The 57,671-nt window shown below is 49.3% G+C and carries 51 protein-coding genes and 2 tRNA genes (2 of these 53 cut by a window edge); 37 read left to right on the top strand and 16 right to left on the bottom strand.

What is annotated here, in order from left to right; all coding sequences use genetic code 11:
- Positions 1–344, top strand: the 3' end of a protein-coding gene (locus K300_RS0113115; RefSeq protein ID WP_022852133.1) for a RelA/SpoT family protein. The gene continues 1,810 nt to the left of window position 1, outside the view; the window shows 344 of its 2,154 coding nt (coding positions 1,811–2,154); the start codon falls outside the window, past its left edge; it ends in the stop codon at positions 342–344.
- A gap of 167 nt (positions 345–511) precedes the next feature.
- On the opposite strand, the gene rpmB is transcribed toward K300_RS0113115, so the two are convergent.
- Positions 512–700: a 50S ribosomal protein L28 gene (gene rpmB, locus K300_RS0113110; RefSeq protein WP_022852132.1), complete on the bottom strand. Its 189-nt coding sequence runs from the start codon at positions 698–700 to the stop codon at positions 512–514.
- Positions 701–813: 113 nt separating this feature from the next.
- Between rpmB and K300_RS0113105 the strand changes: the two genes are divergently transcribed.
- The 4 genes from K300_RS0113105 to K300_RS0113090 all read left to right on the top strand — a co-directional run bounded on the left by K300_RS0113105 (position 814) and on the right by K300_RS0113090 (position 3,259).
- Positions 814–1,020, top strand: coding sequence for a DUF1858 domain-containing protein (locus tag K300_RS0113105; RefSeq protein WP_022852131.1), 207 nt, complete (start codon positions 814–816; stop codon positions 1,018–1,020).
- A gap of 124 nt (positions 1,021–1,144) precedes the next feature.
- Positions 1,145–1,750: a tRNA (guanosine(46)-N7)-methyltransferase TrmB gene (gene trmB / locus K300_RS0113100; protein WP_238320674.1), complete on the top strand. Its 606-nt coding sequence runs from the start codon at positions 1,145–1,147 to the stop codon at positions 1,748–1,750.
- A 25-nt stretch (positions 1,751–1,775) separates the two neighbouring features.
- Complete coding sequence (locus K300_RS0113095; RefSeq protein ID WP_022852129.1) at positions 1,776–3,005, top strand: NfeD family protein; 1,230 nt, start codon at positions 1,776–1,778, stop codon at positions 3,003–3,005.
- Positions 3,002–3,259, top strand: coding sequence for an HP0495 family protein (locus K300_RS0113090; RefSeq protein WP_022852128.1), 258 nt, complete (start codon positions 3,002–3,004; stop codon positions 3,257–3,259). The genes K300_RS0113095 and K300_RS0113090 overlap by 4 nt, the downstream gene beginning before the upstream one ends.
- Positions 3,260–3,315: 56 nt before the next feature.
- Here K300_RS0113090 and K300_RS0113085 read toward each other — a convergent pair whose 3' ends face one another.
- Entirely contained in the window at positions 3,316–4,407 is a 1,092-nt protein-coding gene (locus K300_RS0113085; protein WP_022852127.1) for an oxidoreductase, read from the bottom strand.
- A 116-nt stretch (positions 4,408–4,523) separates the two neighbouring features.
- Here K300_RS0113085 and K300_RS0113080 point away from each other — a divergent pair, with 116 nt between their 5' ends.
- Positions 4,524–4,910 (top strand): winged helix-turn-helix transcriptional regulator, encoded by a 387-nt coding sequence (locus tag K300_RS0113080; protein WP_022852126.1) that lies wholly within the window; start codon positions 4,524–4,526, stop codon positions 4,908–4,910.
- Here K300_RS0113080 and K300_RS0113075 read toward each other — a convergent pair.
- A complete protein-coding gene (locus K300_RS0113075; protein WP_081647009.1) occupies positions 4,872–5,783 on the bottom strand; it encodes an AEC family transporter in 912 nt (303 codons plus the stop codon). The two genes, K300_RS0113080 and K300_RS0113075, sit on opposite strands and share 39 nt — an antisense overlap.
- Before the next feature lie 316 nt (positions 5,784–6,099).
- Between K300_RS0113075 and K300_RS0113070 the strand changes: the two genes are divergently transcribed.
- Positions 6,100–7,752: a methyl-accepting chemotaxis protein gene (locus tag K300_RS0113070; RefSeq protein ID WP_162139904.1), complete on the top strand. Its 1,653-nt coding sequence runs from the start codon at positions 6,100–6,102 to the stop codon at positions 7,750–7,752.
- Here the strand turns inward: K300_RS0113070 and K300_RS0113065 are convergent.
- Genes K300_RS0113065 through K300_RS15735 form a run of 4 tightly spaced genes read right to left on the bottom strand, consistent with a single transcriptional unit; the run spans position 7,732 to position 10,980 of the window.
- Positions 7,732–8,307, bottom strand: a complete 576-nt coding sequence (locus K300_RS0113065) for a D-glycero-alpha-D-manno-heptose-1,7-bisphosphate 7-phosphatase (protein WP_022852123.1) — start codon at positions 8,305–8,307, stop codon at positions 7,732–7,734. The two genes, K300_RS0113070 and K300_RS0113065, sit on opposite strands and share 21 nt — an antisense overlap.
- Positions 8,276–9,157 (bottom strand): lysophospholipid acyltransferase family protein, encoded by an 882-nt coding sequence (locus tag K300_RS0113060; RefSeq protein ID WP_022852122.1) that lies wholly within the window; start codon positions 9,155–9,157, stop codon positions 8,276–8,278. The genes K300_RS0113065 and K300_RS0113060 overlap by 32 nt, the downstream gene beginning before the upstream one ends.
- Positions 9,138–10,280, bottom strand: a complete 1,143-nt coding sequence (locus tag K300_RS0113055) for a 3-deoxy-D-manno-octulosonic acid transferase (RefSeq protein WP_051135333.1) — start codon at positions 10,278–10,280, stop codon at positions 9,138–9,140. The genes K300_RS0113060 and K300_RS0113055 overlap by 20 nt, the downstream gene beginning before the upstream one ends.
- Before the next feature lie 55 nt (positions 10,281–10,335).
- Positions 10,336–10,980 (bottom strand): lysophospholipid acyltransferase family protein, encoded by a 645-nt coding sequence (locus K300_RS15735; protein ID WP_022852120.1) that lies wholly within the window; start codon positions 10,978–10,980, stop codon positions 10,336–10,338.
- A gap of 183 nt (positions 10,981–11,163) precedes the next feature.
- Here K300_RS15735 and hslV point away from each other — a divergent pair, with 183 nt between their 5' ends.
- From hslV to K300_RS16635, 5 genes are all read left to right on the top strand, one after another.
- A complete protein-coding gene (gene hslV, locus K300_RS0113045; RefSeq protein WP_022852119.1) occupies positions 11,164–11,697 on the top strand; it encodes an ATP-dependent protease subunit HslV in 534 nt (177 codons plus the stop codon).
- A gap of 14 nt (positions 11,698–11,711) precedes the next feature.
- The gene (gene hslU / locus K300_RS0113040) at positions 11,712–13,049 is read left to right on the top strand and encodes an ATP-dependent protease ATPase subunit HslU (protein ID WP_022852118.1); all 1,338 of its coding nucleotides are present in this window, start codon (positions 11,712–11,714) and stop codon (positions 13,047–13,049) included.
- Between the two features lie 19 nt (positions 13,050–13,068).
- Positions 13,069–14,682, top strand: coding sequence for a hypothetical protein (locus tag K300_RS0113035; protein WP_022852117.1), 1,614 nt, complete (start codon positions 13,069–13,071; stop codon positions 14,680–14,682).
- Between the two features lie 333 nt (positions 14,683–15,015).
- Complete coding sequence (locus K300_RS0113030) at positions 15,016–16,212, top strand: hypothetical protein (RefSeq protein ID WP_022852116.1); 1,197 nt, start codon at positions 15,016–15,018, stop codon at positions 16,210–16,212.
- Positions 16,213–16,596: 384 nt separating this feature from the next.
- Positions 16,597–17,457, top strand: a complete 861-nt coding sequence (locus K300_RS16635; protein ID WP_022852115.1) for a DUF2202 domain-containing protein — start codon at positions 16,597–16,599, stop codon at positions 17,455–17,457.
- Between the two features lie 82 nt (positions 17,458–17,539).
- Here the strand turns inward: K300_RS16635 and K300_RS15725 are convergent, their stop codons facing one another.
- The gene (locus tag K300_RS15725; protein ID WP_022852114.1) at positions 17,540–18,376 is read right to left on the bottom strand and encodes a DUF4405 domain-containing protein; all 837 of its coding nucleotides are present in this window, start codon (positions 18,374–18,376) and stop codon (positions 17,540–17,542) included.
- 370 nt (positions 18,377–18,746) lie between these two features.
- On the opposite strand from K300_RS15725, the gene K300_RS0113015 reads away from it, so the two are divergent.
- The 11 genes from K300_RS0113015 to K300_RS0112965 all read left to right on the top strand — a co-directional run bounded on the left by K300_RS0113015 (position 18,747) and on the right by K300_RS0112965 (position 29,071).
- Entirely contained in the window at positions 18,747–19,250 is a 504-nt protein-coding gene (locus K300_RS0113015; protein WP_022852113.1) for a YfiR family protein, read from the top strand.
- Positions 19,247–21,490, top strand: coding sequence for an ATP-binding protein (locus K300_RS15720; RefSeq protein ID WP_022852112.1), 2,244 nt, complete (start codon positions 19,247–19,249; stop codon positions 21,488–21,490). The genes K300_RS0113015 and K300_RS15720 overlap by 4 nt, the downstream gene beginning before the upstream one ends.
- A 32-nt stretch (positions 21,491–21,522) precedes the next feature.
- Complete coding sequence (locus K300_RS15715; protein WP_022852111.1) at positions 21,523–22,086, top strand: response regulator; 564 nt, start codon at positions 21,523–21,525, stop codon at positions 22,084–22,086.
- Positions 22,087–22,378: 292 nt separating this feature from the next.
- Positions 22,379–22,990 carry a TetR/AcrR family transcriptional regulator gene (locus K300_RS16440; RefSeq protein WP_022852110.1) on the top strand — a complete coding sequence of 204 codons (612 nt, stop codon included), beginning with the start codon at positions 22,379–22,381 and terminating at the stop codon, positions 22,988–22,990.
- Positions 22,991–25,402: an efflux RND transporter permease subunit gene (locus tag K300_RS0112995; protein ID WP_022852109.1), complete on the top strand. Its 2,412-nt coding sequence runs from the start codon at positions 22,991–22,993 to the stop codon at positions 25,400–25,402.
- Entirely contained in the window at positions 25,399–26,196 is a 798-nt protein-coding gene (locus K300_RS0112990) for an outer membrane lipoprotein-sorting protein (protein ID WP_022852108.1), read from the top strand. Before K300_RS0112995 ends, K300_RS0112990 begins: the two co-directional genes overlap by 4 nt.
- Complete coding sequence (locus K300_RS0112985; RefSeq protein ID WP_155827625.1) at positions 26,193–27,557, top strand: DUF1302 family protein; 1,365 nt, start codon at positions 26,193–26,195, stop codon at positions 27,555–27,557. Before K300_RS0112990 ends, K300_RS0112985 begins: the two co-directional genes overlap by 4 nt.
- Complete coding sequence (locus K300_RS0112980; RefSeq protein WP_022852106.1) at positions 27,557–28,213, top strand: RluA family pseudouridine synthase; 657 nt, start codon at positions 27,557–27,559, stop codon at positions 28,211–28,213. Before K300_RS0112985 ends, K300_RS0112980 begins: the two co-directional genes overlap by 1 nt.
- A gap of 41 nt (positions 28,214–28,254) precedes the next feature.
- Positions 28,255–28,343 (top strand) — tRNA-Ser (locus tag K300_RS0112975).
- A gap of 18 nt (positions 28,344–28,361) precedes the next feature.
- Positions 28,362–28,453, top strand: a tRNA-Ser gene (locus K300_RS0112970).
- 39 nt (positions 28,454–28,492) lie between these two features.
- Positions 28,493–29,071: a hypothetical protein gene (locus K300_RS0112965; RefSeq protein ID WP_022852105.1), complete on the top strand. Its 579-nt coding sequence runs from the start codon at positions 28,493–28,495 to the stop codon at positions 29,069–29,071.
- 155 nt (positions 29,072–29,226) lie between these two features.
- Here K300_RS0112965 and K300_RS0112960 read toward each other — a convergent pair whose 3' ends face one another.
- Together K300_RS0112960 and K300_RS0112955 are read right to left on the bottom strand one after the other, a co-directional pair.
- Positions 29,227–29,808 (bottom strand): FumA C-terminus/TtdB family hydratase beta subunit, encoded by a 582-nt coding sequence (locus K300_RS0112960; RefSeq protein ID WP_022852104.1) that lies wholly within the window; start codon positions 29,806–29,808, stop codon positions 29,227–29,229.
- Positions 29,801–30,667 carry a fumarate hydratase gene (locus K300_RS0112955; protein ID WP_022852103.1) on the bottom strand — a complete coding sequence of 289 codons (867 nt, stop codon included), beginning with the start codon at positions 30,665–30,667 and terminating at the stop codon, positions 29,801–29,803. The genes K300_RS0112960 and K300_RS0112955 overlap by 8 nt, the downstream gene beginning before the upstream one ends.
- A 226-nt stretch (positions 30,668–30,893) precedes the next feature.
- Between K300_RS0112955 and fumC the strand changes: the two genes are divergently transcribed.
- Positions 30,894–32,285, top strand: a complete 1,392-nt coding sequence (fumC, locus tag K300_RS0112950; RefSeq protein WP_022852102.1) for a class II fumarate hydratase — start codon at positions 30,894–30,896, stop codon at positions 32,283–32,285.
- 233 nt (positions 32,286–32,518) lie between these two features.
- Here the strand turns inward: fumC and K300_RS0112945 are convergent, their stop codons facing one another.
- The 3 genes from K300_RS0112945 to K300_RS15705 all read right to left on the bottom strand — a co-directional run bounded on the left by K300_RS0112945 (position 32,519) and on the right by K300_RS15705 (position 35,642).
- Positions 32,519–32,878 (bottom strand): response regulator, encoded by a 360-nt coding sequence (locus K300_RS0112945; RefSeq protein WP_022852101.1) that lies wholly within the window; start codon positions 32,876–32,878, stop codon positions 32,519–32,521.
- 117 nt (positions 32,879–32,995) lie between these two features.
- Complete coding sequence (locus K300_RS0112940; RefSeq protein WP_022852100.1) at positions 32,996–35,191, bottom strand: S8 family serine peptidase; 2,196 nt, start codon at positions 35,189–35,191, stop codon at positions 32,996–32,998.
- 58 nt (positions 35,192–35,249) lie between these two features.
- Positions 35,250–35,642: a helix-turn-helix domain-containing protein gene (locus K300_RS15705; RefSeq protein WP_022852099.1), complete on the bottom strand. Its 393-nt coding sequence runs from the start codon at positions 35,640–35,642 to the stop codon at positions 35,250–35,252.
- 104 nt (positions 35,643–35,746) lie between these two features.
- Between K300_RS15705 and K300_RS0112930 the strand changes: the two genes are divergently transcribed.
- The 12 genes from K300_RS0112930 (at position 35,747) to K300_RS0112875 (ending at position 49,898) form a co-directional block, all read left to right on the top strand.
- Positions 35,747–36,004, top strand: coding sequence for a helix-turn-helix domain-containing protein (locus K300_RS0112930; RefSeq protein ID WP_022852098.1), 258 nt, complete (start codon positions 35,747–35,749; stop codon positions 36,002–36,004).
- An 88-nt stretch (positions 36,005–36,092) separates the two neighbouring features.
- Entirely contained in the window at positions 36,093–36,371 is a 279-nt protein-coding gene (locus K300_RS0112925) for a helix-turn-helix domain-containing protein (RefSeq protein ID WP_026836456.1), read from the top strand.
- A gap of 370 nt (positions 36,372–36,741) precedes the next feature.
- Positions 36,742–39,297, top strand: coding sequence for a bifunctional aconitate hydratase 2/2-methylisocitrate dehydratase (acnB, locus tag K300_RS0112920; RefSeq protein ID WP_022852097.1), 2,556 nt, complete (start codon positions 36,742–36,744; stop codon positions 39,295–39,297).
- Positions 39,298–39,860: 563 nt separating this feature from the next.
- Positions 39,861–42,092, top strand: coding sequence for an NADP-dependent isocitrate dehydrogenase (locus tag K300_RS0112915; RefSeq protein ID WP_022852096.1), 2,232 nt, complete (start codon positions 39,861–39,863; stop codon positions 42,090–42,092).
- Positions 42,093–42,178: 86 nt separating this feature from the next.
- Positions 42,179–43,153 (top strand): malate dehydrogenase, encoded by a 975-nt coding sequence (gene mdh / locus K300_RS0112910; RefSeq protein ID WP_022852095.1) that lies wholly within the window; start codon positions 42,179–42,181, stop codon positions 43,151–43,153.
- A gap of 115 nt (positions 43,154–43,268) precedes the next feature.
- Positions 43,269–44,465: an ADP-forming succinate--CoA ligase subunit beta gene (gene sucC, locus K300_RS0112905; protein ID WP_022852094.1), complete on the top strand. Its 1,197-nt coding sequence runs from the start codon at positions 43,269–43,271 to the stop codon at positions 44,463–44,465.
- 4 nt (positions 44,466–44,469) lie between these two features.
- Entirely contained in the window at positions 44,470–45,351 is an 882-nt protein-coding gene (gene sucD / locus K300_RS0112900; RefSeq protein ID WP_022852093.1) for a succinate--CoA ligase subunit alpha, read from the top strand.
- A 68-nt stretch (positions 45,352–45,419) separates the two neighbouring features.
- On the top strand, positions 45,420–45,620 hold the full coding sequence (locus K300_RS0112895) for a 4Fe-4S dicluster domain-containing protein (RefSeq protein WP_022852092.1): 201 nt from the start codon (positions 45,420–45,422) through the stop codon (positions 45,618–45,620).
- 9 nt (positions 45,621–45,629) lie between these two features.
- On the top strand, positions 45,630–46,766 hold the full coding sequence (locus K300_RS0112890; RefSeq protein ID WP_022852091.1) for a 2-oxoacid:acceptor oxidoreductase subunit alpha: 1,137 nt from the start codon (positions 45,630–45,632) through the stop codon (positions 46,764–46,766).
- Positions 46,766–47,572 (top strand): 2-oxoacid:ferredoxin oxidoreductase subunit beta, encoded by an 807-nt coding sequence (locus K300_RS0112885; RefSeq protein ID WP_022852090.1) that lies wholly within the window; start codon positions 46,766–46,768, stop codon positions 47,570–47,572. Before K300_RS0112890 ends, K300_RS0112885 begins: the two co-directional genes overlap by 1 nt.
- 8 nt (positions 47,573–47,580) lie before the next feature.
- Positions 47,581–48,123 (top strand): 2-oxoacid:acceptor oxidoreductase family protein, encoded by a 543-nt coding sequence (locus K300_RS0112880; protein WP_022852089.1) that lies wholly within the window; start codon positions 47,581–47,583, stop codon positions 48,121–48,123.
- A gap of 167 nt (positions 48,124–48,290) precedes the next feature.
- On the top strand, positions 48,291–49,898 hold the full coding sequence (locus K300_RS0112875) for a PAS domain-containing sensor histidine kinase (protein WP_022852088.1): 1,608 nt from the start codon (positions 48,291–48,293) through the stop codon (positions 49,896–49,898).
- Here K300_RS0112875 and K300_RS16435 read toward each other — a convergent pair.
- The gene (locus tag K300_RS16435) at positions 49,895–50,977 is read right to left on the bottom strand and encodes a Fic family protein (protein WP_022852087.1); all 1,083 of its coding nucleotides are present in this window, start codon (positions 50,975–50,977) and stop codon (positions 49,895–49,897) included. The genes K300_RS0112875 and K300_RS16435 overlap by 4 nt on opposite strands.
- A gap of 365 nt (positions 50,978–51,342) precedes the next feature.
- Here K300_RS16435 and K300_RS15695 point away from each other — a divergent pair, with 365 nt between their 5' ends.
- Positions 51,343–53,142 carry a DEAD/DEAH box helicase gene (locus tag K300_RS15695; RefSeq protein ID WP_022852086.1) on the top strand — a complete coding sequence of 600 codons (1,800 nt, stop codon included), beginning with the start codon at positions 51,343–51,345 and terminating at the stop codon, positions 53,140–53,142.
- Here K300_RS15695 and K300_RS0112860 read toward each other — a convergent pair.
- Together K300_RS0112860 and K300_RS0112855 are read right to left on the bottom strand one after the other, a co-directional pair.
- On the bottom strand, positions 53,132–56,479 hold the full coding sequence (locus K300_RS0112860) for an AAA family ATPase (RefSeq protein WP_022852085.1): 3,348 nt from the start codon (positions 56,477–56,479) through the stop codon (positions 53,132–53,134). The two genes, K300_RS15695 and K300_RS0112860, sit on opposite strands and share 11 nt — an antisense overlap.
- 97 nt (positions 56,480–56,576) lie before the next feature.
- Positions 56,577–57,671, bottom strand: partial view of a methyl-accepting chemotaxis protein gene (locus tag K300_RS0112855; protein ID WP_022852084.1) — the 3' portion only. It continues 873 nt past the right edge of the window; only the last 1,095 of its 1,968 coding nucleotides appear in the window; its start codon lies off the right edge, out of view — the gene reads right to left on this strand; the stop codon is at positions 56,577–56,579.

Genomic DNA, 57,671 nt, shown 5'->3' with positions numbered 1-57,671 from the left:
GGCACGACTGCCCGAACATAATAAGCGGTTCCATCAACGATGAGCGGCTGACCCCTGTGGAATGGAGCAGGGAGAAGATATTCCGTATGCCTGTAAGCCTTAAAACAGTTATAGCGGATAAGCCCGGCATGCTCTTTGAGATTGCCAACGTTATGCGTGATATGGGTATAAATATATCTAACATGCAGTCCAGCAGGCTGGATGACGGCTTTGCAAAGCAGGATTTTATCATAGAGGTAAAGGACAAGAAGGAGCTCAAGACTGTTGTGAGCAAGCTGCACAGCCTTGAAGGGGTGCAGAAGGTCTCCACAAGCCAGTACGAGATGGCTAAGAATCCTTCATAGGGAAACGGCCTGAGGCACAACGGGATTAACATAACCCCGTATGTGCCTATTTGTTTTAAACCTTAGATATTAAATGGAAAAAAACCAGGTCGGGCCTGCCGTTTTATTCAGCGAAGAAAGCCGGAATAAAGCTGTACCGGCAGGCGATTGCTGATGGTTGGCGGGTGTTAGGCTTTCTCTACTTTGCCGGCTTTAAGGCACTTGGTGCAGACCTTCTTTCTCACAACGGAGCCGTCCTGAACGATTCTCATCCTGTGCACGTTAGGGTAGAATACCCTTCTGGATACGTTGTGTGCGTGGCTGACTGTATGTCCAAACATGGGGCCTTTGCCGCATATGTCGCATCTTTTCGCCATTGCTGTGTCCTCCTTGCAGTCTCTCAATACTCTTGATCTAAAGAGCTTGAAATGCTACCATAAGCCATATGGGCGATCAAGAGTTTTTTTCCCAATACGAAGGAGTATTAGATATGGAGATCACTAAAAAAACTATAATTGCAGATGTGCTTAGACATAACCCGAAGACCTCTGAGGTTTTCGAAAAATACAATATGGGATGCGTAAGCTGCATGGGTGTGGCAAACGAGAGTATCGAGAAGGGCTGCCTTATGCACGGGCTCGATGTTGAAGAGGTGCTTGCGGATCTTAAAAATTTCCTGAACTCTTCAAATTCCTGAAAAAAGAGGTTATAGTCCCATCCTGCAATCGGATTAATAATGTTTGGAGGAAGGAGCTATTAAACGTATAGAACTTGATTTTCAGGACAATTTATTTATCTACTCGGAAGATCTGCGTCCTCAGGTGGAACGTTTTCAGAAGTACAGCCACGGCGGCGGTTTCGAGGATTACGAAAGGCTTAAACCCTCGGATTTCTTCGGGAACGATGCCCCCTTTAATGTTGAGATAGGTATAGGCAACGGCGAGTTCATCGCAGGGTATGCGGAAAAAAACCCGGACCAGAACTACCTCGGCTTCGAGGTTATGAAGCGGATCTTCAACCGTGCCGTTAAGCGTGCGGGTAAGCTCGAGCAGAGCAACGTCCGGCTCATCCATTTCGATGCAACGTTCTTCGTTACCATCCTTGAGGATGAATGCGTTGATAACTTCTATGTTAATTTCCCCGATCCCTGGCCCAAGAAAAGGCACAAGAAGCGCAGGCTCCTGAAAACGGAGTTCATAGAACTGCTCACATCCAAGCTTAAGCCCGGCGGGAGCCTCTATATGGCCACCGATCAGGCGGACTATGCCCAGGAGATCATGGAGAATCTTAAACCCTTGGACTCCCTTGAGACAGCCTTTGACACCGTTTGTGTGAACGAACTGGTGGATTATCTTCCCACAAAGTATTATCGTAAGTTTGCAGACGAAAACGGCGTATTCTTCTTCCGCATGGTGAAGAAGGGCTGAGTATACGGCTCGAAGGGGGCGGCATATGAGAGTTCTGCTTGCACTTATTTTCCTGTTAACAGTATCAACCGCCTATGCCGGAGATATTTATGTTGTGCGCATCGACGGCGTTATCAGCAGTTTCACATCGAAATACATAGAGGAATCCCTGGAGAAGGCTCAGGCCGAAGACGGGGTTCTGGTTATGAAGCTGGACACCCCCGGAGGGCTACTCTCCGCCACACGGGATATCGTCTCGACACTCCTAGAAAGTAAGACCCTCACCGTCACCCATGTTTCACCTCAGGGCTCAAGGGCGGGTTCTGCGGGGAGCTTTATAACCCTCGCCTCCCACTACGCCGTCATGGCAGAGGGATCAAATATCGGCGCCGCCCATCCTGTTAACATCACCGGTGAAGATATAAAGGGTGATATGCGGGAGAAGATTGAGAACGACACCATAGCCTTCATGCGCTCCATCGCAGAGAAGAGGGGGCGAAACCCCGATATTGCGATCCAGATGGTGAAAAACTCCCTGAGCCTCACATCTATGGAGGCTCTAGAGGCGAACGTAATCGATGCTGTGCTTAACACGGACGATGAGCTCGCCGGCAAGCTTAAGGAGGAGTTCGGCGTTACGGGGAACGTGGTGTACCTTGAACCCACAACCCTCCAGAAGGCGGCATTCTTCCTCAGCGATCCTAACATCCTCCTTATCCTGCTCTTTATAGGCATCCTCGCCATCGTGCTTGAGTTCAAGATGCCCGGAACCTTTGTCTTCGCCGCAGTGGGGATCTGCGCCATTGTTATGTTCCTCATGGGGATAAACATAATCCCTGTGAACTGGCTTGGTGTTATCCTCCTTCTCGGTGGTGTCGGGTTGATGGCTGCGGAGGTGTTCATACCCAGTTTCGGTCTGTTGACCCTATCCTCCATTGTGTCCATAGGCTTCGGAATGTACCTTATGTTCGATCGTGAGGGGAATATGGGCGTTCAGGTAAGCTGGGTTACCATAGTTGGCGTGCTCACTGTTTTCACCACCCTTGCCCTTGTTCTCGGCAGGCTTATCGTTAAGGACTTTCTGCGAAAGCCCGCAACCGGTCTTGAAAGTATAGTTGGCAAACAGGGGCGAATTATGAGCTGGGAGAACGGCGAGGGGAAGATATACGTCCATGGCGAGATATGGACTGCAGAATCGAAGGATGGATTTGAGAAGGACGACACCGCAGAGGTGGTCAGTATAGAAGGAATGAGACTTGGAGTAAGGAAGGTATGAGCGACGCATTTAAAGAGAATATCGATTACCCCGCAGAGTACAGCTACAAGATGGTGGGGGATGACACCAAAAAGTTCAGAGACAGCGTAAAGGCCGTATTCATGATGAAGAAGGTTAAGGATATGAGCGAACGCCCCAGCAGCAAGGGGAACTATGTGAGCATAACAGTAACCGTTGAGGTGGGGAGCTACGAGGAGCTGAGAAGCTTTTACGAGATGATCTCCCGCATCGAAGGCCTTCGCTACCACCTTTAGGAATAAGGAAAGGGCTCCCGATACAGGAGCCCTTTTTCAGTCCAGGAGGTGTGTTCCTATTTATCCAGCTGGGTGCATCTTATAAGCCCCTCTTTTATAAGGGGCCTGAAGCATCCGTTGCAGGAGATGCAGCCCGAGGGCTCTTTGTCTCCTGATTTCCATCGGTTTATTATCCCGGGCTCTCTGATGAGAGGGCGGGATAAGGATACCATATCCATCCCCTTGTCGAAGGCCTCTTCTATCTTCTCCAGGGTTCTGTAGCCGCCGACACTTATGAGCGGGAGCTTAACACGCTCACGTACCTTCTCAGCATATTCGAGGTTGAATCCTTCGTTCTGCCCCGCTTTAACGTCTGACTGAACAGGTGTTTTTTTGCCGGAGCCGGGTGTTCCGGCACTAACCTCTATATGATCAATCCCCGCTTCCTGCAGAGCCTCAGCCACAGTCACGGATTCCTCCGGTTCGAAACCGCCGTCGATGTTGTCGCTTCCGTTCAGCTTGATGCCCACATGGAAATCCTCGCCAGTCTGCTTTCGAATCTCGGCATATATCTCCATGAGGAAACGTGCTCTGTTCTCAAGCCCTCCGCCGTATTCATCCTCCCTCCGGTTCAGAAGGGGGGAGAGGAACTGACAGACAAGGTAGCCGTGGGCTCCGTGGATCTGAACACCATCGAACCCGTATTCCTTTGCACTCTTAGCCGCAGAGCCAAAATCCCCGATTATGCGTTTTATGTCATCCTTGCTTAATGCTTCGGGTACTGCCGGATACTGAGGGGAGCTCACAGCGGAGGGTGCAACGGTTTTGCCTCCGGTCGCCTTGCCGGATGTCTGCCCGCCAGTATGCACGAGCTGGGCGATGATCTTCGAGCCCTTGAGGTGCACCGCTTCGGTGAGCTTCCTGTACCTGGCCGGGTCTTCGTCACCTGTCATTCCGAAGTGTCCGGGGAGCTCCTTCCCCTCGGGGGAAACGAAGATGTAGCTGCTTATGATGAGCCCTGTTCCGCCATCCGCCAGATCCTCATAGAGCTTAACGGCCTTGTCGTTGGGGCTTCCTTTTTCATCACCAGCTCCCTCGCAGGTGGCCGAGCGTACCGCACGGTTGGAGACATGCAGGTTGTTCAGTTTAATCTCTTCAAAAAGTTTCATTGATAATCCCTCCATAATTAATTCTGAGCTTTACAAAGGATGACATATAAGTGTATACGTGTCCAGTACCTACATTTAAAACAGGTACTATCATAAATGTAAGTATAGGTGGGTATATGGAACAGGGCTGTGTTAATAAGAGTCATAAGAATCGTGTGTATAAATGTCATTTTCAGCTGGCGCTCATGGTTATCGGCGGTAAATGGAAGCCGATAATTCTGTATTATTTAGGCAAAGGGGGCGTTATGCGTTTCGGCGAGCTTCGCCGTGCCATAGGGGGCATAACGGAGAAGATGCTCGTTTCCCAGCTCCGTGAGCTTGAGGAGGATGGACTTGTCCACAGGGAGATATATAGAGAGGTCCCCCCGAAGGTTGAATACTCCCTGACGGAATTCGGTATGACGCTGATTCCGATTCTGGACAGCCTCCATGAGTGGGGGATTAGCTATGAAAAAGAGACTAAGCTAGCCGAAGATGGTGATAACGGCCGTGAGGCTGGCTGAGGCGAGCAGTGTTGATGTTAGTATGGTGGCTGCCAGCAGTGATGTGGGGCGGTTGAAGCGTATGGCATACATCAGCGGCAGGAGCGCAGAGGGGCAGGAGGTCTGGATAAGGGCAACGTTCCTCTCTATACCCTCAAAGTGGAGCATATCCATAATGGGTATGGCGATGACCGGCGATAGCACAAGGCGGATAATAACTGCCGCCGCCACAAGCCTTATCATGCTCCGGCTGAGCTTGATGTTTGCAACCTGCATGCCGAGTATAAATATGAATACAGGAAAAGCCGCCTGACCGAGATAGGAGGTTACCTTCATTGCAATCGCCGGCACGGGGATGCTGAATGTTGTAACGACAAGGGCGAGTACAGCGGCGTGGAAGAGGGGGATCCTGAGCATATCCTTAAATGCACCGAGCCTGCTCGATTCTCCGCTGGAAAGATATATAGCAACGGTGGTGAGCGGAAGGTTGAATGCTATGAAGGTTAGTATCGCATAGTATGAGGCGTCTGCGCCGTAGGTGAAATGGATAAGCGGAACCCCGAAGTTGCCTATATTTATCATGGAAACCGAGAGTATGAAGGGTATCCGGTTTTCCTCGCCGGAACGCAGAACTATTGCCCCTATCCAGCCTATGACAACCATCGCACCTGTGAGCAGAAGCATAAACAGCAGATGATCCCCCAGTTCGGGGAGGGCGATATTATGCTGGACAAGCTTGTTGAAAACGGTCATCGGGGCGAGAACGAGCAGGGTGAGATCCGTTATCTCCTTAATGCTCCCCTTCTTCCTCCTCTGGTAGAAGAAACCGCAGGCGATGATAAGGAACATTGGTACAATGGACTGCTCGATAGTCGTAATAAATCCCATCCACATTAACTACACCCCATTACAACCAATTACAATAAATAAAACATATCAGCGAGTGCTGTTTCATTTTGCTATATGGTCATCCTGAACAGTATACGGATGCTTATTAAATAGGTATAATTGAGGATATTTCCATATCTGCATACTGTGTGCTTGCAAAAACTGTCTAAAAATTTTATTCTATATGTCTTATAAAATATAAAGCTGTTTTGGAGTGCTTATGTCTTTCTTCTATGACATTTACAAAGGTATGGAGCGTTCGTTTTTTAATACTCTGACAAAAAAAATTGCAGGCAATATCGGATTTATCATTCTATTTCAGGTGATAATACTTGTCATTTCTATCCTTAGCAAAGGATCAGAGCAGGGTTCCGTTCTCACAGGATTTGCGGGAACAATCCTTATTGTTCTCAGTGTGCTTGGGATATTGGCTTCGTTATTTTCGATATTCTTTCTCAGAAGCCTGATAGTAACCCCTGTCCGCAACCTTTCCTCTGTGCTGAAAGAGGTCAGCGAGGGGGAGGGTGACATCTCCATGGATATGCCCTCCAAAACCTATGACGAGATGGGGGAGCTTGCAACCAACTACAACAGTTTTATGCAGAGCCTGCGGGACATTATCGGCGATATTAGGGTTCTCGGAGTTAATATCGGCGTTGAATCAGCAAAGGTTGTGCGCAATGTGGATACGGCAACGAGTGAAACGAAGCGTCAGGATACCCTGAGCGAAACGGTTTACCAGGCGAGCACAAGGGCAACCGATGCCATAGAAAGTGTAGCGGCAAACTCCGTCCAGATAAGCACCTCCACTTCAAACAACCTTGAGTTTGCCGAAACATCCAGCGGCGAGCTTTCGGATGTTACAGAAAAGATAAACGAAGTAAGCGGGATGCTTAACAACTTCCAGAGTACGGTCAATGTTCTTGCGGAAAACTCGGAGAATATACGTACGGTAGTTTCCCTTATAGAAGACATCTCCGACCAGACAAACCTCCTCGCACTTAATGCCGCCATTGAGGCGGCAAGGGCCGGTGAGGCCGGAAGGGGCTTTGCCGTTGTTGCCGATGAGGTGCGCAAGCTCGCCGAAAGGGTTAAGGACGCCACAGAGGAGATCTCCGGCAATATCGACAGCATGGTTAAGCAGGTGCGTGATACAGCCGAGGAAACCGAGGAGATAAACCAGCATATCGATATGACCAAAGAGGTCGTTGGGAGAACATCGGAGAAGTTTAATCAGATGGTTGAGGACTTCCGGCAGACCGATGCGGGGCTGCAGAATATTACCCAGGCCCTTGATGATATGACAAAGCTTAACGATGATATACACAGCAACGTATCAGGCATCCACGACATCGCTCTCACTATCACCAGGATGATGGACGATTCCACCGAATCAACAGGGGAACTGAATGCCAAGATAGAAACTATACAGGAGCTTGTTTCACGTTTCCGTATCGGCAGAGGAGCCTACGAGGAGGTTCTTTACAAGGTGGAAAATTACAGGGACGAGGTTCAGGAGGAGCTGAAGAAGTTCTCAGCAAACGGGCTTAATATCTTCGATAAGAACTATAAGAAGATAGAGGGAACGGACCCTCAACAGTATTCCACAGCCTATGATGTAAGGGTGGAGGAAACGTTGAGGAGCATATACGACAGAGCTGTGAATGATATCAGCGGGTGTATCTTCACCGTGGCGGTGGATGAAAACGGCTATGCACCCTCGCATAATACAAAGTTTTCCGAGCCCCAGACGGGGGATCCGGATCATGATACTAAATTCAGCAGATATAAGAGGATATTCAACGATAAAACTGGAAGCCGTGCGGTGAAGAATACCCAGAAATTCCTTCTGCAGGCCTATGTCCGTGACACTGGGGAGGTTGTTAACGACCTCTCTATGCCCGTTTATGTGAACGGGAAGCACTGGGGAGCTCTGAGGATTGGCTTCGATCCCTCAATCCTGCTCAATTCTTGACAGAACCTCATAAACAGCGGTGAGGAGGTTGTCGGTTATTACCTCTGCCGGTATATTCTTCTCCTTGATAAGCTCACCCTCGCCGTAGCCTGTGCGCACCATAATGCCGCAGGCTCCGGTGTTCTCAGCAAGCTTCATATCACCCTTTCGATCGCCGATAACAAACATACGCTCCCTGTCCACTGGAAGCTCCGCCAGAGCCTTGTTCACCATTCCGGGGGAGGGCTTTCTGCAGTCGCACTCCGCGGAGTACTTCGGATCCTTAGAAGAGCTGTGGTGGGGGCAGTAGTATAGTGCGTCAATATGTGCACCCTGTGATTTGAGCTTCTCTTTCATAAGGGTGTGGAGCATGTTTACATGGTTCTCATCGAAATATCCCCTGCCGACCCCCGCCTGATTCGTTACAACAACAACCTGAATACCGTGTTCGTTGAGTATGCGGATAGCCTGGGCAGCAAAGGGGTACAGCCGGAAATTCACCGGATGATTAATGTAGCCCGATTCGATGTTGATTGTGCCGTCCCTATCTATAAAAACTGTCGGTAATCTCTCCATTTTCATCCTCTGTTTTTTTGAAGCGTTTATGTATAAGGTACCACTGTTCGGGATATCTGCTGAAAAGATCCTCGTAAACCTTGTTCACCCGCAGGGCGAGATCGTATATCCGCTCCCTCGGCTTGAGAGATTTATCCGGTTCGATGGGGGGATACATTATGAGCTCGACCCCCTCGTTTGTTCGCTTAAAGAAGGCGGGGAGGAGGGGTATATCCATCTTTGCCGACAGGGTAGGTATACCTTTGATGAATGTGGTTTTTATACCGAACAGGGGGACCATGATACAGTCCTTCATCGTAGCGGAATGATCCAGCAGGGCGGCGATGTTGACCCCGTCGCCCAGCAGGCGGAGCATATCTTCGGTGCAGTTGCGGTGGTGGAGGTAGGTTATCATCTCCGAATCCCCACGCAGTTTCTGCACGAGATTGTCGATCTCGGGATCCTTGAACCGCCTGGCAAGAAGGCCAAGATCCTTCTGAATATAGTTTCTGTACAGTCCGGAGGAGAGCTCCCATGAACCGAAATGGGCGGTGACGATGAAGTATGTCCGCTCGAAGTCGGGCTTTTCCCCTATGAAGGTTACCTTAAGGCGGTTCTTAACGAAATCCTGATCGATCCTTCCGTTGTAGAAGCTTTCCATGAAGCTTGCCATGTTATGCCTGCACGCCTTCCTCGCAGTCTTAACCGGGTTCTCTGCGCCGATAACTCGGGCGTTCTTTATGGCTGCTTTGCGTCTGGAGGGGGAAAGATAGTAGAGGAGTGTTCCGAGGAAGAAGCCTGTTCTTCTCAGGCTGTTGAGGCTGAGTCTGCCCAGTACGGAATAAAGCGCCTTAACCGCCAAGGCTTTCATTCAAAGCCTCCAAAAATCGGTCCAGCTTATGTTCCGCAGAGGAGCGGAGCTCATCCATGAACGCATCCCCGTCCGGTACGCATCTATCCTCCTTAATGAAGACGGCCATCTCCTCTTCGTTGTGAACTGTGCAAACCATGCCGTGCTTTGCGGCCATGGAGTATATCTCACGGAAGTTGTGCATATTGGGCCCCACAGCGGCGCATTTGCCGAACTGCAGAGCCTCGAAGATGTTGTGTCCCCCGACATCGGCTATGGAGCCCCCTATGAAGATCTTGCGGGCATGCTTATACAGCGGTTCGAGCTGACCGAAGAGATCCACAACCACCGCTTCGCAGTTTTCATTGAAGGTTGTGAGCCTGCAAACACGGAGTCCGGCACGCTTAGCCTCTTCGTATACTTCAGAAACCCTGTTCATGTGTCGGGGGGCAATGACAACCCTTCCCCGTTTGCCGCTCTTTATCCATGCGTTGAGGGCGGCCTCTTCCTCACCCTTGTGGGTACTGGCGGCGAAGAAGAAATCGGTTCCGGCAAGGGGTGCCGCCGCCTTATCCTCTGGTTCAAGGTTTACCTCGTAGTACTTGATGTTTCCGAGAACCTCTATCCCTTCTGAGGAGCCCTTTAATTCGGTGAAGCGGTCCCTGTCCTCCCCGCTCTTGGTGAAGATGAACTCGAAGGACTTAAGCAGAGGGGAGATGATGAAGCGGATCCTCCGGTAGCTGTTCATGCTGCGGTCGGAGATCCTTCCGTTTACGAGATAGAGCTGTGTATGCTTTGATGCTGTTGTTATGAGGTTGGGCCACAGCTCTGTGTCAACTATAACAAGAGCACGGACGTTCATATATTCGATAATATGCCTGATGGCGAAGGAGTTCTCTATGGGGAGAAGGAAGGATGCGAAGGGCTTAAGCTCCTTCTCGGCGATATCTTTGCCTGTGGCTGTAGTGGTACTTATAATTATTTCGGTTTCGGGGAATCTGTCCTTGAGGTTGCTGATGAGTGTCTTGAGACTGCGTACCTCTCCAACGCTTGCGCAGTGGAACCAAACAGAGCTTTCCGGAGGCTCGGGGAACATTATGAAGCCGAAACGCTGGAAGTAGTCCTTATCCTCCTTCGTCCTCAATGCGGCCAGATAACCCAGCGGAAGAATGAAAGGAACAGCTAATAGTATGAATATGTTATATAATATCCGTAGAATGGCCACGGGTCAGCTCCAGAGTTCTTTTTTCAATGAATTCAACATCCTTTTTAACTATATCAGGGTCTGTATTTGCAGAGACGAATACAGGTTCTCCGTAGTGTATTTCCACCCTTGAAAAGGGGGCGGGGAGTACGAATCCGTCCCAGCTGGCGAACTTCTTCCGTTTCTTGCAGTTGAAGATAACGGGCATCAGCACCTTATCTGTAATCTTTGCGAGGTAGACAGCACCGGGTTTGAACTTATAGACGGGTCCCTTTGGTCCGTCCACCGCTACTGCGCCGTGCCACCCCTCCTTCATGATCCGCTGGGCGCCGAGAAGCGCCCTTGTTCCATGCCTGCTGGAGGAGCCTCTGGCTGTACGGTAGCCGAAAAGTTCGGCAACGTAGGCCATCATATCGCCGTCCTTGCTGGCGGATATGATAACGGCCAGCTTCTCCCCCCGGTGGTAGTGGAGCACAGGGAATATCTGATTGTGCCATGTGTAGAAGACGACGCTTCGTCCCCCCTCAGTGGCTTTTTCTAGATTTTCTTCCCCTGTAACCCTGTAGCGGAAGGTCATGCCGTAGAGTATCAGAAGGCGTGCCGCAACAAAGAGAGCGGCTTTTAAAAATATCTTCTTCATAGATTTTCAAAAAACGGTTCAGCCCCCGATCTTTTTAAAACCCGCAATTATAGTAGTATTATCATTTTATGTAAACGCCCGATTTAAGCCCTCCCTGAGCAGACCGGATATATCAGAAGAGATTTATGTTGAAAAAGAACCCCTGCGGGTGTTAAAAAGTCATTCTCTAACGGAGTGTGCAAAATGGAAATAAGAGGAACAACTGTTGTCGGTGTATATAAGGATGGTAAGATCGCCGTTGGTGCGGACGGTCAGGTATCCTTCGGCAACACGGTTTTAAAGCATAATGCAAAGAAGGTAAGAAAGATATACGGCTCCAAGGCGATATGCGGCTTCGCCGGCTCAACGGCGGATGCGTTTACCCTTATGGAGCGCTTCGAAAAGAAGCTTGAGAGCTACAGCGGTCAGCTTCTGAGGGCTGCGGTGGAACTAGCTAAGGACTGGCGTACGGACAGGTATCTGCGCAGGCTTGAGGCTATGATGATCGTTGCCGATGAGAGTCAGCTATACATAATAACAGGCAACGGGGATGTGGTTGAGCCCGAGAAGGGCGTTGCCGCCATCGGCTCCGGCGGGCCCTATGCCCAGGCCGCTGCGGTGGCATTATCCGAAAATACGGAACTTTCCGCCGCCGAGATAGTCACTAAATCATTGGAGATCGCCGGGGATATCTGTATCTACACGAACCGGTGCATCGTTATTGAAGAGTTTGAATAAAAGAGAGAGGAATCTTGAAAGCTATAGAACAGGAAAATCTTACACCGAAACAGATCGTTGAGGAACTGGATAAATATGTAATCGGCCAGAAGGACGCTAAGAAGGCTGTGGCCGTTGCTCTGAGGAACCGTTGGAGGAGGCTCCAGCTGGATGAGAAGCTTCGGGAGGAGATTTCCCCGAAGAATATTATCCTTATCGGGCCCACCGGTGTTGGTAAAACCGAGGTTGCCAGAAGATTGGCAAAGCTTGCCGGCTCACCCTTTATCAAGGTGGAGGCGAGCAAGTTCACCGAGGTGGGCTACGTTGGGCGTGATGTTGAATCCATGGTGCGTGATCTGGCAGAGATCGCCGTGGGCATGGTGAAGCATGAGAAGCGTGAAAGCGTTATAGAGAAGGCCCAGCAGAACACCGAGGAGAAGCTTCTAGATCTTCTTCTGCCCAAGAAACCGGGGTTCTCCGAAGAGACGGACAGCGGTACGAGGGACAAGTTCCGTGAGAAGCTCCGAAACGGCGACCTCGAGGAGAGGATCGTAGAGGTCGAGATGAGCGAGCAGGGTCCGCAGGTAGAGATCCTCTCCAATGCCGGCATGGATGACCTCGGTATGAATCTCGGGGATATGATGAAGAACATGTTCCCCGGCTCCAAGAAGAAGCGGAAGGTCAAGATCTCCGAGGCGAGAACATACCTCGAGCAGGAGGAGGTCAACCGTCTTATAGATATGGATGATGTAAAGGACGAAGCTCTCCGCAGGGTGGAACAGACAGGGATCATCTTCCTCGATGAGATAGATAAGATCTGCGCCCGTGAGGGTGCATCAGCCAAAGGTGGAGATATCTCCCGAGAGGGCGTGCAGAGGGATCTGCTCCCCATCGTCGAAGGCTCCACCATCAATACGAAGCACGGCATGGTTAAGACAAACCACATACTCTTCGTTGCCGCAGGTGCTTTTCATATGGCCAAGCCCTCGGACCTTATCCCCGAGCTTCAGGGTCGTTTCCCCATACGTGTGGAGCTTGCCTCCCTCGAAACGGATGACTTTATACGCATCCTGAGAGAGCCGGAGAATGCACTTACCAGACAGTATACAGCGCTTCTCGGTGCAGACGGGCTTACTATAAACTTCGATGAAAGCGGAATACGCCGCATTGCAGAGATCGCCACCGAGGTAAACAGAACCTTAGAAAACATCGGTGCCAGAAGGCTGCACACGATACTCGAGAAGCTTCTTGAGGAGATATCCTTCGAGGCTCCCGATATAGATAGCGATTCTATTACAATTGATGCAGAATACGTTGACTCCCACCTCGCTGACATCGTCGAGGACAGGGATCTCAGTAAATATGTTTTATAATTATACTCAGGTGAATTAGATGAAGAGAATTCTTGCCGCACTGCTTATTATTACACTGCTCCCCGCCGCTGCCTTTGCCCGCTTTGAGAAGCTTGCAAAGGATGTGGACTCCATGTTCAGCCGTATGACAGGATACGTTGTTTCCGTTGAGGGGAATGAGATCTATACGGATCTCGGTTTTGGCTCGGGAGTTTATCCCGGTCTGGAGATGAATATCTACCGTGAGTCCGAGGAGATAGTGCATCCTATAACCGGGCAGGTGCTCGGCAAGAAGAAGGCTCAGGTGGCTGAAATACGAATAAACGAAGTATTCGATTCATACTCTACCGCCTCCGTTCTTTCAAAAGAGAGTGAGCCTGTTAAGGGGGACCTCGCAATCCTGAATCCCCCCGTACCTGTACAGATAAACTATAAGGATATCTCCCGCAGGCTTCAGCTCCTCCTCAAGGAGGATATATCCTCCGGTAAAAACATAGTAATAAAGGATAGTGCCGATATCGTCATTACCTTTACCCAGGCCGAAGAGGGGGGGATCCGCTACGAGGCAAGGGATACAAAGGCGGATACGCTCATCTCCTCAAACTTCTACTCCGATATTGAAACCGGTGACGGTTCAGGCAAGCTCACAAGGGACACACTCATGAGTGAGCAGGTGGAAGAGGAGTATAAGGGGATGTCCGTGGGGCACATATTTAATGATAAGGATATTCATATCGCCACAGTCGGCTACGAAAAGGTTGATTTCTACCTCTTCAACGGTGAATCCTTCTCATTTGTTGACAGCATCAAAGATATTGACAACGTGGTCAGCGTTGAGGTTATGGATCTTAATAAAAACGGCATTGATGAGGTCTTCATCAGCAGGCTTCAATATGGAAAGTTTGTTAAGACAAATATCTATGAGTATAAAGGAAATTCATTTAAGCAGATTGAAAGCGGTCTTCCCTATTTCGTAAGAGCAGCTTATGACAGAGGACAGAAAGTGCTTGTTGCCCAAAAGCTGACCTCGGAGGGTGAGTTTGTGGGCCAGATACAGAAGGTTGTTTATTCCGGTCGCTACCAGAGGGGTGAAGCCATCGATGGAACCGTCGGTGTCGGCATCTTCGGGTTCGGTTACAGCGATATTACCGGAGATGGCCTTGATGACGTATTATATATAGGTGATGACTACCACCTTAATGTTGAGAGTGAGGACGAGGTTATATACACAACACTCGATACCTTCTCCAAGACCCCCCATTTCTTTCTTATAGAATACGAAAACCTCTCAAGCGACATCGATAAACTCGAGGAGGAGATGGAGGAGAACCCCTTTCTTGTTGAAGAGAAGAGGAAATACTTGAAGGGAAGGGTGTTTGTTAACAGGGACGGTCGTGTATATGTTGTTAAGAACGTTGCTCTTTCCAAGGTCCTGCCAAATACAAGGTCATACAAAGCTTCAACATTCAGTGTTTATGAATGGACAGGTGACGCCCTCAGCAGGGTATGGGAATCGGATAAACTTGAGCCTGTTATTGCAGATTATTATATGTACGAGGAGTATGGGCGTACGTATCTCTTTCTGCTCCGCAATATCTCAATGGGGATGTTTAGGGGTAAGCAAAGTCAGTTGATCTATATTGAAACAAAGTGATAGATTACTAAAGTTCGTCATGCCTGATGACGATAGTATTACTTAGTCAGGCGCTTAATATGGAAAGGTTAACAGGTGTAAGTTATAATTCTTTATGCGTTTTACAAAGATTTAATTTGAAAAGCCATGAAGAATAATATAGTATTTAAAAACTGCTCAGGCAAAAGCCAAAAAAAACATTGACCAGGAATATGCTGTGTGATAATTTTCTTGGTGTTGACAGGGCTCTTGCCTTGTGGTAGTTTTTAGCGATTGCTATAAGGTAATTGAGACAAAAAAAAGGTAACAAAAAAAGAAAACCTTTAAGAGTAAAAACCTACAGGAGGAAATGGTATGAGAAAGCTTTTGGTAGTTCTCATGGTACTTGCTTTCGCTTCAACTGCTCTCGCGGTTGACGTAAAGCTTAACGGATTCTTTAAAGTAAAGGGCGGATACTTCCAGAACAAGTATTTCGCAAGTGACGACACCCAGACTGAGCAGTGGTGGGAGCAGGACGGCGAAGTTTTCGCTAAGTTCGAAGTTGAAAAGGGCACAGCCGTTTTCGTAAGAACTGAGTTCCACGACGAGACTTGGAAGTCTCCCGATGGCGGCGCTGACGAAGACATCACTGTTGAAAGAGCATGGATGATGCACGACTTCGGTTCTGTTGCAGTTCACGCTGGTCTTATGAGCGGTGGCGGCTGGTCACACTCTTTCGGTAACGATGTTGGCGGTAAGTACAGGGTTAAGCTTACTTCTAAGCTCCCCATGGGCTCCCTCGTAGCATTCATCCAGAAGAACGCTGAGAACGGATACGGTCTCGCTCCTACTGATGATGAAGACTCCGAGAAGGATGACAGCGATACTTACGCAGTTGGTATGAAGATGAAGATGGGCGCACTTTCCGTTGAGCCCCTCCTTGTTTACACTAACAACTCCGCTGCAGTTATGGACGGTGACGACGATGGCATGAAGAAGACTTCTCTCGATGTTGGTCTTGCTGGCGACTTCGGCGCTCTTGGCTTCGAGGCAGAGCTTGACTACGACTCAGTAACTACTGATGTAGCTGGCGCTGAGGACTACAACCTCTACGGTCTCTATGCTAACGTGTTCATGAACATGGGCAACCTTACTCCCGGTTTCATCTTCGCTTACGGTTCTACTGACGAAGATGCTAACGTTGGTTATGACTTCGACGACGACTTCGACTCCGCAATCATCCTCGGTGATGAGCTCGGTGTTGGCGGCGGTGACGACCTCACTGGTATGACTCTCTACGCTCTGTACCTCAACGCTAAGCTTTCCAAGAAGGCTAAGGCTTCCGTACAGTACGCTTATGCTACTTCTAACTGGGATTCCGACACTACTGCTTCCGGTTTCGCTAACCCCGAAGATGGCGCAGCTCAGGAACTCGACGTAGTTCTTAGCTACAAAATCACCGACGCAGTTGGATACAAGGTACAGTTCGCTTACGCATCTGTTAACGATGATGTAAAAGACGACGCTGACCCCGCATACTACGCTTCTCACGAGCTTAAGGTTAGCTTCTAATCTAGCTCTTGATATGCTAAATAATAAAGCCCGCCTTATGGCGGGCTTTTTTTATGTCTATATGTATGAAACCCTTGATTATATATCCTGTCAGGTCAGATTCATTTCACATCCCTCCCGTGTTTGACATGTTGATATTTAACGTTTTTTCGTTTTTAGTTCTTTTTGTATCAAGCCTATGATGTCAAATACTTCCAATTCATGATGTCTACTACTTATCAATATAGCTGAAACAAGATTGTGCAGATTCTGCACACTGTTACAGTTAAGCACACAGGATATCCTAGTGTATGAGTATAATTATCTGATGCTGCGTAAGAACATTTGGTGTATAAATGGCATGGAATTGGCTTAAGTTGTGCCAGACTAAAACTGGAGGTACACATGAAGAAGTTAACTTTATTCTTACTCGTAGCAACACTTGCGATAACAGTGACCGCATTCGCAAGATACGGCAATCAGGGGAATGGAAGGGGGCAGGGCCCCGGCATTGAGCAAAATCAGAATGCAGGCTACAACAGCCCCTGTCAGGGTGCATACGGGAACTGCGGCAATGCTGCTGGAGCTGAAAGACCTTGTCCTGCCTATGATAACGGGACAACCCCATGCGGCACAGGTGGATGCGCACAGGGTAACCGCTATAACCCCTATGACGAGGAAACATATTACGAAATACCCGACGCAGAAGAGCAGTCAGATCTCATCACAATGCTTAACGAAGAGAAGCTTGCAAGGGATGTTTATGCTGCGCTCTATGAATCCACAGGCCTGAGGCCTTTCTATATGATCTCCATGTCAGAGCAGAGGCATATGTATGCTGTCAAATCACTGCTGGATAAATATGATATCGTAACAACGGTATACGATATGGAGCCGGGGCAATTCAGTGATGAGACAATTGCTAACCTTTATACCAAACTCGTTGAGAAGGGACAGGAATCTGCAGAGGAAGCGGTAAAGGTTGGCGGATACATCGAAGAGCTTGATATCAAGGATCTTCGTGATTCCATTGAGGCAACAAACAAAGAAGGTATCAAGGCTGTCTATGAGAGACTCCTTGCAGGTTCATACAACCACCTCAAGGCTTTTGCCAGAGGATATGAATACTACGGTATGGTGTATGATGCACAGTATCTCACCCAGGAAGAGGTTGATGAAATCCTTAACGGACAGTACGGCGGATACGGTTCAAAACGCGGAGAAGTGCAGAAACAGTGCCAAGGGAGAGGTTGCGGACGTAGGTAGTTACGAACAATATAATAAAGGGGGCTTTAAGCCCCCTTTTTTTATGACTTCAAATGTAAAGCCTAATGAGTCAGCACCATAACTACTTACTGTTTTTAAACAGCTCATAGAAATCGATGGGCATCATTCCTGCAGATTCGGCAAAATCCTTAATTCTTGCATCTGCATCAATCTCAATTCCCTTTTCTGCGAGTAGCTCAAGCGCCTTCTCTGTACTGATGCCAGCACGTTCCGCGAGGGTGCTTACCTTCATTCTTCCCACGCCGGTTATGGTTTCCACTGCTTCGGTCTCAGCGGAGTCATCCTCCTTCTGAACCTTAATATCCTTAATGATGTCATAGATTTCAGCTGGGCTCGTGCCGTTGTTATTGGCGATAACCTTAAGAGTAGAAGACTCCTTCTCAATAGTTATGCCCTCTGCCTCAAGGGCTTGGACGGCTGCGTCCTTATCGATTCCCATCTTAACACAGAAGCCGTTGAACGGAGCAAGCTCTGCATGCCCGAAGGGTGGGTTGACGATTTCCTCTTCATAGGCGTCCTTATAATTTGACAGTGCATTTACAACGGTCTTAAAGGGTGCAACACTGTATAACGTTCCAAAGAGGAAAACTATAGATATGAAAAGTGATAAGCCGAATTCCTTGGTTATTGTAAACTTGCCGGACCTATTCTTCATGTAATTCATAATTGGTGCCCAGTTAAGCCAGACATGAAGAACCATAAGGAGTAGAAAAAGCATAGAGGTTGTAATATGAATCTCGCCTATGTTGTCTTTCGTGAGGCCGATGATCTTCCAGTTGGCCCAATATGCAAGACGCCCGGGGGGAACGATATAAAGGAATACACCTGTAAAAGCGAGTATCATAAAAGAGAATAGCGCAGTTAATGAAACAGTTTTTCTAAGGACTTTCTTGAACATTTCAACACCTCTGTTTTTTCCAGTTTTAATGCAAGGCGTGTGCCATATTTATATTGTCAATAACATGATGTATAGCAGGTTCCCGACATTTAGGACAGTAAATTAAGTATCCTCTGTGCATAAACTGCACACTTCTTTAGTTTGCTAAATCAAAGTGTGCTGTGGTATTGTTGTATATCAAAAACAAAAGGTATGTAATGGCTGTATATCATTCACGAGGAACTACATTTATGTTCAATACCGCCGATTATGTCCATACCTGCATGGTTTCGTATAAAACTACTTATATATATATAGAATGCATGCGTCATGCGTGGATCGGTTCATGAGAAGAATCTTGAGATTAATACCTGTGTTTCTCATCTTCTGTTTGTTAAGTTCCTCCAGCGCACTGGGTGACCACCACAACACCCGGGAATACAGGATCAAGGCTGCATTCCTTTTTAACTTCCTTAAGTTTATTGAGTTTCCCGATGCTAACTCTCCAAGACTGGAAGGGAGCGCATTGATATGTCTCAGTGTAAATCTTGGGCATGAACAGAGCTTTGCATCGGTGGATGGCCGTAAAACGTCCGATTTCTCAGTCAATTTCAAGTATTTCAGGAATCCCGATGATACGGACAACTGCCAGGTTATCTTTCTTGATGAGGAAGATACCGCCTGGGAAGAGGAGCTGAAGCAGAAAGCGGCTGATGGCCATATCCTTCTTGTGGGTGAGCGTGAAGGTTTTGCAGAAGAAACAGGGATGATCAATTTCTACCTGGCGAGCAATAAGGTTAAGTTTGAGATAAACAAGGGCAGAGCGGACAAGGCGGGTATAAGGATAAGCTCGAACCTTCTGAAGCTAGCACGCATAGTAGGGGGTGACGAATGAAGGTAAGCTCACTCTCTATAAAGCAGAAGGTTAGTGCTGTTATCTTCATATCCAGCTTTATAGTTATGCTGGCAACTGTAGGAATCTTTGTTTACTACCAGATCAGCGATATAAAAGAGAGGACAGTTCAGGAACTTATGGGGCTGGCTGACGTAATCGGAACCAGTTCGGCATCTGCTGTTATCTTCGATGATCCCGCTGCCGCAAGGGAATCGCTGTCTGCACTCAAGGTTGATAAGGATATAGACTTTGCATGTATCTTCCGGACGGATGGAGGAATATTTGTAAGCTACCATCCCGCAGGAAGCTCACTCGAAAACTATAGGCCAGCGCTGAATGAGCATAATGATGTTGTGTTTAAGTCAGATCATATACTTGTTTACTCCGAGATAGATATCGCCGGTGATATTGTAGGTACCGTTGCAATCAGAAGCGGCATGAGTGTCCTTAATGAAAGTATAAACAAGCTCCTCTATGTAGCTATGGGGATTATCTCCGCATCCTTTGTGCTTATATTCGTATTCTCAGGTATGCTTCAGAGGCTTGTTACTGCACCCCTTCTTAAGCTCTCCGAAACCGCAGAGCAGATCACCGAAACAAAGGACTACTCTGTCCGTGCGGAGAAGAGTGCGGATGACGAGGTTGGAAAGGTTATCGAAACATTCAACCGGATGCTTGATGAGATCCAGAGCAGGGATGCCCACCTGGAGGAGACCGTTGAGCGAAGAACGAGTGAGCTTAGCAGGGCTAATGAGGAGCTTATCCGTGCAAAGGAGATAGCGGAGGATGCAAACAGAGCGAAATCGATATTCCTGGCGAATATGAGCCATGAGATCAGGACGCCGATGAATTCTATACTAGGTTTCACCGAGCTTCTCGAGGAAAATATCAGCGACCCGACGGATAGAAGGCACCTGCAGACGATCCAATCAAGCGGTGTCACCCTTTTGAACCTTATAAACGACATATTGGATCTTTCGAAGATTGAGGCGGGAAAGATGGAACTGAACCCGGAGCCTATTGATATAAGGGGGCTCATGGGTGAGATAGAGGGCATCTTTGCACCGGAGGTTTCGAGAAAGCGCATTGATTTTGTTAAGGATATACAGTCAGACCTGCCGCCGGCGTTTATGATTGATGGAATAAGGCTTAGGCAGGTCCTCATGAACCTGGCCGGAAATGCTGTTAAGTTCACAGAAGAGGGCTACGTAAAGGTTACGCTTACCGGATCAGAACAGAGTGAGGGGCTGTGGAGGCTGCGTTTTGATGTTGCAGATACCGGTATAGGGATCGAGAAGGGGCAGCTTGAGGAGATATTTGAGGCATTTCATCAGCAGAAAGGGCAGGATACAGCCAGGTTCGGCGGAACCGGTCTAGGTCTTAGTATAACCAAAAAGATTGTGGATATGATGGAAGGTAGAATAAGTGTACGCAGCTCGACAGGAGCGGGTAGTACATTCAGCATAGAGCTTGAGGGTGTTGAGCAGACTGAGCTAAGGAGCAGGCTGAGTAAAACCTCAACAGGTATCGATGTGGATTTCAACGGTGCAACCGTTCTTGTTGTGGATGACAGCGAATACAACAGAATACTGCTCAAAGGTTATTTGCGAAATACCAATATCGAGGTCCTTGAGGCGGCCAACGGCAAGGAGGCTTTGAGGGTTCTTGAGAACAGCAGTGTCGATCTAGTACTGCTTGATATTCGAATGCCTGTTATGGATGGGTATCAGACCACTGCGGCAATAAGGAGGGATGAGAGACTCCGGGGTATTCCCGTTGTCATTGTCACTGCTTCGGTTATGAAAGGTGCAGAACGAAAGGCAGAGGACATCGGGTGTGATGGTTATCTTAGAAAGCCTCTTAATAAAAGGGACGTATTAGAAACCATCGCTGACTTTATCGAGCCTGCCCATATAGAGATCATTAAAGATGATGAGCCGCAAAAGGTTGTGAGAGATATAAGCAAATGCCGCATATCTGGAAGATTGTACGAGAATCTCATAGAGGAGAGCGTTACAAGATGGGAACAGCTCAGAAAGTCTTATATTGTAGAAGATCTGGCGGATTTCGGTGCAGACATGAAGAGACTTGGTGAAAGTGAAAAGTGCCCACCTGTTCGTGAATGGGGGGAGGCGCTTGAAGGTGCAGCATCTGAATTTGATGTTGAGGCTGTTCAGAGGCTCTTTGACGAGTTTAAAAAGATGATAAACGATCTGCAAAGGGCGGTTGAATCACCTTAACCAAGGTATTAGAATATTTATCGGAGGCCTAGATGGAAGATATACACCAGTTGATAACAGACGCAGAAAATCGCAGGCCGTTAGTGTTGATCGTTGATGATATATCAAAGAATATCCAGCTTCTCAGTACTATCCTGAGTAGAAAGAACTATCAGATCGCCTTTGCAAATAGTGGAGAGAAGGCGCTGGAGTTCCTGGAGAAAAGAACTCCCGAGCTTATACTGCTGGATATAATGATGCCCGGCATGGATGGCCTGGAGGTCTGTCGCCGAATTAAGGAGGATCAATATACCAAAGAGATCCCCGTGATCTTCCTTACCGGAAAGACACAGCCGGAGGATATCAAGAAAGGGTTCCAGGCGGGGGCAGTGGACTATGTTGTAAAGCCCTTTAATTCCGAAGAGCTTGTTGCAAGGGTGCGTACCCATATCGAGTTCAAGCGTGCCCAGGATATGAAGGATTCGCTGATTTCCTATTTTCAGGGTTCCCTTTCAAGGCTTAAGGATATAGAAGAGCTCCTCCCCGAAGAAATTGAAGGGGACAACACCATCGACAGGATAGCAAACTTTGTCCACAGGCAGATAGACGTAAAATAATTAAACAGGTTTCTCTATTATCGCCATCTTCAAACATCTATAATTGAACTGGCGATGGTATAACGATGGGGAAGAATCTCCTTCCCCATTCCTTCTTAACACCTCTGTAATTTACAGTAATCCATCAAGTTTCTACTTCAAACACCACCTTTCAGCACATTGTGCTCTGTCCGGCTGCAGGCTGTACAGCGGTTCATTTTTAAAAAATCAAAAAAATCCCTTGAATAATATGGGGGAAGGCTGTATTTATATAACCAGTTAGTTAAACTAAATGGTTAGTAGAGGTTTACAAATGGAACAGGACACACGAGACAGGATAATAACCGCCGCCACGAAGCATTTTGCAGATAAAGGCTATGCCGGGGGAAGGGTGGACGAAATAGCCCGAATGGCCGGGGTGAATAAGGCGACAATCTACTATCACATCGGCGGCAAGGACGAAACCTATGTGGAGGTTCTTAAGTGCACATTCACCAAAATAACAGAGATGTTGAGGGAGGGTGTAGATAAAGCGGATGGCCATGTGGAAAAGCTCAAGGCATTTATCGAGGTTCTGCATCGTTTCAAGCAGGAGAATGCGGACTTTCCTTCGGTAATGCTCCATGAGGTCGCCTCCGGCGGAGAGCATATAACGTCGGAGGTCATGGATATTGTGAGCGGTGTTCTGAGTATATTCTCCCAGATACTGAAAGATGGGGAAAATGCCGGCGTGTTCAGGAAGGTGAATCCGATAATGGCATACTATATGGTTCTCGGACATTCCCTTGTTCTGCATAAATCAAGACCTGCTTTTGAAAGGGCAGCAGAGATGGGGAAGATGGGGGATTTTGAACTCCCGGAACTCGATTACAGGAAAACAGCAGAGATCTCTGCGCAGATGTTCCTAAAAGGGCTGGAGGCATAGATGGGTAGAATGAGAAAGAGGCTCGAAGGTTTTTTTGAGGGCGCATCGGATCGCATCTACGATAACCGGCTGAAAGTGCTTGCCTTCTATGTGATAGTATTTGCGTTACTTTTCAGCCAGCTTCCCGGCATTACAGTGGACACCAGCACAGAGGGCTTCCTCCATGAAAACGACCCTGCGTTGATAGCATATAATGAGTTTCGGGACCAGTACGGCAGGGACGAGGTTATCATCGTGGCCGTTGAAACGGATGAGGTCTTTGAGCTGGGCTTTCTAAAGGATCTGGAGGATCTGCACACTAGAATTGAGGATAACGTTCCGTACCTTGATGAGGTAACAAGCCTTATTAATACCAGAAGAACCATCGGCACAGAGGACGAGCTTATCGTTGAGGATTTTCTGGAGGATTTCCCCGAGTCGCAGGAGGCTGTGGAAAAGCTCAAGGAGGAGGCGTATTCGAATCCATTATATGTCGATCAGGTTTTCTCTGAAGACGGCAGGCACGCCACGATAGTAATCAAAACCGACACCTATAGCAGTAAGGGTGTTTCCGATGATGTCTTTTCAGGGTTTGATGACACCTCCCTGACCGCAAAAAGCGACAGAGAGTACCTTACTCCGGAGGAGAACCGTGAGATTATAGATGCGGTAAACGGTATTATCTCGAAGTTTGAGGCAGAGAAAGGGTATAAGCTTCATGTTGCCGGCTCTCCTATGGTTACGGAGATGCTTAAGTACTGGATGATGAATGACCTCAGACGGTTTATACTCCTCTCCATCGCCGCCATTGTTGTCCTGCTGTATCTGATGTTCCGCCGCATTTCCTTTGTGTTCATGGCGCTGGTGGTTGTGATAACTTCCGTACTTTCCACAGTATCCCTTATGGCTGCAACCGGTGTTGCCTATAAAACGCCTACTAATGTACTCCCATCCTTCCTGCTGGCGGTGTGCGTGGGTGCTTCGGTGCATATCCTAGCGATATTCCTCCGCCGCATGAACCTTGGGGATGATAAGAAAACAGCACTCAGATACTCCATGGGTCACTCCGGTCTTGCCATCTTCATGACAAGCCTCACCACTGCCTCCGGTCTTGCCTCCTTCTCCACGGCCGGAATAGCACCGATTGCGGATCTGGGTGTTTTTGCCTCCATAGGCGTCCTGCTTGCATTCTTTTACAGCGTAACGATAATTCCCGCACTTATATCCCTGCTCCCCATAAAACAGCCGGAGAAGAGGGTGGAGCTGGGGGAGAGCAGGCTGGACAGCTTCCTCGCCGCCGTGGGTGATTTCTCAGTAAACAGAAATAAAACGGTACTCAGTGCCTTTGCGGTATTATTGGTCATAGCAGGGATTGGGCTTAGCAGGGTGGAGTTCTCCCATAACTTTCTTGCCTGGCTTCCTGACCATGCGTCCGTCAAGGAGGATACTCTCTTCATTGATGAGCACCTGAAGGGTTCCACTACCATGGAGGGGATAGTTGAGACAGGTGGTGAGAACGGTCTTTACGACCCTGGAATCATGAAAAGTATGAACCGGTTTAAGCTTGAGAGCGAGGGGATGAGCAACGGTGAAATATCCGTGGGTAAAACCATAGCACTCTCCGATGTGCTCAAGGAGATCAACAAGGCATTAAACGAGAACAGGGAGGAGTACTACAGCGTCCCCGATAACGAACAGCTCATAGCGCAGGAGTTTGTCCTGTTTGAGAATACCGGCTCCGATGACCTCGAGGACCTTGTGGATAACAAGTTCCAGAAGGCAAGGATAACCATGAAGCTCCCCTGGGCGGATGCCATAGAGTACACCGGCTTCCTTGCGGATATGGAGCAGAAGCTGGCGGAGGCACTCCCCGGTGCGAAGACACATATAACTGGTATGGTGGCACTCACCTCAAGGACTATCACAGCCACCATAGATTCCATGGCCAAAAGCTATATCATTGCGGCGGTGGTGATCACGATAATGATGATTCTCCTCATAGGCCATTTCGGCCTCGGTCTGTTGAGTATGATACCGAACCTTGCCCCCATTGTGGTGGCCATGGCTTTCATAGGCTGGTTCAAGCTTCCCCTTGATATGTTCACCATGCTCGTGGGGAGTATAGCCATCGGTCTCGCTGTGGATGATACGATACATTTTATGCACAACTTCCGCCGATACTACGACGAGACTGGGAGTGTCGCAGAAACGGTACATAATACACTGCAAACCACCGGAAGAGCCATGCTCACAACAACGCTTGTTTTGAGCGCAGGATTTCTGATCTATACAGCTGCACAGATGAACAATCTGTTTAACTTTGGCCTGATCACTGCGACAGCCGTTGCGCTGGCCCTTTTATCTGACTTTGTTCTCGCACCGGCTCTTCTGGCGGTTTTCATGAAGGATAAGAAAGGAGGAAATCAGGAATGAGAAAGATACTGGTAATATTGATGATAATGACATTCGCCCTTACGGGGTACGCCTTTGAGGATGAGCCCGAGGCAAGGGAGATAATGCAGAAGGTACAGGACAGGGATGATGGGGACGACATAACATCTGATATGAAGATGATCCTCATAGACAAGAACGGAAGCGAACGGGTGCGTGATATGCGCTCATTCTCCAAAGATAAGGGGGAGGATACCATGCAGCTTATGTTCTTCACCTCCCCTGCTGATGTTAAGGACACTGGTTTCTTAACCTACGACTATGACGATCCGGACAAGGATGATGATCAGTGGCTTTATCTCCCCGCTCTCAAGAAAACAAAGCGTATCGCATCGGATGACAAGAGCGGCAGTTTTATGGGCTCGGACTTCAACTACTCCGATATGACCGAGAGGGAGCTCCCCGACTGGCGCTTCCGCATCATCAAGGAGATGAACGTTAAGGGTGAGGATGTCTGGGTTATCGAAGCAGAGGCTGTGAGCGAGGCGGTGGCCGATGAGACAGGCTACAGCAAGTCCTATCTGTTCATCCGCAAGGATAACTATACACTCACCCGTGCAGTTCACTGGGAGAACACCGGCGGAGATATGAAGTATCTGGATGTGATAAAGATGGAGAAGATAGACGGGATCTGGATGAACCGTGAGGTGCACATGACGAAGAAGTCCGGAAACGTTACTAAGCATAAGACGGTCATGAAGATTGACAACATTAAACTCTATCAGGATCTTTCCGAGGATATGTTCACCATAAGAAGGCTGGAGAAGGGGTTGTGAGATTAATTGTTGCTGCCGGCATTCTACTTTTTTGTACGTTCACTCCCGTACAAGCGCAGGATGTTGACGAGCTTTTGCAGAACTTCGATACACCTTCGGATAATGCCACCTCAGGTGAGCTGGACTCCGTTATGGAGGGCTTCGGCTCCGGTGAATCCGTAAGTGTTGAAAACTCATCCGGCGAACGCTCGGATTTTGACTTTACCACAAGCATCTCACTGTACTCATCCTATGCGCACAGTGCGGAAAGGGGTAGACAGGGTCTCGCCGCACTGCGGGGGGAGTTTCAGGAGGATGTGGAGTACAAGCCCTCAATGAATCTGGAGTTTTTTGTGTCCGTGAAATACAGTCGTGACCTCGTTTTCGGCATCAGGGGTGATGATGGATACACCCACAACGAGGTTGATGACCGGGCTGAGGAACTGGAGCTTCGCTCGGCATATATACTCGCTACACCATTCTCTGCACTGGATCTCAAGATAGGCCGCCAGGTTGTTGTCTGGGGAAAATCGGACAATATACGTATAACCGATGTACTGAATCCTATGGACAAGCGTGAGCCCGGTTTGACTGATATCGAAGACCTTCGTCTCCCCGTGTTCATGACCAAGGCTGATTACTACTTCGGTGACTGGAACCTAGCACTCATAGCCGTCCATGAAAACAGGCTGGACAAACTGCCGCCGTATGGGAGCGACTACTATCCGGCTCCCTATGAGATTGACGATGTTAAGCCAGCAGACGGCGGTTCAGAAACCGAGTATGCCGCCGCCCTTAATGGTATATTTTCTGGATGGGATCTCAGCCTCTATGCGGCGAAGATCCATGATGATACGGGATACATCCGTATGGGTGAAAGGCTTCACGATTTTACGGAGATGCTGGGGTTTTCGGTGAATATCGCCGAGGGAAACTGGCTTCTCAAGGGTGAGGGGGCTTATTTCAGCCGTCTGCGCTATACCGGTTCGGAGGATGAAAAGCCCAGGGGTGATATCCTGCTTGGGGGCGAGTACAGCGGTTTTGAGGATATGACGGTATCCCTTGAGCTGGCGGACAGGCATACCTTTGATCACGAAGAGAGGATAGAGAGGCTCAGCGGTAGCAGGGAGGATGAGCTGGAAACGGTTCTCAGGGTAACAAAGAATATGTACAACGAACGTCTGGAGCTTACATATCTGGCTTATGCCTATAGAGAGTGGGGGTCAGGTGGATACCTTCAGCGGATTGAGGCTGAGTGGGAGCAGACTGACAGGCTCACTCTAAGGGGCGGATTAGGGCTTTACAACGGAGGAAGCAGGGATATGATGGAGAGCATCAGGAAGAGCGACAGAGTCTATACGGAGGCGAAATACGTATTCTGATGCATAACATTAAAGTACTTCAGGAGACAGCGGACTGGGTTGCCGTCATCAAGCCCCATGGACTTCATGTTCTCCCCGACCGCTACGATGAGACTATCCCCACTCTCCAGAGAGTGCTCGAGAAGGAATTCGGTAGGTTATACGTAGTCCACAGGCTGGATTCCGGAACGGGCGGTGTTATGATATTTGCGAAAACCAAGTCCTTTCACAGCTATATGAATACGCTTATGGAGGAGGGGAGGACGGAGAAACGCTACCTCGCTATTGTTAAGGGTGCTATGCCCGAGGCCGTTACGGTTATGCTCCCCATATCCAAGAGGAACCAGAAGGGGCGGTATAAGATTAATTTCAAAAGCGGGCGCAGGGCTGTGACATCCTTCTATCCCAAGGTGGTGTCTGAGCGTGCAAGCCTTGTGGAGGCACAGCTACATACGGGGAGAACCCACCAGATACGTGTCCACCTCAGGGCCCACGGCCATCCTCTGGAGCAGGATTTCCTCTATAACGAAAGGATAGATGACAGAAGGCTCACCCTGTTTGCAAAATCATTGGATTTTATTGATGAACGGGGTACACCGGTTCATCTGGAAGCGGAATTGTCGGATTTCATGCGAGATCGGCTTAGGTATTATGAATTATTAGAAAAAGATCCTTGAAAAATTGTCAAAGTTATTTTATATATTGTGTTCGCTGTTACGGAGGAGTGTCCGAGTCTGGCTTAAGGAGGCGGTCTTGAAAACCGTTGAAGGTGTGAGCCTTCCGTGGGTTCGAATCCTACCTCCTCCGTTTGAAACCAATTACCAAGGAGTGGTGGCCGAGTTAGGCTGAAGGCGCTCGCCTGCTAAGCGAGTGTACGGTATAACGCCGTACCGAGGGTTCGAATCCCTCCCGCTCCGTTTTTTTCTTTTTTTGTTTTAAATAAAGTGAGGGAAAATATGCTTAGAGCTCTTTATACAATCTTCATTATTGCAGCAATGTTCAGTGTAATCGCTTGTTCTCAGGGTGTTGTTGAGGACGAAGATGCTGAAAAAGCTCCCCAGGTTCAGGATCAGGCCCAGAATAAGGATCCTAAGGATGCCAACCCCCATGGAGATATGGGCGCAGGTATGGCAGATGGTGAGAACCCCCACGCAGGCATGAACATGCCCAAGGAAAAGACTATCAAGATACCCAAAGAGGTATCCGACAAATATAAGAGCCTCATCCTCGGAGTTAAGAACGAGACAGAGGGGATAGATGTTCAGACAGAGGTCCTTATAGGCCAGAAGGCTGAGGTTAAGGGCACACCTTACGCAATAGAGGTTGAGCACTACATACCCGACTTCGTAATCGATACGGACGGCGCATTCACTACCCGTTCCGCCGAGGAGAACAACCCCGTTGCGAAGATCAAGATCTACGAGGAAGGCCAGCTTTTCTTCGACGGATGGCTCTACAAGAACTTCCCCAACGCCCACGGCTCATTCACACACCCCGACTACGAGCTGACAATTATCAAATCAGTAACCAAGTAAGCAATAAAGAAACCCGTCAATTTCTTTATGAATAGAGTTCAAAAAACCCGCCCATAAGGCGGGTTTTTTTGTGAGCATTGATAATGTTATAAAAAAGCCCGCCGAGTTCAGCGGGCTTTTCATTTATTTAGCGAATTCCATAATCAGCAGTTTGATTACTTGCTCATGAGCTCTTCGGCCTTCTTAGTGGACATCTCGAGGATATCCTTGTGAAGGCTGCCGCCGTGGCTGTCCATCGTTACAACGCAGGGGAAATCCTCCACCTTGATAACCCAGAACGCCTCGGGTGTTCCGAACTCCTCAAGCTTATAAACGGTTTCCACCTTTGTCACACGCTGGGCAATGAGCGAGCCCGCTCCGCCTACCGCATGGAGGTATACACCGCCGCATTTCTTGAGCCCTTCGGCTGTTTTGGGGCCCATGCCCCCTTTGCCGATAACCGCACGGACGCTGTATTCACACATTACGTCCGCCTGATAGGGTTCCTCACGTGAAGATGTTGTGGGTCCTGCAGCGATGAAGGAGTACTCACCGTTATCATCCTTCTTAACAACGGGTCCGCAGTGGTAGATAACGGAATCCTTCAGGTGCTCCCTGATGAAGTCCGGCTTCTCCTCAACCATGAGCTTGTGGGCCGCATCTCTGGCTGTAACGATGGTTCCGCTGAGTGAAACCTCGTCTCCAACCTTAAGTTCTCTGATCTGCTCCTCTGAAATAGGCGTCTGAAGCTTAATCATAGCTCACCTCGCTCCCCTTTATGGTCATGGATTTTCTGCGGTATGCCCAGCAGGTGTAAGAAATGGATACGTAGTAGGTAGCCGGATGCCTGTGCTGAGCTGCGATGTTTACGCCGAGGGCGGTTGTCTTTCCGCCGAAGCCCATGGGGCCGATGTTGAGCTTGTTAAGATCATCCATAAGCTCTTCCTCAAGGGCTGCTAGATCGGGATTCTCGCTCCTCTCACCGAGGGTGCGGAAGAACTGCTCCTTGGAGAGAGCGAAGGAGGTAACCCTGTCGCCGCCGATGCCGACGCCGATTATTCCGGGTGCGCATCCCTGTCCCTGAGCCTTAAGAACCGCATCAATTATAACCTTGCGGACGCCTCTGAGGTCACGTCCGGCCTTGAGTCCGGTGTCGGGGAGCTTATACTGGGCACCCACATTCTCGGAACCGCCACCTTTCAGCATGAGACGGACACGAACCTCGTCCTTGTCCCACTGGTGAAAGTGCATGTAGGGTGCGTTTACGCCGATATTGTTGCCGGAGTTCTTGCCTGTTATGGGATCAACGGCGTTGGGACGTAGGTACTGGAGCTTGGTAGCCTCAGCCGCCGCCCACTCAAGAGCCTCACGGTACTTCTTCTCACTATCGCCCACGGGGAAGTCCACATAACAGACGATCGCACCCGTGTCCTGACAGATAGGGCTGGAAGCCTCTCTGGCAAGGGCGATATTCTCAAGGATGGTTCCGAAAACGTTCTTTGCAGAAGTCCTCTCATCCTCGGTTTCATACGCCTCTTTGATAGCCTTCTCCACATCGGGAGAAAGATCTGTGGAACATTTGCGGATCAGTTCCAACATTGCATCTTTGAGTTCCATATCCACCTCATTTATTAACGTATTAGAATTTCTAATAGCAGGTTATAATACGTTTAGCCTGATTGTATTTTGTATACCATCTGTATTTATTTTTCAAGTCCGGGGTTGAACGACGGTTTATTTTGGACCATTATAAATAAGAGTAATATTGACCTAATAGCCTGTTAATAGGAACACAGGCATGTTACAATGTTTTAAGAATCTATGAACATCTATGGAGGTATACATGAAAACGAGGATTGAGAAGGACACGATGGGTGAGATAGAGGTTCCCGAATCGAGCTATTGGGGGGCCCAGACCCAGAGAAGCCTTCAGAATTTCCGTATAGGCTGGGAGAAGATGCCCATCAGGCTTATCTACGCCTTTGCCGTTCTCAAGCGTTCCGCCGCTGTTGTTAATAACCAGCTGGGAAAGCTGGATGATGATAAGAAGAACGCCATCGTACAGGCTTGCGATGAGATAACTTCGGGTAAGATGGATGAACAGTTCCCCCTCTCCGTATGGCAGACTGGAAGCGGCACACAGTCGAACATGAACATGAATGAGGTTGTCGCAAACCGTGCCACAGAGATCCTCGGCGGTGACTTCAAGAGTGAGAAGCTTGTTCACCCCAACGATCATGTGAACATGTCCCAAAGCTCCAACGACACCTTTCCCACAGCTATGCACATCGCCGCTGTCTCCGAGGTGGAGGATGTTCTGCTCCCCTCTATAAAGAGACTGCGTGATATGCTCGATGAAAAGGCGAAGGAATTCGAGAGTGTTGTTAAGATAGGGCGTACCCATCTTCAGGATGCTACTCCCCTTACGTTGGGACAGGAGTTCAGCGGCTATGTCGCCATGCTCGATACGGACTATGACCAGATCGAAAAAAGCCTTGAAAGGGTGCGTGAGCTGGCCCTCGGAGGTACAGCCGTGGGGACTGGTATAAACGCCCACCCGAAGATGGGCGTGATGTCCGCAGAGGAGATCTCTGACCATACAGGAAAAAGATTTGTTACGGCTCCGAACAAGTTCCAGTCGCTCACTTCCCACGACGCCCTAGTATATTCCAGTGGTGCGCTTAAGGCTTTGGCGGCTGATATGATGAAGATCGCAAACGATATACGTTGGCTCGCCTCCGGCCCCAGATGCGGCATAGGTGAGCTTACTATACCCGCAAACGAACCGGGTAGCTCTATCATGCCGGGTAAGGTGAATCCCACACAGGCGGAGGCGGTTACCATGGTCTCCTGCCAGGTTATGGGTAACGATGCGGCCATAGGTTTTGCCGCCTCCCAGGGTAATTTTGAACTGAACGTATTCAAGCCGGTTATAATATACAACTACCTCCAGTCCGTTAAGCTTCTGGCGGACTCTATGGACTCCTTCGGGCAGAACTGCGCAGAGGGTATTGAGGCGAATAAGGATATAATCGCTAAATATCTGAAGGATTCCCTGATGCTCGTGACAGCATTGAACCCGCATATCGGCTATGAGAATGCGGCTAAGATCGCAAAAACAGCCTTCGAGGAGAACCTTACGCTTAAGGAGACCGCAGTGAAGTTGAAACTGCTTAAGGCGGAGGAATTTGACAAGCTGGTTAACCCAATGGATATGGTGGAACCGAAGGAGTAGGTAGAGAGGTAAAGGGTTAACAATATTGATAAACTTGAAATACGGCATCTGAGGTATGGATTAAGGGGGGGGGGCTCTGCCCCTCTCGTCCTTATAATGGTATAGGATATATTTCTACGGGGTTTATACCGCTTCGGATGTGTTGGATGTAAATGTAATTGATGTTCAAGCTAGGATTATAAAGTTCTGAAGATATTCAGTTTATCCAGCTTGATACGGTTTGTGGTCTTAAATCATTTAGCGCAGCGTTCTATCTTTTCGAAAAGAACATCCTTAATAACAGGCTTGACTATAGAATCACATACCTTGTACTGGCTATCTTCGTAATCATAGGCGGAGATGACGATAATAGGAACATTGCCGTTCTCTTTTCTGATCTCTGCGATCATCTCCCATCCGTCCATAACGGGCATTTGGAGATCCGTCAAAACAACATCAGGTTTATGCTGTGTGTACAGATCAAGACCTTCTTTTCCATCTTTGGCAGAGAAAACCTCGGCGACCCTTTTTTGGAGCACACGAGTAACAGCCATACGTGTGACAGATTCATCTTCTACATAAAGAACTTTGAGAGTTGAAAGCTCTGCTCCCATTATGTCTCCTTCTGAATAAGCGGTATTTCTGGAAACTTGCTTTAGTTATTTATATTATATAACTTAAATATTAGCAAGCCGGTGTATCGTTGTGGCGGAATTTGTCGTGGCAGAGAGTCAATAATTACCGGCAGTCTTTTCAAAAGTAAAGGATGAAACCGTGTTCTCAGAGCATACTCTGCTGTGTATGTTTTTCCCATGCCCTCTGAAGCTTATGGCAACACCGTACGGTATTTCGTTATCCCCTTCGTGGAAATCCCTCCGTGAAGTGCTTAGTCTCAGAATAAGTATACCTGGACACTTCTTTTTTTTAAAGCTCTGGGTGTATTTTTTCGTGGGTAGCCATTTATAAACCTCCCTGAGGGCTTCATCATCGGGCATACCGGAGATATCTTTGCCTGAGAGTATGCTCCTCCAGTTCCCTTTTTCATAAAACCCGAGTGATGCTTCGAGGTTTATGCAGGTGTAGAAATCGGGGAATTCGGGGTTTACTGGAACCTTTGACGAGAGGGTCATATCTATCCTCCCGCTAAGTTTACCGTTTTCAAGCAGTTCGGGTGGGACGGTAATGGAGCCTACTTCCATAATGCACCCCGTCTTGAGTCTGCCGCAGGTAATAAATGTGAGCGTATCCCCTCCTTCGCAGAGGAGACTGTCGCCGAAGGTTGGTATACCCCAGCCGTAATATGAGCGTGTGGCCTCTGTACAAGAATCCTGATCCTCCCCGGACGGGTACTCAGCCCTGTGGAGCAGGAGTGCTTTGACCATGTCCGTGTTCATGCCGGCGAAGAGGAGGGTGTGATAAAGTTCTGCGGCAGCTGCCGCCACAGGCGGTGATGCATGCGATGTTCCTGTATCTTCGGCTATTTCGTTGTTGATACCAATGGAGTGCACTCCTCTCGGAAGATACCTCCCGAAGCGCATCTCGTGGGTTCCTCCGTAGTAAACAAGATCCGGCTTAACAGCCATGCAGGCTCCTCTCCCCCTTCGGGTAAAGAGGGAGGGATAAAGTGCCGGAAGTATATTTGTCGATTCCTGGGTGATACTCCCCACAGTGATCCCGTGCAGGCTGTCTGCAGGCGGGGTTAACCTGTTCTCGTCCTTCAGCTCTTCCATATCCCAGCTGCGGAGTTTATGGTAGTTGCCGGTCGGTATTATGAATACCACATCGTACTTATACTGCAGGTGATCAATGAACGCTGCACACTCGCTTATGTTTCTGCCACCCGGTTCATCTGTTCCCATGGACAGGTTCCAGAACTTAACTCTATCGTTGTATTTCATTACCATGCACTCAATATACGGAGCCACATCACTGAAACATACCCTTCGCCTTGAGGTATCCGGTATGCAGTTGATATCCAGATACATTATACCGCCGAAGTTTTCACCCTTCTGTAGAAGCCTCCCCGTAACGAAGGTTCCGTGCATGTTGTTCTCCATGCCGCATTCCACAAAGCTGTGGGATGCGTATTCCCATTCCCGGAGGTAGGAGCCTGGGGCGACACCTGTATCGAACACCCCGACCACAGGGTATGTCTTCCCCTTCTCCCGCTTTACTATGCATTCCACTGGGATCTCTTCCCGTCTGAGATATTGAGGGGTGAGTGTTGTCTGCTCCTGTTCCGCTATGTTCCTAATCAGGGAATGGCTCAGGATAACATCAAGCTTATCCCTCAAGCTAGGGACCCGGCAGTATATGCTTTTGATACCGCTCCCCAGGCAGTTCAGCCGGACATCTTCCGCACCGATTTCCCCGGCAAGGAAGTCCGCCGTTTTCTCCTCCGCACCGGAGATGCTGAAGCATATGATCTTTATAAGTTCATCATCCCCTCTTTGAGCGTTATGGAGCCTGTGCAAAAAGAGTGATGAAAGCTCCCTCTTGTCTTCGGGCATGAAACCGCCGATGTCCTCGAAATGGGTTAGAGATGAATAAAAGTCGGTGTTTCTGCTGTAGCGTATCATGGAGGCGATCCTTCCTAGGTGTGCTTCATCCTCGACGGAGAAGAGTATCCTTCGAAGCCCTGCACTCCCCACAAGGCGGGCCTTTGTGGTTTTCAGGAAGGACTGACGGAGTGACTTGGCCTCAGAACCCTTTTCCAGCAGGATCTGCTCCACCACGGGGAGGCCTCTGTTGAATTTAAATGATCGATAATAATGATAACCTTTTTCAACTTTCTCAGATAGAGTTTCCCTTGATATCCTTTTGTTCAAAGCTCTGGTTTTTCCCCCTCTCCCCCTCCTGGGCAGAGGGGTACAGAATTCATCCCTGTAGGGTATGTAGTAGATGGGGTATATCTTCTCTTCGTCCATACAAAAGCACTCCGGTCACACAGGCGGATAGAGTACGCATAATATAAAAGCGGCGGGTTCAGGGTTTGGGGCTTTGTCTCTTTCCCTCTTCAAATACCTCCACAAGGGACTCCAGAACCTTTTCGATCCTTTTGATATCGTTGTAGTTCATGGCGGAAATGCGTATAAGGAGCTCTTCCCAGCCGGCGGGAACAGGTATATTCATTCCACCCATGGGCATAAGCGAGCCCTTGCTGTTCCCAAGGTAGTCCGAGATGGGGCCGTCTTCGTAGAAGTATTTAATATCAACACTGAAGTGATCTGCGAGAATCTCAAGCCTTGAGGCCTCAATGCTTCCCTTGCTTTCGTAATGGGAGACAGCCTGCTGACCAACATCGAGGATTCTGCCTATTTCTGCCTGGGATACTTTGAAATGTTTCCTTAGTTGTTTGAGTCTATCTGATAGTTCCATATGGCTACTATACATAAATAATACGTAGGTGTACAACAGGAAATATTGTTGACTATTACGCACGTAACGTGTATATACGTATTGTGTTTGTAAAGGAGGGGGATATGTCGTACAGAGAACTATCATGGGAAGAAGAAAGCATACAGGAGGAGCTGAGGAAGGTGCCTCATAATTTCCTGTCGGTGAATCAGGCGGCGGAGGTTCTTCAGGTTAATCCTCTCACCGTGAAAAGGTGGATTTGGAAGGTGGAGCTTCCCGCATGGAACACGAGGGACGACGGCAAAGGGCACTGGCGCATTGCAAAAAAGAGCCTTGAGGAGTTTGTGCAGAACCGCAATTCGATGAATATCGAGTTTAATTGAGAACTGACTAGGGTTGGATAACAAACAACTTGGTAAACAGTGTAAATGTATTTAGGCTCTCCATGAATAAATAAACAAAAGGTAGATCATGGAGAGTCTTTTTCAGGCCGTTTTTCAATCCAGCTTCATCCTTGGAATAATCCACGGCATTAACCCCTGCGGACATTCGTGGATAGTTCTTGCCCCCTTCGTAGCCGGAAACAGGAATCCCGGCAAGGTTGTCCACCACACAGCCTCGCTAATTGTGCCGGGGCTTGTTGATCGTATACCCAACGACAGCGACCGCCGGTCTATGCTCGTTAAGCTTACTCCCAGGGGGGAAGAGCTATTCGGTGAGCACCACGGTATGCACATGAAGCTGACCTAGGAACTTACCTTCGGCATGGACGAAACACAGATCGCAGAACTGCAGAAAACTCTGGAGGTGCTGGATAGCCGATTCTGAGGACATTACAGCACCCGGTACCCGCTCTTATTTGCCTCCCTGAAAATCTTATGTTTGTTAAGCTTAGAAAAATGTTCTAAAATATTTTGACAAATCCCAGCCCACTATTGTATACAGAATACAATCTAATGATTGCAGCGGGGGGATACCGTCCACCTGCTTATATCGGATATGAATCTGTTTTATAACTGCCCGTATCCGCAGTATGTGCGCATTGTTGTATGTGTTTCAGGCATATGACGGCTTCTTGCGTTCGGGCACAGAAATGATAATAACAAATAGGAGATGCTTTATGTTGCAAGAATACCTTAAGCACGCAGAAGAGAGAAAGGCGCAGGGAATCCCCCCGCTTCCGCTCTCCGCAGAGTTCACAGCAGAAGTATGCAAAATGCTTGAGAACCCGCCCAAAGGCGAGGAAGAGTTTCTCAAGGATCTTATAGTAAACCGTGTTTCCCCCGGCGTTGACCCCTCCTCCGAGGTTAAGGCGGAGTGGCTTGAGAAGGTTGCCAAGGGTGAGGCAAGCTCCCCCCTCATAGATAAAAAAGAGGCGGTTTTCCTCCTCGGCACAATGCTTGGTGGCTACAACGTTGCCCCCCTTGTGGACCTGCTTAAGGACAGCGAGCTGGGTAAGGATGCAGCAGAGGCGCTTAAGAATATTATCCTCGTATACAACGCCTTCGACGATGTTCTCGAGCTTTCCAAGACAAACGAGAACGCGAAGGCTGTTATCGAGAGCTGGGCAAACGCCGAATGGTTCACCAATAAGCCCGAATTCCCCAAAGAGTTCAAGGTTAAGGTATTCAAGGCTTCCGGCGAGACCAATACCGATGACTTCTCCCCCGCAAAGCATGCATGGAGCCGCCCCGATATCCCCCTTCACGCCCTTGCCATGGGTGAGACATCCTGGCCCGAAGGGAACGACACCATCGATAAGTTCCGTGAGGAAGGCTACGATGTAGCATTCGTTGGCGATGTTGTTGGTACGGGCTCCTCCAGAAAGTCCGCCTGCAACTCACTTATGTGGAAGATTGGACGTGACATAGACTACGTTCCTAATAAAAGAAGGGGAGGCGTTGTTATCGGAAACGTTATCGCCCCCATTTTCTTTAATACCACAGAGGACTCCGGCGGCCTTCCCATCATGTGCGATGTGGACAAGATCGATACCGGCGATGTTATCGTTATCAACACCGAGAAGGGTGAGATCAAGAGCGAGAGCGGAGAGGTTATCTCCACTTTCGAGCTTAAGCCCTCCACTATAAAGGATGAGTTCCGTGCTGGAGGACGTCTTAACCTCATAATCGGACGCCAGCTCACCAACAACGCCCGTGAGGCTCTCGGTCTCGGCGAGGCAGAGATATTCACCAAACCCGTTAACCCCGAGCCCAAGCCGAATCAGGGCTACACCCTCGGCCAGAAGATCATCGGCCGTGCCGCAGGTGTTGAAGGGGTTCTCCCAGGTACAGCATGCGAGCCGAAGATGACCACCGTGGGTTCCCAGGATACAACCGGACCGATGACGAGGGATGAGATCAAAGAGCTTGCATGCCTTGAATTCCAGGCGGATATGTTCATGCAGTCCTTCTGCCACACAGCGGCATACCCCAAGCCAGCGGATGTTACTATGCACAAGTCGCTTCCCGAGTTTATCAGTTCCCGCAAGGGTGTTGCCCTCCGCCCCGGTGATGGTGTTATCCACAGCTGGCTTAACAGGCTCCTCCTCCCCGATACACTCGGTACGGGCGGAGATTCCCATACACGTTTCCCCATGGGGCTTTCACTCCCCGCCGGCTCCGGTCTTGTGGCCTTCGCAGGCGCACTCGGCTTCATGCCCCTCGACGTTCCCGAGTCTGTACTCGTCAAGTTCAAGGGTGAGCTCAATCCCGGAATCACGCTCAGAGACGTTGTGAACGCAATACCCTACTGGGCTATCAAAGAGGGTCTTCTCACCGTTCCCAAGCAGAACAAGAAGAATATCTTCAACGGCCGTATCCTTGAGATGGAGGGTCTTCCCAATCTTACTGTGGAGCAGGCCTTCGAGCTCACCGATGCCACCGCAGAGCGCTCTGCCGCAGGTGGTACCATCAAGCTGAGCGAGGAATCCGTTGCCAGCTACCTCAAGAGCAACATCGCACTCATGAAGAAGATGATCGATGCGGGTTATCAGGATGCGGAGACCCTCAAGAAGCGTATTGAGGATGCCGAGGCGTGGCTTGCGGATCCCAAGCTCCTTGAGAGGGATGAGAACGCAGAGTACGCTGCAGTTATTGAGATAGACCTTGCGGAGATCACAGAGCCTATCCTCGCATGCCCCAACGATCCCGACGATGTCAAGCTTCTCAGCGAGCTTTCCGGCAACAAGGTCGATGAGGTGTTCATCGGTTCCTGTATGACGAACATCGGACACTTCCGTGCGGCAGGCAAGATATGGGAAGGTGAAGAGTATCCCAAAACCCAGATCTGGATAACTCCCCCTACAAGGATGGACGAGATGCAGCTTATGGAAGAGGGCTACTACAGCATCTATGCAGGTGTAGGCGCAAGGACAGAGCTCCCCGGATGTTCACTCTGCATGGGTAACCAGGGTCGTGTCCACCCGAACGCCCACGTCCTCTCCACATCTACACGTAACTTCCCCAACCGTATCGGCGACAACTCTCAGGTATACCTCGGTTCCGCCGAGCTCACTGCGGTGACAGCCCTTATGGGTCAGATGCCCACCGTTGAGGAATACTTCGAGATGGTTAAGAAGAAGATTGAGCCGAATATGGCAGAGATCTACAGGTATCTCGAATTCGACAAGCTTGAAGACTTCGAGCTTACATACATCGAAACAGTTGCATTCTAAGCCGGTATATCCCGGTTTGTATTGAATATCAAAAGCCCCGGTCTTTCGTGCCGGGGCTTTTTTGTTTTGGGTGTTTTGCAATTAACCGGTAGTATGGCAATATATGCTGATACTACAGACAGGTAGGAGAATGCCTGGGCTCCAGCGTGGTCGGTTGTTAATGAATAGAGAACTACCCTAGACCCCTCTATATAGGCTTTACCGATGATATTATTGGAAAAACGTATTAATGCAGGGGTTGACGGGGGTAAGGTAAGACCAATTGGAGGGGTTTGGGATTTAGTCCTCTTTTTTATACCGTTATATCGAAATCCCGCAGGGGTAAAAAAGTGTGTTTATCTGTTTTAAATTCTTTAGAATCAAGGATAAAAACAGCTCTTTGGCGGCTGTTATTTTTTCCTGCTATCAAAGTTCTGTAAATACTTTACATTTCCTCTTATCAAAATTTAAAAAATGTTTTATTATCGGCAACACCAATAATGCTTGACATTTTCCAGAGTATAAATATAACTGTATACAGTATACAGCTAAAGGTTATAACACGGTTTATATAAGGAGAGGACATGAGTAAAGACAAAGCTACAATCATCTGGACCGAAATCGATGAAGCGCCGGCTCTTGCCACATACGCTTTGCTTCCCAAGATCAAAGCATTCACCAAGGGTACAGGCATCGACGTGGAGACGAGAGACATTTCTCTTTCCGGACGTATCATTGCAAACCTGGGCGAGTATCTCACAGAGGATCAAAGGATTCCCGACTACCTCACTCAGCTCGGTGAACTTGCAAAGACTCCCGAAGCCAATATAATCAAGCTTCCCAACATCTCCGCTTCCATCCCCCAGCTTAAGGATGCAATCAAAGAACTTAAAGAGAAGGGTTATAAGCTCCCCGATTACCCCGATGAGCCCAAAAATGATGAAGAGAAGAAGGTTCACAGCCTTTATGCAAAGGTTCTCGGCTCCGCCGTTAACCCTGTTCTCCGTGAAGGAAACTCCGACAGAAGGGCTGCCGCAGCCGTTAAGGAGTTCGCACAGAAGAACCCCCATAGAATGATGAAAGACTGGCCCGAGAACTCCAAGACCCGTGTTGCTCACATGAACGAAGGCGACTTCTACGGCAGCGAGGTTTCCACAACGGTTCCCGCGGCAACAGATGTTAAGATAGAGTTCGTAGGTGCAGACGGTTCCAAGCAGGTTCTCAAAGAGAAGACCTCACTTCTCGCCGGCGAGGTGATTGATGCCTCCGCCATGAACGTAAAAGCTCTGCGCAAGTTCTACGAAGAGCAGATAGAAGAGGCGAAGAAGGACGGTATTCTCCTCTCACTCCACCTTAAGGCAACTATGATGAAGGTCTCCGACCCCATCATATTCGGCCACGCCGTTGAGGTTTTCCTTGAGGATGTATTCAAAAAGCACGGCGATGCCCTTAAGGAAGCGGGTGTTAACCCTAACTACGGTATCGCAGACCTTCTCACAAACCTTGACAAGCTTCCCGCCGATAAGAAGGCAGAGATAGAGAAGGATATAGAAGAGGTTTACAAGAAGCGCCCCGAGCTTGCCATGGTTGACTCAAGCAAGGGAATCACAAACCTCCACGTTCCCAACGACATCATCATCGATGCATCCATGCCCGTTGTTGTTCGTGACGGCGGAAGGATGTGGGGACCCGACGATGCCCTCCATGACACAGTAGCCATGATCCCCGACAGAAGCTATGCAACCATGTATCAGGAGATCATCGAAGACTGCCAGAAGCACGGCGCCTTCGACCCCTCCACAATGGGAAGCGTTTCCAACGTTGGTCTTATGGCTCAGAAGGCTGAGGAGTACGGCTCCCACGACAAGACCTTCGAGGCTCCCGGCAAAGGAAAGATTCAGGTTGTTGATGCCTCCGGTAAGACCCTCCTTGAGCAGTCAGTTGAGGAAGGGGATGTATTCAGAATGTCTCAGGTTAAGGATGATCCCATAAAGGACTGGGTAAAGCTTGCTGTTACCCGTGCCAAGGAATCAGGCGCACCTGCAGTGTTCTGGCTCGACAAGAACAGGGCGCATGATGCTCAGCTTATCGAGAAGGTAAACACCTATCTCAAGGACCACGACACCAGCGGTCTTGAGATAAAGATAATGGCTCCCGTGGATGCGATGAAATTCTCCCTTGAGAGAATAAGAAAGGGTGAGGACACTATCTCTGTAACCGGTAACGTTCTCAGAGACTACCTCACAGACCTCTTCCCGATACTCGAGCTTGGTACAAGCGCAAGGATGCTCTCCATCGTTCCCCTTATGAACGGCGGCGGTCTCTTCGAGACAGGCGCAGGCGGTTCCGCACCCAAGCACGTTCAGCAGCTCCTCAGGGAAGGGCACCTCAGATGGGACTCCCTCGGCGAGTACTGTGCGCTTATGGCCTCCTTCGACCATATCGCAAGCACATACGACAACGCCAAGGCTAAGGTTCTCTCCGATACACTCAACACAGCCATCGGCACATACCTTGAGAACGGAAAGGCTCCCTCCAGAAAGGTTAACGAGATCGATAACAGAGGTTCATCCTTCTACCTCGCTCTCTACTGGGCAGAGGCTCTCGCCGCTCAGGATCAGGACAGCGTGCTCAAGGAGCGCTTCGCACCTGTAGCCAAGCAGCTTAAGGACAACGAAGATAAGATTATGAAGGAGCTTGAGGATGCACAGGGTCAGCCCGTTGATGTCGGCGGATACTTCCGTCCCGATGTTGAAATGGCTTACAAAGCCATGAGACCCAGCCCCACGCTCAACGCTATAATCGACAGCATGTAATAAACGGAATATTTGTTCGAATAAACTAAGAAGCCGGCGGTCTTTATGGCTGCCGGCGCAAAATCAATACTAAAGGGAGAAAGGCTATGGAGTTCAAAAGACCTAAAATTGCTCTTATCGGCGGCGGCCAGATCGGCGGCGTACTTTCCCAGCTCTGCGCACTTCGTGAGCTCGGCGATGTAGTTATGTTTGATATCGTTGAGGACATGCCCCAGGGTAAGCAGCTTGACATTGCAGAGGCTTCCCGTGTGGACGGCTTCGATGTAGAGCTTAAGGGAACCAATGACTATGCGGATATCGAAGGTGCGGACATATGCATCGTTACCGCAGGACTTCCCAGAAAGCCCGGAATGAGCAGGGATGACCTTCTCACCACTAACTCAAACATCATCAAGGATGTTGGTGAGAACATCAAGAAATACGCTCCCAACTCTCACGTTATCGTAATCTCCAACCCCCTCGATGCCATGGTTACTCTCATGCAGAAAACCACAGGCTTCGCACCCGAGAAGGTATACGGACAGGCAGGCGTTCTTGACTCCTCCAGGTTCGCTACCTTCATAGCATGGGAGCTCGGCGTTGCTGTTAAAGACGTTAACGCAATGGTTCTCGGCGGACACGGCGATACCATGGTTCCCCTCGTACGCTACGCAAACGTAAACGGCGTTCCTGTAATGGAGCAGCTTGTTAGAAAGTACGGTGACGAGGCTAAGGCTAAGGAAGTTATGGACGCTATGGTTGAGCGCACTAAGAAGGCTGGCGGCGAAGTTGTTGCACTTCTTAAGAAAGGTTCAGCGTTCTATTCCCCCGCATCCTCCGCAATCCAGATGGCAGAGGCTGTTCTTAAGGACGAGAAGAGAGTACTTCCCGTTTGTGCCCTTCTTCAGGGTGAGTTCGGCGTGGAAAACTACTATGTAGGCGTTCCCGTGGTTCTCGGCAAGGATGGTATCGAGAAGATAGTAGAGCTTGAGCTTAACGACGAAGAGCAGGGCATGTTCGACCATTCTGTAAACGCCGTTAAGGGCCTTATCGAAGATATGGGCCGCCTCGGCTTCATGTAAGATATTAAGGTAGAGTGATTTTAAAACATGGCCCACAATTTTAAGCTTGATTGTAACTGCCCGTTGGCGTACTATTGCGAAGTTTTTTCGCTAAATAAAGCTAGGAAGGTGGGCCATGTATTTGCATGAATTTCAGGCAAAGGGACTTCTCCGCAGCTACGGCATTCCGGTGCCCGATGGCGGCGTAGCTTCCACTGCCAGCGACGCTTTACGCGTTGCAAAAGAACTTCAAGGAGACAAGTGGGTCATTAAGGCTCAGGTACACGCAGGCGGTCGTGGTAAGGCCGGTGGTGTAAAGATTGTGGACAAGTACTCCTCTGTTTACGACACATCCACCGAAATGCTCGGTATGAAGATCATAACCAAGCAGACAGGTGAAGAGGGTAAGACGGTTCGCAGGATACTTGTTGAGGAAGCGACGGACATCCGTCATGAAATATACCTGAGTTTTATGGTGGACAGAGACAGCGAGCAGCACGTTATGATCGCCAGTGCCGAAGGGGGTACGGAGATCGAAGAGCTTGCTGAGACTAATCCTGAAGCAATCATCAGCGAGAAGCTTAGCGCTGTTGTTCCCATGGGTAACTACCAGGGGCGCAAGATTGCTAAGATGCTCGGTCTTGAGGGCAAGCTTATAAACAGGTTTGCCGCTGTTGCCGCAAAGCTTCATCAGGTATTTATAGAGCAGGACTGCATGCTCCTTGAAATCAATCCCCTTGTTATCGACGGAAAGCAGAACGTCATCTGCCTTGACGCCAAAGTTTCCGTAGATGACAACGCTCTTTTCCGCCACAGTAAAGTGGAAGAGATGAAGGACTACGGCGAGATGGATCCCCAGGAAGTAAGGGCCTCCATATACGACCTGTCCTATGTCAGCATGGACGGCAACATCGGCTGCATGGTTAACGGAGCCGGACTTGCCATGGCTACCATGGACATCATCAAATTCTACGGCGGTGAGCCTGCGAACTTCCTCGATGTTGGAGGGGGTGCGGATGAAAACAAGGTAAGGGAAGCTTTTAAGATTATCCTTACCGACCCGCAGGTTAAGGTTATCCTTGTAAATATCTTTGGCGGTATCGTCCGCTGCGACCTCATTGCAAAAGGGGTTCTTAAGGCGGCCGAAGAGGTTCCCGGCGACAGACACCTTGTTGTCAGGCTCGACGGAACGAACGTTGAAGAGGGTAAAGCTCTTATCAACGAACACGCCAAGTCCTCCGGTCTGAGCGTTCACGCAGCAGACACCATGGCGGACGCAGCTGAGCTTGCGGTTAAACTCGCAAACCAGGCAGAAGATAAAGAGCAGGGGTGATCAGATGAGTATACTTGTAAACAACCGTACAAAGGTCATAGTACAGGGCCTTACAGGCAGTCAGGGTAAGTTCCACGCCGAGAAGATGAAGGAATACGGAACAAGCATCGTTGCCGGTGTTACACCGGGCAAGGGTGGTGAAGAAGTTGACGGAGTTCCGGTTTTCGATACAGTTGTTGAAGCTGTTCGTGCCACCGGCGCAAACGCCTCCATTATATACGTTCCGCCTCCAGGTGCTGCGGATGCCATCATGGAATCTGTGGACGCAAATCTCGACCTCTGTGTGTGCATTACCGAGGGGATCCCCGTTAAGGATATGCTGATGGTTAAGCGTATGATGCGCATCAGCGGTTCCAAAACGATGCTTATCGGTCCCAACTGCCCCGGTGTTATCACCCCCGGTGAGTGCAAGATGGGCATTATGCCCGGAATGATCCACACTCCCGGAACCGTAGGTATCATTTCCAAGTCCGGAACCCTTACCTACGAAGCTGTTAAGCAGGTGAGCGAGTACGGGCTCGGACAATCAACATGCGTCGGTATCGGCGGAGACCCTGTTATCGGTCTCTCGTATATCGAGCTTCTTGAGATGTTCGAAAATGATGCGCAGACGGAGCTTGTGGTTCTCATAGGCGAAATCGGCGGCCAGGCGGAAGTCAGAGCCGGCGAATGGATTAAGGAGAACTTCTCCAAGCCCGTGGTAAGCTTCATCGCAGGACAGACAGCCCCCAAAGGAAAGAGAATGGGACATGCTGGTGCCATCGTTTCCGGCGGAGACGATACTGCCGCTGCCAAGATGAAGAAGCTTGCTGAGTGCGGTGTTAATGTAGTTGAACAGCCCTCGGGAATCGGTAAAAAGGTTGCTGAGGTACTGGGCAAGATATAAGGGAATAAAGGGCCTTAAAAAGGCCCTTCCTATAAAAGGCTTAGTGAGGAATTTTAAAGGAGAGCTTAATGGGTAAAGCAGAAGACGTCAAAGTTATTGTTGAATATTGCAAAGGATGCGAGATCTGCGTAGAGCTTTGTCCTACTCAGGTTCTTGAGATGAAGGATTTCAAGGCTCATGTTGCTGATCTTGATAAATGTATCGCATGTATGATGTGCGAACTCAGGTGTCCTGATTTTGCAATCGAAGTTTATAAAAAAGGCGAATAGGAGGAATTTGTGGCTAAAGATATTAGATTCCTTCAAGGAAACGAAGCTGTTAGTGAAGGAGCCCTTTACGCCGGATGTAAGTTTTACGCCGGTTACCCCATCACACCTTCAACTGAGATAGCCGAGCACCTTTCCGGTTCACTCCCGAAAGTAGGCGGACGCTTCGTTCAGATGGAAGATGAAATTGCTGCAATGGCAGCTACAATCGGCGGTGCTATCGCCGGTCAGAAATCGATGACCGCTACCAGTGGTCCCGGTATGTCACTTAAAATGGAGAACCTCGGTTACGCATGTCTTACCGAGATTCCCTGTGTGATAGTTAACGTTATGAGAGGCGGTCCCTCAACCGGTCTTCCCACCGGCCCCGGACAGTCCGACATTATGCAGGCAAAGTGGGGAACCCACGGCGACCACCCCGCCGTAGCACTCACCCCCTCAACAGTACCCGAGCAGCTCACTGAGACTGTTAGAGCTTTCAACATCGCAGAGAAGTACAGGGTACCCGTTATCCTCCTCACCGATGAGATTATCGGACACATGAGAGAGGCTGTTGAGATGCCCGAGCCCGGCGAGCTCGAAGTTGTGGACCGTAAGGTTCCCACTTGCGACCCGAGCGAGTATCTCCCCTACAAGCCCGATGCTGATGATCTTGTACCCCCCATGGCCGCTTTCGGCTCCGAGTACAGGTATCACATCACTGGCCTTAACCACGCTGAGGACGGCTTCCCCTCAAACGACGGTAAGCTTGCTCAGGCTGATGAAATTCGTCAGCAGAAGAAGATAGATCAGGCCTATGACGATATCGTAAAGGTTGAAGAGTTCATGTGTGAAGATGCAGAGCATCTCATATTCGCCTTCGGAAGTACTGCCCGCTCCGCCAAGGAAGCTGTGCAGAAGCTCAGAGAAGAAGGTATCAAGGTTGGTCTTTTCAGACCCCTTACAATATGGCCCTTCCCCGAGAAGCACCTTGAGAAGTATGTAGGCAAGGCTAAGACTGTTGTTGTTCCCGAGATGAACCTTGGAATGGCAATCTTCGAAGTTGAGAGAGTCTTCAAGGGACAGGCAAAGATCGAAGGCTTCAACAAGATCGACTCCGAGCCTATCAACCCCATCGAAATCATGGAAACAGTAAGGAGGGTCAAGTAATGGCTTTCGATTACAGCGCATATCTCAGAGACGGAAAGATCCCCCACATCTGGTGCCCCGGATGCGGTTACGGAATAATCCTGAAGTCATTCATTCGTGCCATCGACAAGCTCGGCTGGAACAAGAATGAAATAGTTGTAACCTCCGGAATCGGCTGTGCAAGCCGTCTTCCCGGTTATGTTGACTTCAACACTCTTCATACAACACACGGCCGTTCACTCGGGTTTGCCACAGGCGTTAAGCTTGCCAACCCCAACCTTAAGGTAATCGGCCTCGGCGGTGACGGCGATATGACAGCTATCGGCGGTAACCACTTCATACACGCATGCAGAAGAAACATCGACATCACCTGCCTCGTGTTCAACAACTACATCTACGGTATGACCGGTGGACAGTACTCACCCACAACGCCTAAGAACGCTAAGGCGACTACTGTTCCCTACGGTAACGCAGATAACCAGTTCGACATTTCCTCCCTCGCCATCGGCGCTGGAGCTACATTTGTTGCCAGAACCACTACCTACCACGCAGTTCCCATGGAGAAACTCATCATGCAGGCTCTCCAGCACAAGGGATTCAGCGTTGTGGAAATCATGGCCGGATGCCCCACAGGATACGGACGTAAGAACAAGCAGGGCTCCCCTGCAAACATGATCCAGTGGCAGAAGGATATGTCCGTACCCGTTGCTAAGGCTAAGGACATGACTCCTGAAGAAATGGGTGACAAGTTCGCAGTGGGCGTTCTTCATCAGGAAGAGAAGACAGAGTACGTTGAAGCCTACGATGCGCAAGTCGGCTTGAGTTGAGGTGAATAATGGCGAGAAATGAGATAAGACTTAGCGGCTCCGGCGGACAGGGTATGATCACCGCCGGAATCATTCTAGCAATGGCTGCTTCCGTTCACGAAGGCAAGCAGGCAATTCAGTCTCAGTCCTACGGACCCGAGGCTAGAGGCGGCGCTTCCAAGGCAGAGGTTATCATCAGCGATGAAGCTATCTACTACCCCAAGGTAATGGCTCCCGATGTACTCGTTGCCCTTACCCAGGAAGCTGCAGAGAAATACTCCAAGGATCTTAAAGAGGGCGGAATCCTCATACTTGACGAGCTTATGGTTAAGCAGGCTCCTCCCGGAAACTTTAAGGTTTACACCATGGATATAATCAGAACTGCCGCCGATAAGGTGGGCAAGGCTATGGTTGCAAACGTTGTGACACTCGGCGCTCTTAACACTCTCTGCGAGTTTGTTCAGCCCGAAAGCCTTGAAAAAGCAGTTCTCAGCCGTGTTCCCAAGGGAACCGAGGATCTTAACAAGAGAGCCCTCGAAGCCGGCGCAGAGCTTGCAAAAGCTTATAAGTAAAAAATCAACCCTCACAGGTTTTTTGAAGCCCGTCTCTTTTGAGGCGGGCTTTTTTTTTGCACAAATGCGCATTGTCTTGCGATTACCCTTCTCGCAATGTAAAATTTATATGTGAGAATTAACACACATCTATATTTGATTAATTCTTGAATTAGTGAGGCCGTCCCGTGAATGAATGTCTTCCTGCACTTATGGATAAACTTGAAGAGGGTGTGATTGTATATCGTGAAAGGATCGTTTATGCAAACAGGGCCGCATGCGAAATTTCCGGCTATACTGCCGATGAGCTTGCTTTGAAGCCTGTTATCGACCTCGTTTCTTCCGAGCACAAAGATATTGCCGCAGAAGCTTTCGAAAGGCGGCTTAAGGGTGACAGCTTCACAGAGAATTACGATTGCCTCAGAATAACCACCTCCAGAGGCGAGTTTCGTATCGTTAAGGCTTACTCATGCCCTATCGAATACAAAGGCAAGCCCGCCGGGATGGTTTCCTTTCGGGATATTACGAAAGAGGTGGAGCGGGAGAAGGAGCTTGAGGATACCAGAGATCTTTTCGAGATCCTTACAAATAACTCCTACTCAGCTATATACATCTATACCGACACGTATATCTTCGCAAACCCAGAGTATCTGGAGATAACTGGCTACACCCTTGAAGAGCTTAAGAAGCTTGCCCCCTACGACCTGATCCACGAATCACAGAGGGATGAGGTCAGAATAAATGTCAGGAAACGACTGAACGGGGAGAGGTTCTCCCAGAAATATCATGAGCGACATCTTATACGTAAGGACGGTAAAGAGCGGATCGTCAGGGTAGCAACAAACACCATTAAGTATAAGGGTGAGTATGCCGGGCTTGGTTCCGCCATTGATATTACAGACCTCGTGGAGCTACAGAATCATCTTGAGGAAAGGGTTCACGAGGAGAGCCGCAAGAGGCTTAAGCAGGAACAGCTGATGATCCAGCAGTCCAAGCTTGCTGAACTTGGGGAGATGCTTGGCTCCATCTCACATCAGTGGAAACAGCCCTTGAATGCCCTTGGTATGATGATTCAGGATCTTCAGGTAACCGGTGAAGAGAGCAGTGAGTTAGACCGTGATTATCTCGACTGGATATGCACCAATTCCCTCGAGCAGATAAGCTATATGAACGATACGATCACCGATTTCAATAACTTTCTGCGCCCCAGCAAAACCCCCTCGAGCTTCAGCATGGAGGATGCTCTCTGGCCGACCATAAAGATATTCCAGCCACAGGCGAGGAAATCCAATATAAAGCTTAATATCAGATGCACTGTGGGTAACCATGACGAAAACATCGAATCAAAGGACCATGGCCTTGATTATCTCCTTAACGCTAGTGATCTTGAGATAGACTGTTCAAAATGCATCAGCAGAAACCTCAGGCTTTTCGGATACCGCAACGAGTTTATGCAGGTCCTTTTGAATATATTCAATAACGCAAGAGAAGCCGTTTCAGAACGCTTTAGAAACAGCCCCGGAAGTGGTGAGATACTTGTGAATATTTCTATAAACGAAGATTTTGCGCATATGGAGATAGCGGACAACGGGGGTGGCATCCCCGAAGATAAGCTGGATAAGGTATTTGACCCCTTCTACACCACAAAGGAGAACGGGACGGGCTTCGGGTTGTACATGGTCAAAAGCATAGTTGAAAACAATATGGGCGGAAGCCTTGAGGTCTCAAACAGAGGGAAAGGGGCTGTGTTCTCGCTCAGCGTTCCCCTCGCCAATCATGTGGTTGCCTCCACTTAGGGCTTAGGAAGCTCCGTATTAAGGCAGACGTGCCCGTTTTCATCGATCTTCAGCAGTCCTTTCCCAGAGAGTTTCTCTGCGGTTTTTCTTCTGCTTTCGCTGAGGGTAATAAGGCAGAAGTCATCCGCTCTGCCCGTAGTGCAGACAGAGGAGAGGAGCCCAGTAATGAATGAGTATTCTTCTGAATCTATCTTCCCTTCGGATTTTAGGTATTCCCAGTAGTCATTAAGAGCAAGCTTGCGCAGTCCCGCCAGAAGGAAGTCATACATCATTCGCAGAGATCGATTTGCACCCTCCAGAACAAAGGAGAGGAACGGGGTCATATCGAAGCCGCCCGAACGTTCCGCCATAATGAATGAATGGAAGTATTCCTTACGGTTCTCAAGGTAGTAAATAGGCATGAGCCTGCAGAGGTATCGATACCCTGCCTTCTTGAGTATTGCGCCTTCGACCCCCCTTGCCGTTCTTCCGTTTCCATCGCCGAAGGGGTGGATCATGCTGATGTGGTAATGCGCCGCTGCAGCACGCAGAACAGGGTGAAGCTCCTTTATCTCAGGGCTGTTAAACCATGAAGTAAGGCCACGCATAAGTTCGGGTATGTTCGATTTAGGTGGTTCGAAGTGTTTAAAGTCCGCAGGTTTAGTCCGGTAGCATCCCGGTATGTTCCCCTCCCTGCGCACATCGAAGGTTATATGGGTGTGCAGGCGTTTAATGAACTCTTCGCTTATCTCAAAGGGTTCGCTGGAGGGTATTATGGAGTCGATGAGGTTGTATACTATGCGCATGTTCCCCAGCGTCTTCTCCCGCACAGGCTTATGGTAGCTTTCCTGGAGGATTTTGAGCAGGGAGAGTGCCTCCTCTTCGCCGAGGTTCTCTTCTTCTATGGCGATATTGGAGTAAACGCACCGGTTAAGCACCTCCTCCATGAAGCCGTATGCCCCGGGAACTACAGGCAGACCGTTTACCGTCTCATAGCGTGCATCAAGCTCTGCCAGAAGAGGCTTTATTGCCACCGGATCGTAGCGGCAGCTGAGGGAGACATTCTCGTAGTCTTTAGTGAGTATCTTTTTTATCATCATCACAACCTCACCGATATTATATTATAATCTTAACTAAGAGGGAAGGATAAGGGGCCAAAACAGCTATAAATGGCTTAAAAGGACCATCTCGCTCTTGACTTTCCTGAGATTAGGAATAAGGTATAAATGTTGAATAAAAATAAACGGCTGAAGTAAACATGGAGTTCTTCGACATTTCTCATGCTCCCCGTAAGATTGATGACAGCACCGTCATTTCTAATCAGTTACAGGAATATTGATAAATTGTTATACCATAATGGGGAAGGATTGCCCTTTTAGGTTATAATTACGATTATTATGAAATATATAATTAAAGAAGTTTTCCATATATAAACTCAAGAGCCACACCAGGAAAGGAGTTCTAATTGTTACGCAAACTTAAGAAGAAGATATTCAAGAATCAAGACGGGAAGGACAAGGTTGTTATTAAGGAGATAACGCCTGAAAGGCCTGAGCAGAGCGGGGGCGTAAGTAAGCCCAGACCCGTTGTAACACCCGATTCAGAGAAGAAGCAGGCTGATAAGCCCGGTTCAGCACCCAGAAACAACCAGAGAAACAAACCGGCAAGGAAAAGAAGCGACTCACCTAACCAGCCGCAGAATAAGCCAAAACAGGATGAAAACGCACCGAGGCAGTCGCAGGATAAGCCCTCCGGCGATTCAGGCAAAGGTGAGAGCAAGCCTAAGGGTAATGCACCCCAGAGGAAGAAACCCTCACCAAGGAAGCCTTCCAGGGAAAGAACAAGAACAGCTCCCCCCAAGTCCAAAGAGGTAAAGATTGCCAAACCCGTTGAGAAGAAGGACTTCGGACCATGGGATCCTTCGGAGTTTGTTGTGGAGCCCAAAGAGGGTGAAACAAGGTTTCATGATCTCAACCTTCCCGTTCCCCTTCTGCGTGCCATTGCAGATATTGGTTTCAAATACTGCACACCCATTCAGGCGGAGATCCTCCCAGAGGCATTCAAAGGTAACGATGTAACAGGAAAGGCGCAGACAGGAACGGGGAAGACAGCCGCATTCCTGCTCACGGCCATGAAACATATACTCGAAAACCCCATAGAGGGTAAACGCAGAAAGGGCACACCCCGTGTTCTTGTTATGGCTCCCACCAGAGAGCTTGTTATGCAGATCGAAAAGGACGCTGTCAACCTCGGCAAGTACACCGACATCGAGACTCTGAGTGTCTTCGGTGGTATGGGATACGAGAAGCAGAAGCGGACTCTCGCCGAGAAGAATGTCGATATTGTAATTGCCACCCCTGGAAGACTCCTTGACTTCAAGCACAACAAAAACGTATTTCTCGGCAGTCTGGACATGGTTATCATCGATGAGGCGGACAGGATGCTCGATATGGGCTTTATCCCTGATATCCGTAAGATCATGAACTCAACTCCCCCCAAGGAGGAGCGGCAGACCATGCTCTTCAGCGCAACACTGAACCAGCAGGTTACCGAGCTCGCCTCACGCTGGACCAAAAACCAGTTCAAGGTGGAGATAGAGCCGGAGAACGTAACGAGTGAACAGATCGAACAGCGTGCCTACGTTATCTCCAGTGATGAGAAGTTTAAGCTTCTCTATAATATGATTACCCAGCAGGATCTTAAGAGTCTAATCGTATTCACCAACCGAAGGGACCAGACACGCAAGCTGAGCGAGAAGCTTACACGCTATAACATAAGCTGTAACATGCTTTCGGGTGATGTTAGTCAGTCCAAGCGTATCAAGACCCTTGAGAGTTTCCGTTCGGGTGAGACCAGGGTTCTGGTGGCCACCGATGTAGCCGCAAGGGGTATCCACGTGGACGGCGTTTCCCACGTGTTCAACTATAACCTCCCCGATGATGCGGACAGCTATGTTCACCGTATCGGTCGAACCGGAAGGGCAGGAGCAAAGGGTGTTTCCGTTATCTTCGCATGCGAGGAGGAATCCCTTCTGATACCCCAGATAGAGGAACACACCGGCGTTAAGCTCAACTATATATACCCCGAGGGTGAGCTTATGCAGGATCTCCCCGAACCCACAGGCCCCAAGCCCGAAAGACAGCCCAGAGGGGGCAGACCCGGAGGCTCAAACAACAGGCGCAGAAAGCCGGACGGAAGAAGAAGCGGAAGCAGGCAGAGCGGCAGGTCTGGAGGAAAGCCGGGTGGGAACAAGCCTAAAGCTTAAGGTCGCTGAGTGAGACGGAGAGCATCCGGGAAACACCGGGCTCGTGCATGGTGACGCCGTAGAGAGAGTCTGCGGCGCCCATAGTCTTTTGGCTGTGGGTTATTATAACAAACTGGGTGTCCGCCGAAAGCGTGCGGACAATCTTTAGAAATTTATCAATATTAGCCTCGTCCAGAGGCGCATCTATCTCATCAAGAAAACAGAACGGTGTGGGACGATACAGGAACAGGGCGAAGAGAAGGGTACATGCACTCATCGCCTTTTCCCCTCCGGACAGAAGGTTCATGTTCTGCAGGTTCTTGCCTGGGGGCTGGACGAAGATCTCGATACCGCTGTTGAGCAGGTCATCCGGATCGCTGAGACGCAGCTCCGCCCTCCCTTCACCGAAGAGTATTCCGAACACCTTCTTGAAATTCTCCTTAACCCCTTCGAAGGTATCCTTGAAGAGCATTACGGTGCTGTCGTCGATTTCCCCTATAAGCTCATGAATGCTTGATATGGCGTCCTCAAGATCCTTACGCTGGTCGCTCAGGAACTCATTTCGGGTGCAGACTTCGTCGTATTCCTGTTCTGCGGCCATATTGAGAGGCCCGAGACCCTCAATCTGACCGGCGATATTGTCCAGCTCGGATTTTGCCTTGTTTGGCTGGAAACCTTCTATATCGAGCTCTTCTTCTGTTATATCTGTTTCGAATCTTTCCAGATAGTTCTCTGCGATATTGTCCATATCCGATGAAATGCGCTCACGCTTCATCTCGGTTTCGGAGGTTGCGGACTTCTCCTTCTCAACCTCCGCCTGAACACGCTCGATCTCAATGCGTAGTGCGGAAAGTTCCTTCTCCACTTCGGCAACCTCTTTATCTGCGTTGAGCGCCTTGGAGCGGATCTCGTTCTGCTTTTTCATCAGTGCGGCGTATTCATCCTTCTTTGATTCAAGGCGGTCTTTGAAATTGACGATATCCACCGTGAGGAGCTTGGAGAGCCTGTTTTTTGCATCGGCGAGGTGGCGTGTGGTTTCGGAGATCTCCCTGTCTATATAATGGAGCTCCCTGCCGGAGGCGTTCAGCTTCTCAGCTATCCCCCTTTCTTCGATCTTGAGTGAACCCATGTCGTCCCGGGCGTCCTCGTAGAGGGCTGTTATATCCCCAAGGCGATCCTCAAGGGCGGACTTTTCGTCCTCCTTCTCCCGCTGTTCGGCGGCTTTTTCCTCACGGTCGAGCTTAATGGAGGCGAGTTCCTCCTCGATCTTCTCAAGCTCCTTGAGGGCAAGCTCCATCTCTTTCTCGATAACCTCGCCCCGGCGGCTGAGCTTCTCCTTCACAGCCCTTGCCTCTTCAAGCTGGTGTTTTGTGGTGCGCACATCAAGCTCAAGGGCACTTTTGCGTTCCTCAAGCTCCTCGAGTTTACCTGTGAGCTCCTCGGCATTCATGGAGGCATCATCGTATTCAGCTTCGGCGCTTTGCAGGGTTCCCTCTGCGTTCTTAAGCCTCTCCTCGGTTTCTGCGAGTTTGTTTCTAAGCCCCATGATAACGAAGGAACGGTCATCGGAACCTATCTTTCTGTAAAGACTGCCAATTTTTTCGATATTATCATCGATTCTAGGGCGTGAGAGTAATTCCTCTATGAGACTTTCCGCCTCGCTTTCGAAGGTGAAGCGGAGTGATCCCTCCATCTCTTTTATGGTGGCAACGGCTCTTCCTTTGTCTCTATCACTGTATACGAGGATATCTGCAAGGTGAGCAGGGGCGTTTTCCCCCATCCTGTCTATGAGCAGTGTGGATTCGATGTTTTTCAGGTACTCACCAGAATCACCCACGGCGGCGCTGGAGATCTGGGATGTAAGCATATCCCTGCGGTCGCTTAGAGAGCCCGCTTCACGTCTTGCACTCTCCAGCTTCTCTCTGGCTTCGCTCTCAGCATCCCTTGCCTCATGGAGTTCATCACGTACATCCTCGGTCATGGTGCTGACGGCATCCAGATCGGTGCTGAGGCCGGAGTATTTCTCCTCAAGCTCCTCTGCGTGCTTAACGGCGTTCTCTGTCTCGTTTTCGAGCTCGTCCTTTTCGAGGGTGAAGCGTTTCTTATCCGCCTCAAGGCGGTTTGCCGTGGTTTCTTTCTCGAAAACTTTGTTGGAGAGGGATGTAAGCTCCTGGGTGAGGCGGAGATAGTCCGAATCGACCTCGCTTATCTCCTCGTTGAGATCCTCCCGCATACGAGAGTATTCCTCTATCTGTTCCTGAAGCTCATCAATCTTTTCACCGAGCTCCCGCTTCTCACCCTCCGCCTTTTCCTTCTCCTCAAGGGTGCTCACACGCCTTTCGGTGAACTCACGGAGCTTGCGCTCCATATCTTCAATCTCATGGTGGAGGCGCTCACGGGTTTTCTCCGCCGTTGATATCTCGTTTTCAAGGATCTTTATATCGCCGGAGAGTGAGGCGATGGAATCCCCCATGGAGAGCATCTGGTCGTTCATCTCACGGTAGTCGCCGCGGAGTTTTGAAAGCTCCTTCTCCTTCTCTGTTTCCTGCTTTGTGAGGGATTCGAACTTGGAGATAATTCCGGACATGGCGAGGCGAGCTTCGTTTATCTCATCGAGCAGTCTGGCGGATTCTTCCTTGAGGCGGCTGTACTTATAGTATAGTGACTTCTTTTCAAGGTCGGTTTTCTTTTCCGCAAGCTCTCGGAAACGCTTAACCTGCTCCACCTGCTTGGAGAGGGCTTCCATGTGGGAGCGTATCTCGCTGATTATGTCATTAACACGACCAAGGTTGTCCCTCGTCTGCCCGAGCCTGCGCTCCGCCTCTTTCTTGCGTTCCTTGAAGCGGACCACTCCGGCGGTTTCCTCAAAGAAAACACGGAGCTCTTCGGGGGTGGACTGGATAATCTTGTCCACCTTGCCCTGCTCGATTATGGATATGCTTCGGGGGCCTATGCCTGTGTCGTAGAAGATTTCCCGTATATCCTTGAGGCGGCATTTCCGGTTGTTTATCCGGTATTCCCTTTCGCCGGAGCGGTAGAATTTACGGGTTATCGTAACCTCGGAGAGGGTCCCCCATTTGGATGTTACGCTTTCGGGCAGGTCAGTTACCGTAAGGGATACCTCGGCGAAGCCGGAGGTTTTGCGCTTCTTCGAACCGGAGAATATTATATCCTCCATATCGTTCCCCCGCAGTTCCTTGGGGCTCTGTTCGCCGAATACCCAGCGCAGGGCGTCCATGATGTTGCTCTTGCCGGAGCCATTCGGTCCTACGACGCAGGTGATCCCGTCCGGGAATTCCACGGCTGTTTTGTCCACAAAGGATTTGAATCCCTGAAGCTGAAGGCTTTTGAAACGCATGGGTTATTTTATGCCACTTGGAGAAAAAGTTAAATCATTTTTTTAGCGAAAAAAGGGGGCTGTTAAGCCCCCCTGTATTGTTGGTTTAGCACTGTTTTTACTGAACCTTGAATTTAGAGATAAGCTGATTCAGGTTCTCTGTCTGGTTCTGCAGGTCGTTTATGGTGTGTGCAACTTCTGAGAATGCCGCTGAGCTTTCCTCAATGGCGGAGGCGATACCCTGCAGGTTGCTGTTGATATTCATGGTGGATTCGTTCTGGATGTTAACAAGGCTCATCACAGATTCGCTCTCCTGATGGATAAGGTTGGCGGATTCAACGATCTCATCGAATACGTTTCTTGTTTCCTCTGCCGCTTCGATACCCTGATCCACACTGCTCTCAGCATCCTTCATGCCTTCCTCGGCAGAAGCCGCCTCTTTCTGCAGGGTGGAGATAATCCCGCTTATCTCCTTTGTGGCGGTCTGGGTTCTCTCTGCCAGCTTCCTTACCTCATCGGCAACAACGGCGAATCCTCTGCCCGCCTCTCCAGCCCTTGCGGCCTCGATGGCGGCGTTCAGGGCGAGAAGGTTGGTTTGGTCTGCGATATCGTTAATGACATTGATGATATCACCGATATCGTCGGATGAGCGAGAGAGCCCGCCGATAATGCTGGAGAGCTCGGCAGTGCTCGATTTTATGTGGGTAACCTTTTCGATGGTTCTTTCCAGGAACTCCTTACCGTTACCGGTTACCTGCAGAGCGTTCTCGGATTTCTCTCTGGTCTGCTCAACATGGCTTGTAACCTCTCCGGCGGAGTTTGTTACTTCGTCCATGCCTCCGGCCACTTCGGACATCTGCTGTGCCTGACTGTCCGCAGTAACGCTCAGCTCTTCCGATGTACTGGAAAGCTGGTTTGTTGCTGATACAACCGAATCGGTGGTATCCCGCACGGTGAGGATGGCATCCCGTATATTGTCTACGAACTTGTTGAACTCATCGGCAACGGTTCGAATCTCGTCGTTGGTTTTAACCTCAACCTTCTTAGTAAGGTCTCCTGCGGCGATCTCCTTGAAGACGCCGATGAAGCTGAGAAGGGGCTTCGTTATCATGCTGGCAATAATAAAACTTACGACGATGAATATGGCTATTATTATGGGTGCAAGGATGAAGTTTATATTTCTTAGCTTTATTATGGGTCTTTCAAGCTCCTC

This window comes from Limisalsivibrio acetivorans (assembly GCF_000421105.1).
Lineage (GTDB): Bacteria > Chrysiogenota > Deferribacteres > Deferribacterales > Geovibrionaceae > Limisalsivibrio > Limisalsivibrio acetivorans.
The sequence above is the reverse complement of the archived record's forward strand: the minus strand, read 5'-3'. Positions and strand labels throughout refer to the sequence as shown.

What these genes read in the sequence shown, in the direction of transcription:
- K300_RS0112895 (WP_022852092.1), top strand. Translation starts at nt 45,420, where the DNA reads ATGGGTAAAGCAGAAGACGTCAAAGTTATTGTTGAATATTGCAAAGGA.
- K300_RS0112945 (WP_022852101.1), bottom strand. Translation starts at nt 32,878, where the DNA reads ATGGGAGCAGAGCTTTCAACTCTCAAAGTTCTTTATGTAGAAGATGAA.
- K300_RS0112885 (WP_022852090.1), top strand. Translation starts at nt 46,766, where the DNA reads ATGGCTTTCGATTACAGCGCATATCTCAGAGACGGAAAGATCCCCCAC.
- K300_RS15735 (WP_022852120.1), bottom strand. Translation starts at nt 10,980, where the DNA reads ATGAAGAAGATATTTTTAAAAGCCGCTCTCTTTGTTGCGGCACGCCTT.
- K300_RS0112880 (WP_022852089.1), top strand. Translation starts at nt 47,581, where the DNA reads ATGGCGAGAAATGAGATAAGACTTAGCGGCTCCGGCGGACAGGGTATG.
- K300_RS0112925 (WP_026836456.1), top strand. Translation starts at nt 36,093, where the DNA reads ATGGAGAGTCTTTTTCAGGCCGTTTTTCAATCCAGCTTCATCCTTGGA.
- K300_RS0112860 (WP_022852085.1), bottom strand. Translation starts at nt 56,479, where the DNA reads ATGCGTTTCAAAAGCCTTCAGCTTCAGGGATTCAAATCCTTTGTGGAC.
- K300_RS0112960 (WP_022852104.1), bottom strand. Translation starts at nt 29,808, where the DNA reads ATGATTAAGCTTCAGACGCCTATTTCAGAGGAGCAGATCAGAGAACTT.
- fumC (WP_022852102.1), top strand. Translation starts at nt 30,894, where the DNA reads ATGAAAACGAGGATTGAGAAGGACACGATGGGTGAGATAGAGGTTCCC.
- hslV (WP_022852119.1), top strand. Translation starts at nt 11,164, where the DNA reads ATGGAAATAAGAGGAACAACTGTTGTCGGTGTATATAAGGATGGTAAG.
- K300_RS0113080 (WP_022852126.1), top strand. Translation starts at nt 4,524, where the DNA reads ATGGAACAGGGCTGTGTTAATAAGAGTCATAAGAATCGTGTGTATAAA.
- rpmB (WP_022852132.1), bottom strand. Translation starts at nt 700, where the DNA reads ATGGCGAAAAGATGCGACATATGCGGCAAAGGCCCCATGTTTGGACAT.
- K300_RS16635 (WP_022852115.1), top strand. Translation starts at nt 16,597, where the DNA reads ATGAAGAAGTTAACTTTATTCTTACTCGTAGCAACACTTGCGATAACA.
- K300_RS0112965 (WP_022852105.1), top strand. Translation starts at nt 28,493, where the DNA reads ATGCTTAGAGCTCTTTATACAATCTTCATTATTGCAGCAATGTTCAGT.
- K300_RS15705 (WP_022852099.1), bottom strand. Translation starts at nt 35,642, where the DNA reads ATGGAACTATCAGATAGACTCAAACAACTAAGGAAACATTTCAAAGTA.
- sucD (WP_022852093.1), top strand. Translation starts at nt 44,470, where the DNA reads ATGAGTATACTTGTAAACAACCGTACAAAGGTCATAGTACAGGGCCTT.
- K300_RS0113075 (WP_081647009.1), bottom strand. Translation starts at nt 5,783, where the DNA reads ATGTGGATGGGATTTATTACGACTATCGAGCAGTCCATTGTACCAATG.
- K300_RS0112915 (WP_022852096.1), top strand. Translation starts at nt 39,861, where the DNA reads ATGAGTAAAGACAAAGCTACAATCATCTGGACCGAAATCGATGAAGCG.
- sucC (WP_022852094.1), top strand. Translation starts at nt 43,269, where the DNA reads ATGTATTTGCATGAATTTCAGGCAAAGGGACTTCTCCGCAGCTACGGC.
- mdh (WP_022852095.1), top strand. Translation starts at nt 42,179, where the DNA reads ATGGAGTTCAAAAGACCTAAAATTGCTCTTATCGGCGGCGGCCAGATC.
- K300_RS0113060 (WP_022852122.1), bottom strand. Translation starts at nt 9,157, where the DNA reads ATGAAAGCCTTGGCGGTTAAGGCGCTTTATTCCGTACTGGGCAGACTC.
- K300_RS0113085 (WP_022852127.1), bottom strand. Translation starts at nt 4,407, where the DNA reads ATGAAACTTTTTGAAGAGATTAAACTGAACAACCTGCATGTCTCCAAC.
- K300_RS0113095 (WP_022852129.1), top strand. Translation starts at nt 1,776, where the DNA reads ATGAGAGTTCTGCTTGCACTTATTTTCCTGTTAACAGTATCAACCGCC.
- K300_RS0113090 (WP_022852128.1), top strand. Translation starts at nt 3,002, where the DNA reads ATGAGCGACGCATTTAAAGAGAATATCGATTACCCCGCAGAGTACAGC.
- K300_RS0113065 (WP_022852123.1), bottom strand. Translation starts at nt 8,307, where the DNA reads ATGGAGAGATTACCGACAGTTTTTATAGATAGGGACGGCACAATCAAC.
- K300_RS0112930 (WP_022852098.1), top strand. Translation starts at nt 35,747, where the DNA reads ATGTCGTACAGAGAACTATCATGGGAAGAAGAAAGCATACAGGAGGAG.
- K300_RS16440 (WP_022852110.1), top strand. Translation starts at nt 22,379, where the DNA reads ATGGAACAGGACACACGAGACAGGATAATAACCGCCGCCACGAAGCAT.
- K300_RS0113030 (WP_022852116.1), top strand. Translation starts at nt 15,016, where the DNA reads ATGAGAAAGCTTTTGGTAGTTCTCATGGTACTTGCTTTCGCTTCAACT.
- K300_RS0113105 (WP_022852131.1), top strand. Translation starts at nt 814, where the DNA reads ATGGAGATCACTAAAAAAACTATAATTGCAGATGTGCTTAGACATAAC.
- K300_RS0112995 (WP_022852109.1), top strand. Translation starts at nt 22,991, where the DNA reads ATGGGTAGAATGAGAAAGAGGCTCGAAGGTTTTTTTGAGGGCGCATCG.
- K300_RS15715 (WP_022852111.1), top strand. Translation starts at nt 21,523, where the DNA reads ATGGAAGATATACACCAGTTGATAACAGACGCAGAAAATCGCAGGCCG.
- K300_RS16435 (WP_022852087.1), bottom strand. Translation starts at nt 50,977, where the DNA reads ATGATGATAAAAAAGATACTCACTAAAGACTACGAGAATGTCTCCCTC.
- acnB (WP_022852097.1), top strand. Translation starts at nt 36,742, where the DNA reads ATGTTGCAAGAATACCTTAAGCACGCAGAAGAGAGAAAGGCGCAGGGA.
- K300_RS0112980 (WP_022852106.1), top strand. Translation starts at nt 27,557, where the DNA reads ATGCATAACATTAAAGTACTTCAGGAGACAGCGGACTGGGTTGCCGTC.
- K300_RS0112990 (WP_022852108.1), top strand. Translation starts at nt 25,399, where the DNA reads ATGAGAAAGATACTGGTAATATTGATGATAATGACATTCGCCCTTACG.
- K300_RS0112940 (WP_022852100.1), bottom strand. Translation starts at nt 35,191, where the DNA reads ATGGACGAAGAGAAGATATACCCCATCTACTACATACCCTACAGGGAT.
- K300_RS15725 (WP_022852114.1), bottom strand. Translation starts at nt 18,376, where the DNA reads ATGTTCAAGAAAGTCCTTAGAAAAACTGTTTCATTAACTGCGCTATTC.
- K300_RS0113035 (WP_022852117.1), top strand. Translation starts at nt 13,069, where the DNA reads ATGAAGAGAATTCTTGCCGCACTGCTTATTATTACACTGCTCCCCGCC.
- K300_RS15720 (WP_022852112.1), top strand. Translation starts at nt 19,247, where the DNA reads ATGAAGGTAAGCTCACTCTCTATAAAGCAGAAGGTTAGTGCTGTTATC.
- K300_RS0112955 (WP_022852103.1), bottom strand. Translation starts at nt 30,667, where the DNA reads ATGGAACTCAAAGATGCAATGTTGGAACTGATCCGCAAATGTTCCACA.